This is a genomic window from Roseovarius sp. (assembly GCF_048262375.1).
In the GTDB taxonomy this organism is placed as follows: domain Bacteria; phylum Pseudomonadota; class Alphaproteobacteria; order Rhodobacterales; family Rhodobacteraceae; genus Roseovarius.
The window spans coordinates 1-56,541 of sequence record NZ_JBLXFE010000017.1 but is presented as its reverse complement, the minus strand read 5'-3'; the positions used below and the strand labels follow the sequence as shown (position 1 = coordinate 56,541).

Sequence of the window (56,541 nt, the reverse complement as noted above, 5' to 3'; positions counted from 1 at the left end):
GGTTGGTTGATTTCTATGTCTTGGTCGAGAGCACACCCCGTGCCGAGCCGCGGCTTTGGCTGCGTCTCGGGGGGCGGTTGCTGCCGCCGAATGTCTATTATCTGGAAACTTCACTGGGTTCTCAGACGGTGCGTTGCAAATACGCGGTGCTCAGCCTGTCGCAATTTGAGCGCGGCACTGGCCCCGGCTGGTTTCACTCGTATCTTTGGGGGCGGTTCGCACAGCCGGTCAAACCGGTCTGGTGCGACTCTGAGGCGACCCGGCAGCGTTTGCACGCGGCATTTTTTCAGGCGGGAGAAACCCTCTTGCGCCGCGCGGTTCCGGCATTGCCCCCCGAAGGCGGGCTCGATGATTTATGGCAAGGTGCGCTGGCGTTGAGCTATGCCACCGAATTGCGCGCCGAGCGGCAGGGCCGGGCCGCTGAACTGGCGGGACATGGGCGCGCGTTTTTCGAATCTCTGACGCGGGGACTGTTGCCGCGCCTTGGTGGCGTTCTGCAGATTGAAGAGCGTGACGGCACGCTGGTTTACCACAGCCGCGCCGGAGTTTGGGCACGTCGTCTGGCCCCGGCGCTATGGGCGGTGCGACGCATTCAGGGCAAGGCGCTCTCGGTGGCGCGGTTGATCAAGGGGCTGTTCACCTTTGAGGGCGGGCTGGATTACCTTGCGTGGAAACTCTCGCGTCATTCCGGGCAGGTGGTTGAAATCCCCGATAAGGTCCGCCGGCGTCCACTGATCCATATCTGGGGATTCATGCGCCATCTCTACCGGCGCGGGGTGTTTCGCTAAAGGCCCTGTGCATGGGCGGGAACCCGCGTATCAGGCCACGTTTTGGTTACAAAAGCGTAGCATTCGGCCCAATCTCTGATCCAGATCAATACACGACAGTTTTAATTGTGTTTCTGGACATGGCGTCTCAGAAAAAACTCCTGTATAGAGCCGCTCAGAACAAAAAAACCGAGGTTGCGGATCCCCCACCATGAAACACGCAGTATTCATCCAGACGAACCACAAGCAGATCGTCGGCGCCATTGTCGCAGAACATGCGCTGCGCCGCTACTCTACCAATAATGATAAATTTGACGTGCATATAGTCAACAGCCGGAATTACCCGTTCTTCATGGCCCGCGAAGGTCAGGAATATATGCGCGACGGCGTCAAGCGCGTCTGGCTGAACGAGGATCTTCAATCCTTTACCCCGACCCGCTTTATGCCCCCCGAACTGATGGGCTATGAAGGCCGCGCCGTGGTCATTGACCCGGACGTGTTTGCCTGCGCCGACATCTGGGAATTGCTGAGCCGCGACATGAAGGGCAAGGCCGTCATGGCGCGCATGCGCTCTGGCACCAAGGGCCTGATCGACAAGGCCTATGCCAGCTCTGTAATGCTGCTCGATTGCGCGCAGTTGAAGCATTGGAAGGTTGAAGAGCAATTCAACGCCATGTTCGACGGCGATCACGACTATTCGCGCTGGATTGGTCTGCGCGACGAAAACCCTGAAACTCTCGAATTTATTGAAACCGAATGGAATGATTTCGATAAATTCACCACCGACACCAAAATGCTGCATACCACCCGCCGCAAGACGCAGCCGTGGAAAACCGGCCTGCCGGTGGATTGGCGCCCCGCAGAGCGGTTCCGCCTGTTCCCGCCAGCCGCTTGGATTCTACGCTTGCGCCGCAAGATTTTCGGCGAGTATGGCCTGATGGGCAATTACAAAGAGCATCCGGACAAGAACCAGGAGAATTTCTTCTGGGGTCTGGTCAAGGAATGTGTTGAGCAAGGCAAGCTCACGGAAGAGTTCCTGCGCAAGGAAATGGAAGAAAACCATGTCCGCCACGATGCGCTTGAAGTGCTGGCGCGCGTGCCCAGCCTGCCCCCTGCCCCGGCGCATCCCCTGAGCACCGGCAATCTCGCCCGCGCGGCCTGAGTGATATATGGCGCGGCCCAAGGCCGCGCCGGTTAGAACAGTGCGCGGACCCGTGCCGCCGCTTTATGCGCTCCGTCCAATGGGCCGGAGCGCATTTTTTCTGTCCAAGTCTCCCCCTGCGCGATGAGGTCAGGGGCATTCTCGATCCAGCGGGCGCGCCCCTCTTGCACCAGCGCATTCTGTATCCGTGAAATGTCGCGGCGCATGCGGACCGGCGCAAAGCGCATGGCCAAGGCGTGACTGAGCGGCTTGTGGCGGAAATTATGCGCAGAGCATGCCCAGCATCCCGGAGGGTCGCTGGGATCAAAGAGATAGAGCGGCCGCCCAAGGCTTGCGGCCTCTGCCAGCATCGACATGCTTTCTCCGGTCACGACGAACCGGTCCGCCAAGCCAAGAAAGGCGGAATAGGGATTGGCGTTTGTGGTGTCGCGCTGATGCCACCAATAGGTTTCGGCGGGAACATTGAGGGTCGCGCGCACCGCCTCTGCCACAGCGCGAGGTGTGCGGGGGCTACCGGTGACCAAAGCCGTCCCACCGGTTTGGCGCACCAGGCGGTTGATGCCTTCGGCCAGACGACGGCCTTTTTCAGCGGTAAACACGAAGGGGCCGCTATCGCCGCCAATCAGCACGGTGGTAAAAGGGCGCGGCAGATGTGCAAGGCCGGGTGACGCCTTCTGTGCAGCCGCATCCACGCCTGCGCGGGTAAACTGGTGCATGGGCAGCGGATTGATCAGCACCTTGGGCCCCGGTGTCAGGAAATACTGTGGCGTGCTGACAATCAGGTCATAACACTCAGGCGGCGCCCAAGGACGGCCGATATGCACAAGGCGCGTGAGGCCACCCGATTGCTGACGAATCCACCGTGCCACGGGTTCGTTGCGGCGTCCGGCGCTGATCACCAAATCCGGCCAAGGCGGGGCCAATGCGCTGGAGGTCTGCCGGTTGATGCCCATGAGGGTGGCCCCCAACACGAGATGCGGCAGCAATTCCCAGCTGCGGGCAAGGATCGTCTTGCTCTCAAACGGCCATCCCAAAGCCTCGGCCAGTGCCAGCACCTGCGTATTGTCACCCGCCTTGCGCCCCAGAAGGCACCAGACCCTGCCATGTGGCGATGCGTTGTTGTGATCCAACGACGATTCCCTTTCTCTGCGCGCGATGTTGCACATTCCATGTCACAGACTGGCACCTGTACCCCATCCGGACAAAATTACCCATACAAAGACCGAGCGATACCCTCTATGAGCAAGGCACGAAACCCTGATCCCTTACTGGATTGCCTGAATATGACCAACACATCCTACCGCGAGATATGGGAGGTGGCCTCGCGTCACCTGACACTCACAGCTCTGTTCTTCTTGCCCAAGGCCAAGAAGATCTCTCTGGAACGTCGTCTGCGCGGCAAACAGGAATATGCCAAGCTGCAACAGGCGGACTGGGCGCTGGTGTCATGGGGCAAGAGCGGACGCACATGGTTCCGGGTCATGCTGTCGCGGTTCTATCAGCTGCATTTCAACCTCGACACCGAGTATATGCTGGAGTTCGACAATTTTCACCGGCTCAATCCAAATGCGCCGAAGGTATTGTTCAGTCATAACAATTACATCCGTGATTATCTCGGCCAATGGGACAATCTTGCGTATTATCGCGGCAAGAAGCTGGTGCTGTTGGTGCGTGATCCGCGCGATGTCGCGGTGTCGCAGTATTTTCAATGGCGTTATCGCATGTTGCCCCGGAAAAAGGCGCTGAATTCCTATCCGCCGCATGGCACCGAGGTCGATATTTTTGATTTCGTGTGCAATCCCGATTGCGGCATCCCGCGCATTGTCGAGGCGTTCAACGTCTGGGCCCGGTCAGTGCCAGAGTTGGGGGATGACGTGCTGGTGGTGCGCTATGAGGATTTGCGCAGCGATCCGGCAGAGGTTCTGCGCCAAGTGGTGACATTCACCGGCACCACACCGGACCCCGCCCATATCGAAGCGGCCAAGGACTATGCCGCCTATGAGAATATGAAAAAACGCGAGGCAAAAAACGAGGGGATGCGGGCCAGCGGTCAACGGGTCAAGCCGGGCGACGAGAGCAATCCCGACTCGTTCAAAGTGCGGCGCGGCAAGGTCGGCGGTTATCGCGACTATTTCACACCCGAGCAATTGCGCGTGGTTGATAGGATGGTCGAGGACGTGCTTGACCCGGTCTTTGGCTACAGTGGCGGCTGAGCCGGGCACGTCATTGCCCCTTGCCCACTCAAGGGCTTAGCCCGCGGGGCTGGACTCGGCTTTGCTACGCTCTGCCGCCTCCTTGCTGTAGCGTTGCACCAGCAGATAGTCAGACACCGAATCCACATCCACTGAGGCATGCGCAAAGGGCAGGATCACGACGCCAATGCGCAGGCCGACGCGGCGGGACAGGCCCGCAAGCGCCTGATCGAGACTGAGCCAGCCAAGCCTGTAGCGCAGCAAGGCCCAGAGCCCCAAGAGCCGGATCACCACGAGCGGCTTTTTACGGTCCTTTTCGACACGTCGCCAGAAATCGGCCACGCCACGCCCTTCTTGCGTCATGAAGGCGAAGAGGTTGCAGCCGCAATAGCCACCGTCACGGAACTGAAGCACAGTTTTCTTCAGGTCGGGATAGGTATCTCTGACCAGATCATAGGGGGCCAGACCGATCACCACGTCACAGCCGCTCTTGGCGCTGCCACGGCAGAAGTGATCGACAATTTCACCCGTCAGCAAAGGATGGTCGGCGGTGGTGATCAACACCGGCTGTGTTGCGGGAAACCGGCTGAGCATCTCATGCGCGCTGGTGCTGGGAGAGACACCGGGAGCGGTCCAGTCCACCCGGTTCTGCGCCATGAGTTCCGTCAGCCCGGCATCGCTTTTGACGCAGGCTTCGGTGGGGCCGCTCAGGTGGATCGAGGCAATAGAGGAGGCCTGCTCGAGCGCGTTTATCACGCGGCGGATCATGATCGTTCCATCTATGTCAAGCAGCGCCTTGCAGGCCACGCCGGTTTCATCACGCAGAGCATCACGGTCTGCCCGCTCACCAGCGAGAATTACGGAAGTAAAGTCTTTCACGGTCTCACTTTCTCAGCGCCTTGATTTCCTGATCTGCTCTCGGCCGGTCTACAATGGTTTTTGGTAAACGCGATAGCGCTTGTAGATCGTGCTGCCGATTGCTTCGATGATGTGTCGCATGCCATGATTATCTTCTAGTATCCAGCCCATCTCGACCGACGTGACGTTTCTTTGCTGCATGGCCTTGCGCACGGCGTCGATCACCAGAAAGGCAAGGGTCGGGCCAAGGCGCGAATTCTGGTATTCCTTGCGCACCCCCATCAGGGCGACGCGCGCGCTGCGGGGGCCTTTGACCTTGAGCCGCCAGAGCAGTTTCGCCCAGCCAAACGGCAAGAGCCGACCGCGCAGATCACCGATCAATTCGTTGACATTGGGGAAGGCGGTGATAAAGGCCACCGGCCGCCCGTCGATTTCCGCAAACTGAATGTAATCATCGGACAAGAGCAGAGATAGAACCTTGGCAGTTTCAGCGAATTCCGCCTGCGTAAAGGGGACAAACCCCCAGTTGTCGGACCATGCATCGTTGAAGATATCACGCATGGCCTCAAAATCGGCGGCTTTTGCCTTGGGATTGAGCGGCCGGATGGTCACCGTCCGGCTGGCCCGCGCGGCCAGTTTCAACATGACGTCGGGGGCGACAAAATCCGGGCGCACCTTGTAGGTAAGCAAATCCTTGATCTTTATCAGCCCCTGATCCTCAAAGCGCTGCTGATAATAGCGCGGCGCATGGCCCATCATGATAAACGGGGGATCGTCGAAATTCTCGACCAAGAGCCCGAGATCTTCGTTGATCGTCAGGTTGTAGGGCCCGCGCATAAAGGCCGCGCCTTTTGTGCGCAGCCAGTTTTGCGCGGTCTCGAACAGCGCGTCGCATACGGCGGTGTCATCAATGGCTTCGAACATGCCGAAATAGCCGATCTTGCCGCCGCCGTCCTCTTCCGGCTGAAGCTGGTCAAGCTGCGCGGTAATCCGTCCCACCGGCGCACCATCCCGATAGGCCACCCAGCAGGCGACGTCGCAATGCTCAAACAGCGGCTTGTTGTTGAATACGCGCTCTTTCTGCTCGAACATCAGCGGCGCAATCCATGCCGGATCATTGGCGTAAATGCGATCGGGCAGATGCAGGAAATCCTGTATCGTTTGACCGCTCTTGGCTTCGACCAAGCTGATCTGATTGCGATCAGACTTTGCTACTGACATGAAGTGCCTTTCTTGCAGTGAATGGATCCTGCCCTTGATATGCGCGGATGGCAGATAACAGATACCATGAGACTGTCCACGCCCCACCCTGACGGCAACCTGAGGTGGCGGCGCATACCCATCCCTGACCCCAGAGGCGCACGGGCTGGACAAATCACGGAAACTGCTTGCAATTCCAGCACCTAGCCTCAAATAACGTGGCGAGTATCCACACTGCACATGAAGAAGTCGAGTCACATTGGCCAAATTCATTCTCGCGAATGCGCAACGTCACAGAGCATTCAACAATGCTTTCGTTCGAAACATCCTGTGGTTCGTCGATTATGTTCTTGTCTCCACGTTCATGGGGCTTTTCAGGGTTTTGCCCTTGGCTTGGGCCTCGGGGCTTGGGAGGCGTCTTGGGACGCTCTTTGGCAAAATCGCCTATCGGCGATCCCAGCATGTGCGCGCCAACCTCTCGCTTGTTTTGCCAGAGAAATCCCCCGCTGAGATCAGCCGACTCGCGGATGAGGTCTGGGGCAATGCGGGCTCGGTTTTGGCGGAGTATCCCAATCTTCACAAGATTGGTGATATTCGGCGGAATTGTATCAGTATTGAAATACTCGAGCAAATTCCCGCCTATACTGCGCCGCACCCACCTGCGGTGTTTGTTGCGGCGCATTTGGCCAATTGGGAAGTGATCGCGCTTGCGATTACCCGGCTTGGCATTCCGGCGCGCGCGATGTACGCGCCGCTGTCCAATCCTTGGCTCGACCGGCTGATGCTGAACTATCGCAGCGTTCTGGGATGCGATCTGGTGTCGCGTGATGACGGGCTGCGCGCCTTTATGGATGCGTTGAAATCAGGCCGTTCTCCGATGATGATCACTGACAGGCGCATCGAAGGGGGCAAATCGCTCCCGTTTTTTGGCGAGGGGAAAGAGACCTCTATCCTGCCCGCCCGACTGGCTCTGCGGTCTGGCGTGCCGCTGGTGCCAGTGCAGGCAGAACGTTTGCCGGGGGCGCGGTTTCGGGTGCGTTTCCATGCCCCGCTGGTCCCCAGGGACCCCGGCCTTGACCGCGACAATCAGGCGGTTGACCTCGCCAATCAGATCAACGAAAAGTTCGAGCAATGGATAACGGCAAAGCCCGGAGAATGGCTTTGTACGAGCAAAATATGGCCGTCTACTGTTCTTCGGGCCAAGACCGATGTATATGAAGACGGGTAAGTTCGGCGCATATCAGGAGTGCCCCCATGTCTAATCATCAGCCCAGTCGCACCCACCGTGTCGACGAGTCGGTGCGCTTGTTCGACAATCCAATTCTGGAAAAGCTGAGCCATGTCCATCCGATCGTTCCGTTGCTGGTCTGGGGCCCGGTGGCGATCTGGCTGTTGGTGCGCGCGGTTAGCGTGCATGGGATCGGATTTTCCGGACTGCTGTTGATCGGGGTGGCCGGTTTGGCGACATGGACGCTGGCAGAGTATCTGTTGCACCGCTATCTGTTCCATTTTGAGCCCAAGACCGACGCGGGCAAGCGGTTTATCTATCTGTTCCACGGGGTCCACCACGACACGCCGCAGGACAAGACCCGCCTGCTGATGCCGCCCGCCGGGGCGCTGCCGATCATTGCCGTGCTTTACCTCTTGTTTTACACGGTCCTGCCCTATCCTTGGGCCGAGCCGTTCACCGGGTTTTTCATCATCGGTTATCTGGTCTATGATTACATCCACTATGCGACGCACCATTTTCCGATGCGTCACCCCCTGCTGAAGTTCCTCAAGCATTACCACATGCGTCATCACTTTTCGAATGAGGATGGCAGATATGGGGTAAGCTCTCCCTTTTGGGACTGGATATTCCGCACATACCCGTCCAAGACAGAGCGGTCTGGTCGAGACTAGGCGCAGGCTGCGTGACCTCATATCCGCGCCGCCGATCCGGGATGGGATCCTGCTATGGCCAAATACTATTTGATGCCCAAGGGGCTGGTTGAGCGGATTGGCTGGATCCAAACCCCTGTCTGGCTTCTGGAAGCTTCGGTTTTCTATCTCTTGCTTGGATTTGCCCGGATCGTCCCGTTTCGGGTGGCGGCCGTGGTCTTTTCGCGTCTGCTGGGAAAGTTTGGCTATTATAATGAGAAAAAGCGCCGTGTGGTGCGGCGCAATGTGTCCTTTGTTTTGCCAGACGCCAGCGAAACCGCGCGCGAGGACGTGGTGCGGCAAATCTTTCGGTCCACCGGCCTTGCGGCGGCGGAGTTGTTTCTGCTCGGTCGCCTGTGGCGACGACGCGCGCGGCATCTGGAGTTTTCGATCCACCCAGAGGCTCAGGCCGCCTTTGACCGCAAAGAGGCGATTGTTTTTGCCACGGCCCATGTCGGCGCATGGCAACTGTGCAACCTGATCGGGCGGGAATATGGGTTGACGATTTCCGTCATTTACACCCAAGAGCCCAATCCGTGGCTACATAAGTTCTTTCTTGCCAGACGTCGCGCATTTGGTGGCCCGCTTGTGCCAAGCACGGGGGGCGCGCGCGAGCTTATGCGGGAACTGGCGGCGGGGCGTTCTGTTGGCGCCGCGTTTGATACCCGGATTGATCAGGGAGAGATGGTGCCGTTGTTCGGCGTGCCGACGCCCACCAGCACCTTGCCGGCCATGCTCGCCCAGCGGGGCTATACCCTTGTGCCCATCCGGGCAGTGCGCTTGCCAAACTGTCGGTATCGGATCGAGGTATTGGCCCCGCTCAGCCCGAGCGCGCCGGACGCCCCGCGCACGGAGCGGATACTTGATCTGACCCGCCAATTGAATGCGTTGTTTGAAAGCTGGATCCGCGAATATCCGGGCGAATGGGTCTGTATGAAGCGACGCTGGCCCAAGCCAGATCCTGCGGCGGCAAAAGCGCCTGATGTCTGAGCCAATAATGAGCCCGCGTGTCTGGGTGGTGGATGCCTACAGATCGGGCGAGAAAACCCAATTGCGCGCCTTGGCCGACGGGCTGGGTTGGCCCTATGAGATCAAAACCCTCAAATACCGCAAATTCGAGATGCGCACCAACCTGTTGCGCGGCAAGGATCTGCGGGGCATCGATGTGCCGGCCTCTGATGCGCTTGCGCCGCCATGGCCCGATCTTGTGCTGTCCATGGCAATGCGCAACGAACCTGTGTGCCGGTGGATCCGCGATCAATCGGGCGGTCGCACCCGGCTGGTGTTTCTGGGACGTCTGTGGGCCGATCCAGCGCTGTTCGATCTGGTGATCACCACACCGCAATACCGGGTCCCCGACGGGCCGAATGTTCTGCGCAACGCCCTGCCCCTGCATCCGCTGGGACCGCGTCGTCTGGCCGAGGCCAAGGCCCGCTGGGCCCAAGATCTTGCCCATCTGCCGCGGCCCTATCTGACCGTGAATATCGGTGGATCAAGCGGCCCCTATGCCTTTGGTTCACGGGCGGCGCAGCGGCTCTTGCGCGATACGCTGGATCTGGCGCGCAAGCGTGGTGGATCGCTCTTGGTCAGCTCGAGCGCGCGAACCCCGCACCAAGCGATTGACGCCTTTGCCGCGCAGCAAGAGGTGCCCATGCATCTGTATCGCTGGACACCCGGTGATCCAGATAACCCCTATCTCGGGTTTCTCGCCCTCGCCGATGAGATCATCGTGACGGCCGACAGCATCTCGATGTTGTCAGAGGCCTATGCCACCGGGAAACCCGTGCATATGTTCGATCTGAGCGCGGGCTCTTTCAGCATGCGCCGCGATACGCTGTTGGCGCTCGGAGAGACGCAACAGGCGGAGGCCCTGCGCCGACAGGACACGGACCGGCCCGATTTGACCCTTGGCGCCTTGGCATACCGGGGGCTGATGCGATGGGGTTGGAAACATCTGTCACGCGATATCAGCCAGATGCATCTCAGGCTGGTGCGTTCGGGCAGAATGAACTGGCTGGGAGAGCCGGTGGCGGCGCCCCAAGGGACGCCACCGCCAAGCGACATGGCGCGCGCCGTCGCGCGGATCAATGCGCTCATGGGGTTGGCGCCGCCCGAGGAGGGCGCGCAGACGCTGGCCTCAGAGCCGATTACCCAGCCCTGATCCCCGCCGAAGGGGCAAGACGGTGCACGATATCCGCCGCGTCCGAGAGGCTACTGTTATGCGTGATCGCAAGGATCGTGAGGTGTTCGCGGAGCGCGCGCAGGGTCTCGATGATTGCGGCCTCGCTCTCTGGATCGAGGGCGCTGGTGGCCTCATCAAGGATCAGAAGTTGCGGCTCGTTGATCAAGGCGCGTGCAATGGCAACCCTTTGACGCTGTCCACCGGATAGCCGTCCGCCGCGTTCTCCGACTACAGTATGAACGCCCTCGGGCAGATCGTTCACGAACTCCCATGCCCCGGCCTTTTTCAAGGCTTGCTCGACCCGCGCCGTCGAAATCTTGGGGTCCCCAAGCGAGACATTGTGAAGGATGCTGTCGTGGAGCAACACGGTTTCTTGTGGCACATATCCCACCATCCGCCGCCACGCCTTAAGGTCTATTTCCTCAAACGGAACGCCATCCACGGTGATTTCCCCGCCACCGGGCCGCAACAGACCGATGACAAGATCAATAACCGTGGTTTTGCCAGAACCCGAAGGGCCAACCAGCGTGGTGATCTGATGCGCCGGAATGTCTAGTTCGAGACCGGCAAACACCGAATGCCCGTCATAGGAAAATGCGATGTCGCGCAGCGATATTCCGGTATTCAGCGCGGGTGCTATATGCCCGCCAAGGTGCTCTTGTTCGGCTTCAGCGCGGCTGTTGGTTTCCTTCAGCGACCAATAGGCGCTCTCACATTGGACGAGTTTCTGATACTGTTTTTGAACCTTGCCTAAAAAATTGTAGGCCCGCCCCAAGGTCACCGCAAGAATGAGCACGGTGGCAAAATCCATCGAGAGGACGCCCAAGGCCAGATAAACGCCAAAGGCGATGATCATCACGAACATCAGGTCCTGACCGGAATTGAGAGCGGCACTTGCCAGCACCTGACGGCGCAGCGCCTTGTTCAGCCGGTTGGTCTCGTGCTTCAGCAATTCATCCGCGAGATGTTCACGCGCCATTGCCTTGAGCGGTTTGACCGATTGCAGGGTGTCTGTCAGATGCGACATCAACGAGACCATCAGATCGGTTTGTTTCTTGCCCGCCTTGCGGGTCATGCGCACCAGAAAATGCGACAGTCCGATGATCACGATCCCGCCAATCAGGCTAAGCAGTGTCGCCTTCCACGATATCAAAACGGCGACAGAGGCATACACAAGCGCCTGAATGAAGAAGGTGAGTGCAGTGGCACCGAACATATAGCCATCTGCCGCGCGTTGTGCCTCGGTTGCGAGCGCGTTGGTCAGCTTGCCCGTCGGCTGGTGCAGGAAAAAGTGCCAGCGGCTGCGCATCATGTTGCGCAGGATTTGCAGCCGCAGATCGGTTCCGACCTGCGCGGCGGTATAGCCGACCTGACGCTGTGCGACCAAGAGCAAGACCGCCTTGAAACAAGCCGCAACCACGATCAATATCAGCAAAGCACCCAGCGTGGCGGGAATTCCGGCCCAAGCGAGGGCATCCAGCACCACCTGCTCCATCGCGCCCGGAGGTTCCGCCGTGGCCGCAGACTGGTCGGAATAGAGCGCGATCTTGAGCATGGGCAGCATCGCGGAAACACCCAGCCCCTCGGCCAAACCCGAAAAGAACAGGGCCAGCACCATGAGGAAACTGGCCATCGGATAGGCGCGGAAAAGGTTCAGCATCAAACGCATGAGAGGACTTTCGTGTCTTGGTCGGACGAATTGCGCACCGGATGCACAGTTATCCTGTAGTTGCGGCATGCGGTCAAACTGCCTGCCGCAATCGGTCTTGAACCGGTATCGAGGGGCCGTGTCATGACGCGCATGCCGCGTGCGGGCGCGGTATTGTCAAACTGACGCATCGACCCGTCTCCATTTTCTGACCCTCGCCCAAACGTCGGGTTGTGAGGGTCACGCTCCATCCCGTATCTGTAGGAACAATATTGTAAAGGTTATAGGCCGCCGCCTCGTGGTGCATCGAAGAGGCCGAAGGAACCCCGATCACCGGCACAGACCCGTCGCGCGTTGTCAAGCTCTGCTGATGGCTTCTGTGGCTGTGGCCATGCAGGACCAGCTCGACGCCCTCGGTTTGCAGCAAGGCTCGGAGGGCTGCGCCGTCGCGCAGATGTTTGCGCGCCACGACCGTCCCGTCGAGCGGTGGGTGATGGATCATGAGCACCCGAAACAGCCCCTCGCTGCGGGTGCGCCGTAGCAAGGCAGCAAGCCGATCAAGCTGAGCCTTGCCCATTTCGCCTGAGGCAAACCCCAAGGGCGTGGCAATGGCACTTGAGGTGCCAATCAGGGCCAGCGGGCCCCGTCGGCGCAAGACGGGAAAGGCCTGTGCAACATCCGTGGTCCGAAGGGCCTCATCGCCTTGCCAATAGGGTTGCCAAGATGCCGCCCCACGGTCCCAGGCGCCGTCAATCAGCGCCTCGTGATTGCCGGGAATGACCATGACATGGCGTGGATCGCCCAGCCCTTCTAGCCAAGTGCGGGCCGCGCGGTATTCACTGTCCAGGCCAAGGTTGGTCAGATCCCCGGTCACCGCGATCAGATCAGGGGACTGGCACCGCAGGTCTGCGATCAGCCGAGTCAGTGTTTCAGGCCGATGGCGGCGGTGCCGTTTCAAATGCCACGACAAGAGGCCAAGCAGGCGCTTGTTCAGCACGGCGCGCAGCGGCACGCCACCGGACAACGGCAGGTGCGGGTCCGACAGATGCGCCAGCATTGCCCCTGCTCGCGACTTGGGGTCTTTGGGGGCCTGCATTGCCATTGCCATACTTACCGTCATGGGGTCTACGGGCCGGGGATTTATCCCGGCCCGAATGCCTAATGCGCGCCGGCACTCTGGCTGGTGGTGGGGATTTCGGCACTGGCCGAGACATGCTTGAACGCCGCCACAATCGTGTCGATCTGCTCAAAGCTATGCGCGGCACTCATGCTGCAACGGAGCAACGCCTCACCTTCGGGCGCTGCCGGTGGCAATACCAGATTGACATAGACACCTTCGGCCAAAAGCGCGTTCCATATCCGCGCACCCTCTTCTCTTGATGGCACGCGCACCGCGATAACCGGGCTGACCGAGGCGGCCAGCTCATAGCCTGCGGCCTTCAGGCCGTCATAGAGGCGTTCGGCATTGGCCCAGAGCTTTGCCTTGAGCTCTGGCCGGGTACGGATCGCCCGGAGCGCGGCATCGGCGGCGGCGATGTTGGCCGGGCTGGATGAGGCAGTAAAGATATACGGGCGGCTGCCATAGCGTAGCAATTGCATCTCGGGATGGCGGCTCACACAGAAGCCGCCGAGAGAGGCAAGGCTCTTGCTGAATGTGCCGGTGATGAAATCGACCTGATCCAGAATGCCAGCCTCTTCACAGAGCCCCAGCCCCCTATCACCATAAACCCCAAAGGAATGGGCCTCATCGACCATGAACCATGCGCCGTATTCCTTGGCAATGGCACAGAGTTCCGCCAGCGGGGCCACGTCACCCAGCATGCTGTAGAGTCCCTCTGCAATCACGAGCGCGCCTTTGGCCTCGGCTCCGAGGCGTCTGAGCCGCTTGCGCAGATCGTCGGGATCATTGTGCCGGAAAGCCATAAAATCCGCGCCACTGATGCGGCAGCCGTCATAGATACAGGCATGGCTGTGGGAGTCGAGAACCACCTTGTCGCCCGGTCGGAGAATGGCCATCAAAAGGCCAAGGTTGGTCTGGTAACCGGTTGAAAAGATCATGGCCGACGGAACGCCATAGAACTCTGCAAATTCGCGCTCTAGAGCGGCATGGCCAGCAAAACTGCCATTGGCCATGCGCGATCCGGTGGTGCCACTGCCCTGCTCGTGCATGGCCAACGTGGCCGCCTCAAGGACTGTTGGATCAAAGGTCAGGCCAAGATAGTTGTTGGTGCCAACGAGGATCGTGGGACGGTTGCCAATCACCGCCTCGGTTGAGGACAGGATTTTTTGCATGACGATCCGGCTCGGGTCTGCCTCGACGGCGCCCAATGCGTCACGCAGATGCGCCAGTTCGGCGAAGCGTTCTGAAATGCTCATGATTTGTTTTCAACGAGTTGTTTGATTTGATCGGCGAGGTTTTGGACCGTGGTGACATTGGCCATCATGTTCAACGGGAAACTGACGTCAAAGGTGTCTTCCACCTCCATCAGCAGTTCCATCATGTTGATCGAGTCGAGGCTCATATCGGCCACAAGGCTTGTTTCTGCGGTCAATTCGCCAGATTTGATCGGAAACTTGGCAAGGCGCTGAAACAGCGTCTGCATGATCTCTTGTTCGAGGTCTTGGGTCTCATGTGACATTCGATATGCCCTTATCAGATTTCGACGGCACCCTCTTAACCAAAGAAGATAGCCCGTCCTCCAGAGGAATCAGCGGCTGCCAGCCTGTGGCGCGGCTAATTTCGGTGTTGTCGCACACCCAATCCGGATGGCGTAATTCGTTAACCTTGCCGGGTGTCAGCATCGGCATGTACCCAAACAGGCGCGCGCCAAGCATATTGACCATGGCGACGGATCTTAGTGCGGTCTCGGGTATCCTGAAACGCCAGCCGCGACCCCGCCCTGCGACGCCTTCGACGATGGTAGCAATCTCGTCCCAGCTATACCCCAATCCATGCCCGTCGTGGAGTTCATAAGTACCCTGCGCGGTGCTGTCCAGAAGTTTGACAATCGCTTGCGCAAGGTCATCCACATGCAGCAATGAGGCGCGCGCATTCGGTACGCTTGGCATCGGACTGAGGCCACGCGCCATCATCAGAAAGAGCGGCACCAGTTCACGGTCACCGGGACCATAGACTGCCGGCGGGCGCAATACGGCCGTGGACAGATCTGTGGTCATGGTTGCCGCCGACAGCCGGTCTTCGCCCGCGCGTTTGCTGGCGGCGTAGGGCGACAGGTGCGGCGCGCGCGCGGCCAATGAGGAAATCAGGATCAGCCGGGTCACGGACTGAGAGGCCAATGCAGCCCGCGCGACCGTAGACACGCCCTTGGCATTCACCACAAGAAAATCGGCATCGGTGCGGCCACGCACCCGTCCTGCGACATGGACCACCGCCCCTGCCCCGTCCAGCAACCGCGCCACGGCGCGCTCGTCCGACAAACCACCCGTAACCGTTTCCAGATCCGGGTGGCTGATTGTCAGCGGCTGCCGGTGAACCAGCGCGCGCACCGATCGACCCGCAGCAAGTAGCTGCCCGATCAGGGCCTGCCCGACAAAGCCTGATGCACCCGTTACCGCAACGGGTCCATTCATGCGATGTAACGGATCGGCGCCCTGCCCTGCTGCTCTACAGGCAGGCTTTCGATAGGTTCCGGCTGGACTTGGATTTTGGCGGCACGGCGTCTGTCAAGGAAGTCGAGCCGCGCCCGAGCCCGTGCCAGCTTGCCCGAAGATGTGCGGGGCAACGTGCGTGTCGGCACCAGTTCGATGACGCAATCAATACCGAATTCGGAGCGCACCAAGGACGCGATGGTTTTGCTCAGACGCGCGCGCTTGATCTCGTCGCGCTCACGGCATTGCACCACCAGAACCGCCGTTTCCTGCTGGTCCACTTCGGAGGGCACCGAGAAGGCTGCGGCGTCGGTGTAATTGACGCCCGGCTGAGTTTTTGCCAGATATTCCAGATCCTCGGGCCAGATGTTACGGCCGTGGATGATGATCATGTCCTTTTGACGCCCGGTCAAAAACAGCCGCCCGTCCGCCATGTATCCAATATCGCCGGTGTCGAGCCAGCCATCCGCGCTCAGGCATTCCTGAGTGGTGGCCTCGTCCTGGAAATACCGGCTCATCACGCTTGGACCGCGCAGATGAATGACCCCGGCCTGACGTTCAGGAAGCGGCGTGCCGTTTTCATCACGAACCGACACTTCAAAGCTGGGCAATAGCGCACCGCAATCCACATAACGCGCAACGCGGCGCTTGGATTTGACGGCGTCCTGCGGATCGAGCGGTTGGGCAACGCTGTCTTGCTGCATCTGTTCCGCATCGACATAGTCGATGTTCAACTCTTCATCCAGACCGGCAAAGCTGATGCCAAGAGAACATTCAGCCATGCCGTAACAGGGCAGAAACGCGGTCGATTTGAACCCCGACGGCGCGAGCGCTTCGGCAAAGCGTTTCAGCGGCTCGGGATTGATCATTTCAGCACCGACGCAGGCAACGCGCAGCGCGCTCAAATCCCACTGTTCGGCATCGCTCGGACGCACCCGCATCGCGGCGAGATCATAGCCAAAGGGAGGTCCGGAGGTGATGGTTGTCTGATTGGTCGACATCATCTCGAGCCATTTGCGCGGACGCATGGCGAAATCCTGCGTTCCCAGAAAATCGACGGAACGCTGAGTGGCCATCGGCATCATGATAAAGGCGACAAGGCCCATATCGTGGTAAAATGGCAGCCATGATCCAAACCGATCCCGGTCATTCATCTTGAGCCCGTGGGTCGCCATATCATTGATGTTGGCGAGCACGGTCGCATGGTCGATGACCACGCCGCGCGGAAAGCGGGTGCTGCCCGAGGTATATTGAATATAGGCGATGCTGTCGGGCGATACCGGTGGCAGGTCTTGTGCCGAAGGCGCAAGACTGTCGAAATCCTCGGGCGTGCCAACAAAGGTCAGATCAGAGCCTGCCGTGGCTTCCTCAAGAAAGCTCATCCACTCGGTCGGGGCCATCGCAACCGTCGCACCACAGTTTTGGATCAGCCCCCGCAATTGCGCGACATAGCCCGCATGGCCCCCAATGTGCATCGTGGCGGGCAACGGAACCGGAACAAGCCCGGCATACTGGCAGGCCCAGAAGAACCGTACGAAATGCGGTGAGGTTTCTGCAACAAGGCCAACCCGCCCACCCGGCTCGACACCCAAGCTCAGAAGACGATGTGCAAGTTCGATCACATCAGCCTGAAGATCGGCATAGGTGGAGCTTGCGTACAGTTCTCCGCGGGCGTTATAGAAATTGACCCCGGTCTCACCCTTGGCTGCATAGTCGAGAGCCTCAATAAGAGTCGGGAAGTCTGCCCGCCGCAACGCGAGGGGTTGCGAACTGCCTGTCGCCTGCATCTCAATTATCCTTATTTCGGTTCCGAATGCTTTCGGTTTGAGCTTAGTCATACCAAGTATATTGTAACTGGGCCTCTACTGGCACAAGCTAGCGTTTCACGTCAAGAGTGTGGCACAGGTCGGGCATGGGCCATTCCGAGCCGTAAAATGGCCCGATTCTGCTGGGCGCGATCCAATCGGACATTGTTTCGCAGTTTCCGTGCGAGGCGTTCACCAGCGCCATTGTCGCACCCGCAATGGATGCTTCGGCTTTGCCTCTCCCAAACCGCGGCGGACATGGCGGTGGACGCCGAGACCCATGCGACGCATCGTTACGTTCTCTGCCCGTGCGGGATTTCATATCCGGTTGCGGATATTTTTCGCAATGATTGACAAAAAATGGTTTTAAAACAGCTTGCTATGCAACGATTAAAGGAGCTGCCAGAGGCATTGCGCCCTCAATCGCCGCCCGGAAACTGGGATTTACGGCCGCAGCCCTCTGACCAAGGATGGCATCAGGGCCAGTTTTCAGGATGACGTCACACGAACCGCCCCGGCAGAGTGCCGCAGATCATCTTGCGCATTCTCTGCCAAAACAGTACCGCTGCGCCTTGTGTGAGGCGGGGGAATGCCGCCCGAAACCCTTGCAAAACCACGTCGGCAACATCTCGCTCTTGATGTAACAATTGGTTTCCAAGCCGTAACATGTTCACGAGACACGCTGAATCTGCGATCCCGGCGTGCTTTTTGCGCCACCTGCGCGGCACTGTCTGAATCACCCCGGCCGATGCTGCCCTCTGCATGCCCCCCCTGTCTGACCTGCACACGCGCCACTGATCACCCATAGTGACCCCGCGCCCTGCAAACCCGGAGTTCGCTCGGACATGAGGCCGTTCTGACCGCCATGTCAGCCGTTATGCCCCGCACGCCACTTTTTTATCAGACAGTGCAATTATTTGACGTCTTCACGTGCCAGCCTGCTTGCCAGCAAATCCCCTGTCTCAGACAGGATTGGGTAACCGATTATAGAGAACGAGGTGTTGATCTGCTTGAGCACTCTCAACGTTTCTTGGTGAATGCTGCTTGTCTCGATGCTTTCGACCAATCCCTGCCGCAACCGCCCAAGGTGCTCGCGTTGGAGGTTTTGTTCAACCGAACGAACTTTCTCCTTTGCCGCGACAAGCTCGCGGGCTGCATCCGGATTCTGTGTCATGAGGACATTGAGGCCAAGTTGCACATTGGTCAGGACGCGGTCATGAAAATCGCTGATCTCTTGGCTACCCTGTTCAGAAAACGTCACCCCTTCTGCGTTCAACCTTCTGGCCAGGTCGGTCAGATTACGGGAAATCGAGTCAGACGCGGCCTCAAGATTGGCCGCTATGTTGGCAAGTTCATGTAATTTTCGACTGTTGTCCTCATCGAGCCCACCACGGTTCATCTGTGCAAGGAAGAGTTTCAGCTTTTGATGTCTATTCTTGACCTGAGCGTCCTTCTTTCTGATCGCGTCTGCCGTTCCATCATCCCATCGGTGAAACAGCGGCCCGGTTGCGCGCAACATCGTTTCGATCATCTCGCCGATGTGCAGAACTTCGCGCGCTGAAGCGGTCAGCGCACTGCGAGGATTATCAATGGCGGTTGTTTCAAGCGCAGTGGCCCCCTCCATTTCAGCAAGAGGGTCAGGCCGGTCCGGCAAGAAGGTTTCCGCCAACCGCGCGAACGGACCAAGAAAGGGCATCGCCACCAGCGCCAAGCAAAAATTGAACGCGAGGTGAAGGTTAATCGTCTGCTGGCTCGGGCTGGTCCCGAGCCATGACAGAGGATCATCCAGACGCGAAAACATGATCAGCACCACAGCCGCGCCACCGCCGCGAAGCACAAGGTTTGCCACCACCATCTGACGGGCGGGAACGGGCGACGACAGCGTCAGAATATAGGCGATGAATGCACCACCGAGATTGGCGCCAAGCACCATCGCTGCCGCCCCTGTCGCGGGCAGCAAGCCCTGCGCCACAAGGGTCACAAACAGCAAGATCGCCGCAACGCTGGAATGCACCGCCCACGCAAAGACCGCCCCGATTGCGAATGCCGCCATAAGATCGTTGCCAAGATACTGCATGGCCGCAACAGTGCCGGGACTGTCGATCAGGGGGGTTGCCGCACTGCGGATCATGTCCAGAGATACGAAAATGAGCGATAGCCCTATCAGTATACGGCCCATTTTGCGCGTGCGCCCATGCTCACTGCGTAAAAACAGGGCGACACCGACCACCAAGAGCAACGGTACCAAAAACGTCTGCCGGACCAAGAGCAACTGCGCGACAATCGCCGAACCCAGATCCGCGCCCAGCAAAATTGCGAGCCCGACCAGAGTGGAAATACTGCCCTTGGATACGAAATTCGACACCATGATCGCGACAGCGGTCGAACTTTGCAGGAAAATAGCCGTCCCGGTTCCGGTGGACATCGCCAAGAGTCGGCTCTTGGACGACCGGCGAAGCCATTGCCGTAATTGCACGGAGAACCCACGTTCCACCCCGGTCCGCACAAGACGCACGGACCAAATGAGCAGCGAAGCCGCGCCAGCCACTTGGAGAATGAAGAGAAGAATATTGGGTTGTTGCACGATGGCCTTTCCAGTGAATTGATCCCGCCCGACGCGCCCTGAAACGTCAAAAAAGGCCGAACCGGGTAAAACTACATGCCTTCATGATCCTAAATACCCGTTCGTGCAATATCGTCGATTGAGCGTGTCGGGCCTTTGCCCCCCTGATCGGCCCATTGCTAACGCGCTTATGATAACGTTGCAGTCACGATTGTGTTGATCAGATCATTGCCGGGCGGATCATCTCGGAGCGCGTTCTGAGACAGCGAAATGGATCAGGTTGGCTCAGGTTCGACCGCTACAAATACGCCCGGCCCGCCATAATGAGCGATTTCAGAACCTGAAGAGTGATCCACATCATGTTGTTATTCATGTATTATTACAATTTATAACTCATTGAAACGCCACGCTCCGACTGAAGGGCCGATGTGGTTATTTCTGACACCGCTCGGGTGCCGGTGCACAGTATCAGACGGGTCACACCCGTTGGCATTGCAGGGCGTGACGTGCATGACTGGACCTGTCAAGCGTATGACCATGCGTGTAAAACCCTGTCCTTTCGGCGCAGCAACCAAGTAGACGTCCGAGCCTTTTGACCTTGTCACCGGTGCATTTACCAACAAGCCCGCGACGCGGGTCGCGCAGCCCCCATTTTTTCGCAGCGACCCGCTGCGCCTCGTGCTATGTGGGACGCGGATTATGGTCTTGCTGCCAAGACACGCCTCAGGGCATTTGACCTAAACTGCGGCACGACTGCGTTCAAAGAAGCTTTAACAATGCCCTGCATTATATTGTTAAACAAGGGGAAATTATGGTGTCAGAAAATTTGTGGGCGTATGACGCAACCGCGATGGCACAGTTGGTGCGGACCGGTGCCACCACCAGCGAAGCCCTGATGCGGGCCTGTCTTGAACGGATAGCCGAGCGTGATCCGTCGATTGCGGCTTGGGAATTTCTTGACCCCAACATGGCGCTCGCGGCGGCCCGCGCCTGCGACGCCGCCCCCGCCAAGGGCCCGCTGCATGGCGTGCCGGTGGCGATCAAGGACATCATTGATACCGCCGAGATGCCAACCGGCTATGGCTCCTTGATCTACAGCGGCCACCGCCCCGCTGCGGATGCAAACTGTGTCAGCGCGCTGCGTGCGGCCGGGGCCGTTATCATGGGTAAGACCGTGACAACCGAGTTCGCGACCTTCCGTCCGGGCAAGACGCACAATCCCCATAATTACGCGCACACGCCCGGCGGATCCTCAAGCGGCTCTGCGGCGGCGGTGGCCTCGGGCATGGCCCCGATCGCGCTTGGCACACAGACCGTCGGTTCAGTCATCCGCCCGGCGGCCTTTTGCGGCACGGTCGGATTCAAGGCAACGCAGGGCCTGCTTGAGCTCACAGGTGTGAAACCACTGGCCTCTTCCCTTGATTCACTTGGCTGTTTCACCCGGTCGGTGCGCGATGCCGCACTGTGGTTTTCGGTTCAGTCCGGACACGCCCCCGCCCCCCGGCGCACGCGCCTGCCGAAGGTGGCCATGGTCCGCAGCGCGCAATGGCACGAGGCACGCGCCGAAAGCCGCACGGCAGTCGAATCCGCTGCCGCAACACTCAGACATGCGGGCATTTCGGTGACAGAGCCGGTCTTGCCCGAGGCCTTCAACACCTTGGTAGAATGTCAGAACATCGTCTTTTCACGGGGCGCGCGGGTGGCCCTTGCGCAAGAATGGGCAGACCACCGCGGAGCCTTGTCACCGCAACTTGTCCAAGTGCTTGCCTATGGGGACAGCATTTCTGACAGCGTTCTTGCCGAGGCGGAGAAAACCGCCGCCGCATGTCGGCGCGTGCTTGAGGGCTTGTTTCAGGAGGTTGACCTCATTCTGACCCCCGCCGCACCCGGCGAGGCCCCGCATGGCCTTGCGGCCACGGGCGACCCGCTGTTCAACCGGACATGGACACTGATGCTTGGTCCCTGCGCCACATTGCCAAGCGCGACCGGCCCGACCGGACTTCCTGTCGGGATTCAGCTTGTTGGTCCGCGCAACGGCGACGCGGCGTTTTTGGATGATGTTGGCGTCATCGCAGAGCGGCTTGGACTTGGCCTTGGGGTTTCACCGGTCTGAATTCACCGCTCTGCAAGGATTGCCTCGACATGGGCCTGCACATCGAACGCGGCCTGAAAGCCCGGCAAAACATGGGATTTGCCTTCGAGCATCAGCACCAGCTCGTCCAACTGAAGCATATAGGCATCACGCGCCAAGTTCTCGATCGCGGGGAAAACCTGTTGCCATTCGCCGCCTTGCGTCGACCACAGCCGATAGAAATCGGTCAAGCGAAACGATATCTTGTCGCCCCAGACCGTGAATTCTATGAGGTCGGGCCCGGCCCCGCCAACCGTTCCGGCAAGCGTGACCGGAACGCCCTCACATTCAAGCTCGGCCAAGGCAAGGATTTCCGCCGCGCCGGCTTCATCGGGATAGCGCACGCCCGATGAGACAAGCCGCCCGCTGCCCAGCAAGGTTTCAGCGAGATACAGGAAATGGGTTGCGACCTCTCGCACAAATCCACCCTCTTCGCGCCGGGCGAGCCACGTGGCGTTTGCCTGCCAGCCGCGCGGCCATTGGGAAAAATGCAGGCGAATTTCGGCCCCTGAAATCCGGCCCATATCGTTATTGGCGATTGCTTTGCGCATATGTTGAACCCCGCGCGCGGCAGCCAGCGAGAGGTTGATCGCTTGACGGGCCGAATGCTCGGCGGCAAATGCGACAAGCGCCGCGCTGTCAGCGAGATCGACACCAAGCGGCTTTTCGCAAAATACCGCTTTTCCGGCCTTGATCGCGGCGCGGGCATAAAGGCCATGCGCACGGGGCGGCACACCGATATAGATCAGATCAATAGCGGGATCGCTGATCATCGCCTCTGCACTGGCCGCAAGCGACAGCCATGGGTACTCCTTTTGGGCCATCTCGCAGACCGTTTTATCGCTGTCCCAGCCCGCCGCAACCACAAGTCGCCCCTGCGCGGGCATGTTGTCGAGCATCCGGCGTCCGATCACTCCCAACCCGATGATTCCCACCCTGAAAACCTTGCCCATTTTCCACCTTAGACCTTGCTTCAACATGCCTTATGTATAACAGTTAACCCACGATAATCGAACAAAAATTCGGCCCTCTACCCAGATAACAGGAGACAATCTGATGACCGGTAGCCTGCCTGACGAAATGACCTATATCGACCTGCCCAGCTTTGGCGGACCAGATGCTCTGGTGCCCGCGCGCGGCCCTCTTCCACGGCCTGCCGCAGGTGAGGTTTTGATCAAGGTCGCGGCCGCGGGTGTGAACCGCCCCGACGTCATGCAGCGCGAGGGAAACTATAATCCGCCACCGGGTGCCTCGCCGGTTCCCGGACTTGAAATCGCCGGTGAAGTGGTCGCGCTCGGGGATGGGGTGAGCGATTTGCAGCTGGGTGACAAGGTTTGTGCCCTTGTCGGCGGCGGGGGCTATGCCCAGTATTGTGTCGCGCCCAGCCTTCAATGCCTGCCGGTTCCCAAAGGGCTGAGCCTGCTCGAAGCTGCCGCCCTGCCCGAGAATTATTTCACCGTCTGGACCAATGTGTTCGAGCGCGGCGGACTGAAAGCAGGCGAGACCATTCTGATCCATGGCGGTTCCAGCGGGATCGGGACCACCGCGATCCAGCTTGCACGGGAATTTGGCGCGCGGATTTTCACCACTGTCGGCAATTCCGAAAAGGCGCAGGCCTGTCTTGATCTTGGTGCCGAGCGGGCGATCAATTACCGCGACGAAGATTATGTCTCGGTCGTCAAAGAGTTGACCGACGGCAAGGGCGTCGATCTGATCCTCGACATGGTCGGGGGCGATTATATCCCCCGCGACATCGAGGCTTTGGCGATCGAAGGGCGTCTGGTTCAGATCGCATTTCAGAAACCGTCGAAAATGGAATTCGACTTTTTGCCGATGATGCTCAAGCGGCTGACGCTGACCGGTTCCACCTTGCGCCCGCGCAGTGTGGAACAGAAGGCGGCAATCGCGCAGGCCTTGCACACGCATGTCTGGCCGCTGCTTGAATCAGGCAAGGTCAAGCCACTGATCTATGAAACCTTCCCGCTGGAAAAGACATGCGATGCCCATGCCTTGATGGATTCGAGCAAACATATCGGGAAAATCATGCTCGACTGTCAGTAAAGCCAAAGCGATGCACAAGGACTGCGGGGCGACAATTGGCGCCCCGCAGGGCCATCACATCCCCAGATAGGCGCGTTTCACCCGATCATCGGCCAAAAGCTCCCGGCCTTTTCCGCCGAATTCGATCCGCCCATGTTCCAGCACCCAGGCCTGATCAGACAGGGCAAGCGCATGACGCACGTTCTGCTCGACCATCAGAACCGTCACGCCCTCTTTGCGGATGCGGCGCACGATATCAAAGATCGTTTCGACGATGATCGGTGCCAGACCAAGCGAGGGTTCATCCAGCATCAGCAGTTTGGGCAGTCCCATCAGGCCGCGCCCGATCGCGCACATCTGCTGCTCGCCGCCCGAGAGCGTGCCGGTCTTCTGAGACTCGCGCTCTTTGAGGCGGGGGAAAATCTCGAAAACCTGATCGAGTGTCTTGGCACGCGCGGCCTTCGCCTTTGGATGCAGCGAGCCAAGTTCCAGGTTTTCGCGCACCGTCATTGATGGGAAAAGCTTGCGCCCTTCAGGCACAAGAATAACGCCGGCATCGACCCGTCGTCCCGGTGAAAGCTGATCAATACGCTCGCCTGCAAGGCGGATCTCGCCCTTCCAACAAGGTAACATTCCGGCAACCGCACGCATGGTCGTGGTCTTGCCCGCACCGTTCGCGCCGACCACGGCCCCAATCATGCCCTCGTCGATCTTGAGGCTGAGACCATGCAAAATCGGCACATCGCCATAGCCTGTATGAATGCTATCAATCTCCAGCATGCTCATGTTGCGTGCTCTCCTCCAGCCTCTGCGACAAAACTTTCGCCGAGATAGGCTTCCATGACTCTCGGATCACTGGTGATGGATTTTGGTGAGCCCTCGGCGATGGCTTCGCCGTGGTGCAATACATAAATCCGGTCGGACAGGTTCATGATGACCTGCATCACATGCTCGACGATCACCATCGTGACACCGGAATCGCGCACCCGGCCGAGCACTTCGATCATGCCGGTCACCTCGGAGGGCGTTAACCCTGCCATGACTTCATCAAGCAGCATCAGCTTTGGCTCGGTCGCCAGCGCCTTGGCAAGCTCCACACGCTTGCGCCCCGCCACAGTAAGTTCGCGGCCCAGCTTTTCGGATTGCGTGCCGAGACCGACCAGTTCCATCACTTCTCGCGCCTTCTTATTGGCCGTGGCGGCATCACGGTGATGGTTGAACGCCCCCACAAGGATGTTGTCCGTGACGGTCATTTCCGGAAAAGGTTTGACGATCTGAAAGGTGCGCGTCATGCCGCGTTTACAGATATCGGACGGTTTGTGGCCTACGATGCTTTCGCCCAGAAAGCGCACATCGCCCTCGTCTGGCTTCATGAACCCCGAAATCACGTTGAAAAACGTCGTCTTTCCAGCGCCATTCGGTCCGATCAGGCCGACAATCTCGCCCTGCTCGACATTGAAATCCACAGCGTTGACCGCTGTCAAACCACCGAACCTCTTGGTTACCTGTCTGGCTTCGAACAAGCTCATGATCCACCCTTCTTGTCAGAGTTGGCAAAGCTCTTCCGCTTTCTGGTTAACCAGGGCAAGACGCCACCCGGCATGCCCAGGACCACGGCAATCAGCAAAATACCGTACAGCAAGACAGCAAGACCGCCGCCGCCGCCGCCCATCAGATAGGCGAGATAGCCGGAAAATTTCTCGGCCAGCCCGACATCGCTCTGAATGAGCGTGGTCAGCGATATTCCAGTACCGCCGCCCTCAAAGATCACGCGGGTCGCCTCACCGACAGGGATCAGGATGAAGGCACCGACGATGGGGCCCATGATCGTGCCCGCACCACCGATCACCGTGCCAAGCAGAATCTCGACAGAGACCCGTCCGACGACCATATCATCGGGCACGATATACTGGGTGTATTGCGCGTAAAACGTCCCGCCCAACCCGGCGAGGGCCGCAGAAAGCGCGATCGCCTGAATCTTGCAGCGTTTGGTGGGCACGCCCACCGCCTCGGCGGCATCCTCGTCTTGGCGGATCGCATGCAGGTAATAGCCAAAGCGCGAGCGCGCCATCCAGGCCACAAGGGCAATCGAGCACAACATCATCAGCAAGGCGATGTAATAATAGGGCTCTTTGCCGTTGAACTGAAAATCCCAGAAACTGGCGTCACGCGAATAGGGCAACAGAATGCCATTCGCCGCGCCGACAAATTCCCAATGCAGCAGAATCAGGCGGGTGATCTCGGCGAAGGCGACCGTCACCAGCGTAAAGAATGGCCCCCTGAGCCCGTAGTGAAAGCTGATCAAGCCCAGCACGGCCCCGATCATGGCGGTAAAGCCGGCAGCCACGACCATGCCAAGCCAAGGCGACAGCCCGAGATGGATATAGCAGATCGTCGATGTATAGGCCCCTATCCCGAAAAAGGCGGCATGGCCAATCGACAGTTGCCCGGCAAAGCCGCCGATGATGTTCCAGCTCTGGCTCATGAAGGCGAAAAAGAACATCAGGATAAAGACGTGCAACAGGGCTGATCCGGTCAGACCGCTCGGCATCACCGCCTTGATGGCATCCGAGTCGGTAAACAACGGCAGAACCAGAAGACCGGCCAGAACGAGCAGATAGAACCAATGGTCACGCAAGCGTATCATTTCAGGCCCCCTTTCCGCCGAATAGACCCTGGGGCCGGAAGAGCAGTACCATGATGAACAAAACGTAAACCGCGAGGTCCTTGAGCGAGGGCGAGGGCATGACCAGCGCGCCAACGCTCTCAACCACCCCCACGATCAGCGCCCCGGCGACCGCACCCGGAATATTACCGAGACCACCAAGAACCACGATCACAAAGGCCACCAGCGTAAACTTTGGCCCGACCAGCGGCGCGACATAGAAAAACGGTGTCATCGCGATGCCCGCGATAGCCACACAGGCAATGCCGAGGCCAAAGGCGACCTTGTACATCCGGTTGAGGTCGATACCGACAGCCTGAGCGCCTTCGTGTTCTTCCGCGCAGGCGCGCAGAGCCTTGCCAGTATCGGTGCCCTGAAGAAACATCCAGAGCGCACCGCACATACCGACCGAGATCACAAAGGCCGCCAGCTTGGTATAGCTGACACGTGCGCCTAATAGCTCAAAGGTGGACGAACCGTAATCAAGTTGAAGGCTCTGGAAATCGGCAGAGAACAGAAACTGCGCCAGGGCCTGCATGAAGAGCGACAGACCAAGCGTCAGCAGGATTTGGATGGCGTGACTCTTTCCGACCACAGGCCGGATCAGGATGCCATGCACAAACCAGCCCACCCCGAAAAACAACGGTAGAGCGATCGGAATGATGATGTAGGGATCAATGCCCAGCAAGACCGAGGCAAAAAACGCCGAATACATCCCGAACATCAGGAACTCACCATGCGCAAAATTGATGATGTCCATGACACCGAAAATCAACGTCAGGCCGACAGCCACAAGTGCATAGACCCCCCCTATCAGCAATCCGCTGATCAGGGCCTGAAGATAGACCTCATACATATAGGTTCCCCACCACTGGAAAGATCCGGATCAGACGTGGCGCGCCCCTCGTTGGGCGCGCCGTGCTTGGTTTTAAGCCGTCAGGTCGTCTCAGCGATCACTCCAGGCTGGCACGGGCCAGACCGGGCTTTGCGCCGCCACATCCGCAGGCCACACCGTCTGGTGCTTGCCGTCGATGATCTGAAGCACGATCAGCTGCGCCTCGGGCGACTGGCCGCTTTCACCGAAACGGATGCAGTCATAGGGCAGGATGTTCGCATCGCCGCAGATCTCGGTTTCGGCGATCGCGTCGCGCAGCGCGTCGCGGTCGGTGGACCCGGTCTTTTCAAGAGCGGCGCGCAGAACCATTGTCGACATGTAGGTTTCGGCGGCATGGCCATTCATGGGAACGCCGAACTTTTCTTCAAAGCGTTTCGCCACCTCCGCGACCCCGGTTTTAGAAAGGTCTGTATTCCACTCTCCGACCGTAAGGGTGAGATCGGCATCCGCACCCAGGTTCGAGATATAGGCCGGGTCGATATGGCCCGCAGATGTGCCAATAATCGGAATGTTCACATCCAGTTCTTTCATGGTCTTGGTGACCAGAACCGCGTCGTTGATATAGGACACCATCAACAGTGCATCCGGGTTCAAATGCTTGATCTGCGCCACGGTCGACGTCATGTCAGGCGTATCTTTGCCATAGGAAATATCCGCCAACACTTCGAGCCCGAATTCCTTGGCCGCTGCGATTTGCCCTTCTGCGGTTGAGGTGCCGAACAGCGTATCCTCATGCAACAGAACGATACTCTTGGCAGGCGAGCCTGCGGCGGTCGAGGCGTCAATGACAAAGCGGATTTGGTCACGCGCATACCAAGAGGCCAGCGGCGAAACCTTGAATGTATATTTGAAACCACGGCCCTCTGTGATCGAGTCCGCAATTGCGACCGGATCAATGAACGGCACGCCAAGGCGCTCGGACATCTGGGTGGTGGGAAAGGTCACGCCAGATTGATAGGCGCCCATGATCGCAACAACTCCCCGTTGCGCCAGTTTCTCGACCTCGGAAATCCCCACATTCGGGTTGCCTTGCGTATCACCGTCCACCATCACCAGCTTGGCCCCGCCGAGCGACTTGATCCCGCCGTCGGCATTGATCTCCTCGATCGCAAGCTCGTGTCCACGGCGGTTGTTGATACCGATTGGGGCAACCGAGCCCGACAATGGCAACAAGATGCCGACCGGAATATCATCGGCCGCCACCGCTTGTTGCGGCAAGGTGAATGCGGTCGCAAAACCAAGCGCGGTCGCAGCGAATACCGTTCTCTTCAAATGTTTCCTCATATCTTCCTCCTCTGTTGATGACGCTTATCGCGCCTATCGTTCCAGGTGGTACGATCCTCGAAAACAAATCAACCGTCAAGCCTCCTTAGAACCCGGTCTCATCCTGCAACCGCGCGCGCGCCCCGCGGGACAACTTCATCAGCAACTCGTGCAGCATCGCCCGTTCAGCCGACGTCAGCGGTTCAATCAGCTTGGCGCGTCGACACTTGGCCGAATCGACCAGAGTATCAAAAAGACCCTGTCCCTCAGCCGACATTTTCAGGTTGTTGCGCCGACGATCTTCGCTGTCGCGCGACATTTCGATCAGCCCCTTGGACAGTAGCCTTTTCACGCCCCTGCTTATCGAATTCTTAGGCAAACCGGCCAATTCCGAGACCTCTTGCGCGATGAGTGGCCCGAGGTGGTGAAGGCAATACAGGGTCACGAATTCCGGCCGCGTGATCTGATATTCGGCTTCAAATCGCGCATAGATCGGAAACAGGAATATGTTGGAAAGATAGAAGGAACTCCACATCTCTTCCAGCGCGTTGCAGGCCAGAAGATGCATCAACCGTTGCTCAAGCGGTGCTGTTCCGTCTTGAAAATCCTGACCGGACGACATGTTCATTCTAAAAACCACATGATTCGTTAAGAGTACCAAATGGTATTAAAATCAGGCTCAGAGTCGAGACAAAACAACCCCGTCGCCTGCGGCCGGGCGCACGACTGTCTCCAAGATATCCCGCGCCGATATCGGTCGGTTTGGCCGGTTCAGCGCAACAGCGCGTCAACCCCGCTGCGCTCGAGTCCGCAGGCCTCGTAATGCTCGATCACCTTGTCGAGTTTCGTGAAAACATCCTCATAGCCAAGCGCGTTGCCTTCGGGATCGACATAGGTATATCCGCCGGTGACGTGAAACAGCGTGACCATTTCCTCAACGCCTTCGGGCACGATCAGGGTGTGGGTTTCTCCCGGCGGTTCAAAGGCATAGTCGCCGGGCCGGGCCACCCAGTCATGCTCGAGATAATGCCATTCCCCGCGCAGCGTAAAGGCATGAACGGGTCCGGAATGGCGATGGCGCGACAGGATTCCCGATTTGCGGACCTTGAGTAGATTGACATAGTAACCAGCCGACACATTCAGCAGCAGCGGGCGGAACCAGACGTTTTCGGCCTGCGGAATCCAGCTCTCGGGATTTGCGTCAAGATCCAATGCACCACCGACTAGCACATCCGGGATCATCGCAGTCGGCTGCGGCTTTTGATAGGGTATGGCGCGCATATCGAGGGTCTTGTTCATTGTCACTTTCCGATGGGGGCGGCGCGATACTTAGAATGAAAGCCACGCGCGATATCCAGTCTCGGCGTCATGAAAGCATTTTTCACCGCCCGTTTCCAGCGTCTTTGACCGTCTCCCCCGGCTAGAGGCGTGCCACCTCAACCAAGGCGGTGTGCGCGCTGCACCCCTGCCCCAGCCGCGAGGTGCCAACATCAAGGGTCAGGACATTGGGATTCCCATGCGGATCAATGTTAAGGCCGGGATCTCCAAACCAAGCCCCCGTTGGCAAGGCCACTACACCCGGCCCGATATCCTCTGAAACCCGAGCGCGCGCCCGGCATGCGCCTCGCGCATTAAAGACGCGCACGAGGTCGCCGCTCTGGATGCCCCGCTGTGAGGCCGTGTCGGGATGAATCACGATCTCGACCGGCCGCGCGCCCGGAACATCCGCAAGCGCGCTTTCCATCTGGCTGTGCAACTTGTCGCCCGGCTGTGGTGACACGAGATGCAACGGAGAAGCCGCGCTTGCCGTACCAAGCCATTCGTCTGGCGGAAGCCAGACCGGATGGCCGCGACAATCGTCATATCCGAAACCTGCAATCGTCTGGGAAAAGATTTCGATCTTGCCGGATGGCGTTGCCAGTGGCGCGCCGTCCGGATCTTCGCGAAACGGCGCGAACAGGGTTCGGTTTGGCCCTTCAATCTGGATAGGCAGCCGGACCCAGTTCCGCTCTTTCAGAGTTTCAAGCTCGGGAAGCTCCACCCCCTGCTCGGCAGCGCTGCGCCGATAGTCCGAGTAAAGATGCTCTATCCACTCTTGCGCCCTGCGGCCTTCGGTATAGGCATCTTCACATCCAAGGCGGCGCGCCAGCCCTGTGAAGATGTCGTAATCATCACGAGCCTCGCCCACGGGCGGAATCAGCTGCGGCATGTAGAACAGATAGTCGTCGAGGTTCGAGCGCCCGATATCTTCGCGCTCATAGGGGGTTGTCGCAGGAAATACGATATCGGCGCGCTTGGCGGTCGCAGTCCACCACGGCTCGTTGACAATGATCGTCTCGGGCTTTTGCCACGCGTCATGCAGGCTGTTGAGGTCCTGATGATGGTGGAACGGATTGCCACCGGCCCAATAGATCAGCCTGATATCCGGGTATGGCGCGCGTTTGCCGTTGAAATCATAAAGCTGCCCGGGACTGCGCAGCATGTCCCCGATCCGCGCCACCGGGATCACCGTGCCGACCGGGTTTTGATGTTGTGAGAACGTCATACCCCTGAGCCCCATCAGGGATTTTCCGACCCCGCCAATAGCGCCGTAGCCATAGCCGACCCCACCCCCCGGCAGCCCGATCTGACCCAGCATCGCGGCCAACACGGCGGACATCCAATAGGGCTGTTCACCATGCTGGCCCCGTTGCAGCGACCACGCCACGGTAATCAGCGTACGGGTGCGCGCCATACGGCGTGCAAGGGTCCGGATGGTCTCTGCGTCCACCCCGCACAGCGGGCTTGCCCAGTCCGGCGTTTTGGGATGGCCGTCCACCTGCCCCATCAGGTAGGGGCGAAACTGTTCAAACCCGACCGTGCAGCGCGACAGGAACGCCTTGTCGGTCAACGCCTCATCCTCAAGCACATATGCCAAGGCCAGCATCAGCGCGGTGTCCGAAGCCGGGCGCAGGGCAAGCCACTCACACCCGTCTGGTGCATCCGTGCGTTGCGGCCCGATATTGATACAGCGCATGCCCTTTTGCGCGAACCTGTCAAACCATCCCGCCGTATCGTGTTCGGTGATGCCGCCCATGCTCACCTGAGCGTTCTTTGGGTTGATCCCCCCGAACATGACCAGAGTTTCGGTATGATCGCAAAGCGTTTGCCAGCTGTCCTGATGCTCATAGACAAGGTTAAGAAAGTTCACGCCAAAGACATGCGGCATGATCGCCTGAGCGCAGCCGGTGGAATAGCTTCCAAACGAGGCCACATAGCCGCCAATCGTATTCAAGAACCGATGGACCTGACTTTGTGCATGGTGAAATCGCCCGGCCGAGCTCCAGCCGTAAGAGCCGCCGAACATCGCTTCGTTGCCATGGCGGGTGCGCACCCGGTCGATCTCGGTCGCTGCAATATCAAGCGCCTCATCCCAAGGCAGTTCTACAAAGCTATCGGCCCCCCGCCCCTTGCGGTCGCCGCCCTCTAGCCAGCCGCGCCGAATGGAGGGGCGCAGAACCCGGGTATGGTGATGGACCGCCGCAGGCAGGATATCCGGGATCGACGTGGGGTGGGGATCTTGCGAAAACGGGCGGGTCGCAACGATGCGATTGCCCTCGACATCGACCTCGAACGCCCCCCAATGGCTTGACGTTACGCCCGTCTTTCTTGTGAATCCCTCGGCCATCGGACCCTCTCGTTTGATGATTCAGCACTCTGGCTAGGTGAAGCATAAGTCATATGCCCGCGAAAGTGCAGAGTTTCAGAACCAAAACCGCTAACCTGCCCATTCCTGCCCATTCCTACCCCTTCCAGCCCCATAACCGACTTCCCTGTTTTCGCTATCTATTTCCAGAGATTGAGAGGTTGGGAACTCATGCGCCGGATAGGCCCCGATGCACGAAATGTGGATGCTTCGCGATCGAGGTAATCGGAGGTTCAGGACGCTACGGACCAAAGGGGCCAGCGTCGGTCCCATCTGTTCGAGCATGAGGTCGCGCGCCTCGCTTTCTTCGGGACCCGTCACCCCGGTCAGAAACTCTGTGCGTTGCCTAAGGGCGTCCCTGTATCGTTCTTCGAGTGACCTAACCTCGGAACCCTTTCGCGCCCTATAGGTGTCAACCAAGGACTGCCACTCGCGCATCAGCGCTTCATATTCCTTGTGGAAATTGACAGTCGCCGCGTCCGAGTTCTTCATCGTGATCGCGAAGAACTGTTTCCCGGACGCCTGATAGACGTCGATAGGGAACCTTCTGCGGAACTTGATTGAGCCGTTCTTGAGGGCGGTGAGGTGCTTGAGTTTCATTGTGATGGCTGTGAATATGAGCGTCCTGTGTGCGATAATGTGTGCGAAATCGCAACATCGCGAGGAGCTAAGAGCCTGAAAGCCAACGAAACTTAGGTATCTGAGAAATCCAATGGTGCCCCCACACGGACTCGAACCGCGGACCTACTGATTACAAATCAGTTGCTCTACCAGCTGAGCTATAGGGGCTTGGGCGCCTGATTAGCCAAGCTGCTCCGGCACTGCAAGCGAAATTCTCACCCGATCGCGCCCGTTCAGGGGGTAATGACCTGCACACCTTCCAACCGCTCTATCGCAAACATGTCCTCGTCATAGAGCTCGGTCAGCGTACCCACCACCGCATCGGTCCAGCCGGGCACGTCCAGTTCTTCCTCAATGGCGGCCTCATCGGCGAATTTACCAAGGAACGCGGCCACAACGCGACGTTTCTGCACCTCGGTCAGACCGGGGCGTGAGGCCAGATAGCTGCGAAACCGCTCCTGTCCCGTCGGGGTCATGATTTCTTGGATCAGGCTGAATTCACCCTCGAATTGCACCGTGGGGTCGATCCCGGCCAATTCGCGCACCACCTGGCTCCAGATCAGGGGCGTATCCTCGTTGCACCAGACTGTGACAGGAATGTCGGGGTGATGGGTGCGAACGCGCGTGATCAACTCGGACCAGCGCAGATGGATCGCCTCATACCCCCGCAACAGAGCCTCGACGGTATCGAATTCCGTCTGCTTGAGCAGCGGAGGCAGAAAAGTTGCGGGACTGACCACCCCGATGAAAAGTTCGAGATGATCATCCGGAAACAGTTGTCGAAAGAGATTGAGCCGATGTTCGGCCGCCCCATAGAACACACCGCCGCCCACCGCCATCTTGGGCGTCCCAAAAAATCCCGGATTGGACAGCACAAGGCGATCCACCGCCCCTTCGTTGCTGATCGCATCGACCAATATGTCGCGCGCATCCGGCGCCAGACCAGTATCCTGCGCCTGATGCAGAATATCCCGCACAAGACGGCGATAGCGCTGCGGATCGGGCACATTGGTGCCATGGTCGGCCAACATCTTGCGATTTGCGAACAGGCAATTGATCAGCCTGTCCTCGTCGGTGTGATGGGCGCCTGCGTGAATGACAACCTGCATCCGTTTCCCGGCCTCTTGGATCATTGCCCCCCACTATACGGTCTTTACGCCCGAGTGAAACAGCAATTGCCATGCCATCTGGACAAGTGAACCGTTCAGTTTATTATTCTCCCCTAGAGGCTGCAAAAAGGGCTGCGCGTGCAACTCACCGTCAACGGAATCGACCATGCTCTCGAAGATCTCGAACCCGACATGCCGCTCCTGTGGGCGCTGCGCGATGTGCTGGGGCTCACGGGTTCGAAATACGGCTGCGGCATTGGCCAATGCGGTGCCTGCACGGTGCATATCGACGGGATCGCCACCCGTTCCTGTCAGGTGACCGTGGGCGATGTCTGGGGGGCTGTGACCACCATCGAGGGGCTGGGCACGCCCGATGCGCCGCATCCCGTTCAGGCGGCATGGATCGCGCATCAGGTGGCGCAATGCGGCTATTGCCAGTCTGGCCAGATCATGCAGGCCGTCAGCCTTTTATCCGACACTCCCGATCCCTCCGACACCGAGATTGACGAGGCCATGTCTGGCAACCTCTGCCGATGCGGCACCTACCCGCGGATCCGCGAGGCGGTGAAAACCGCCGCGCGCAGCCTGAAAGGCACCTGATCATGGGGCGCGCAAAAACCATCGCCCGCCGCAGTTTCCTTGCCGGCTCTGTCGCCATCGCAGGGGGCGTGGCCTTTGGCGTCTGGCGCTACAAGACACCCTATGCCAATCCCCTGTTGGATCACCTGCCCCAAGGGGCGGCGGCGCTTACCCCTTATGTGCTGATAACCGCCGACACGATCACCCTAATCACGCCGCGCGCCGACAAGGGCCAAGGGGCCACCTCGGTGCAGGCCGCATTGATCGCCGAGGAGCTCGATGTGGATCTCGACCAGATCGAAACCGACCCCGGCCCTCCCAGCCCCGCCTATTACAACACTGCCCTGTCGGGCGATGCTGTGCCCTTCCGTGCCACCGATGACAGCTGGCTGGCCGAAACCACCCGCAGCCTTGCCGATGCCCCGGTAAAGTTTCTGGGCCTGCAGATCACCGGCGGCTCCACCACTGTACCGGATGGCTTTGACAAACTCCGCCATGCCGGGGCGGTGGCGCGTGAAACGCTCAAGGCGACCGCCGCCCGGCTGCACGGTGTTGCGCGCGCGGACCTGCGCACCGAACACGGCGCGGTGATCCTGCCCGATGGCACCCGCCTCAGCTATCAGAGCCTTGCCGCCGAGGCGGCCCGCACCGATCCCATCACCGACGTGACCTTGCGTGCCCCGTCGGACTGGCGCTTGATCGGCCAACCGATGCAGCGAATCGACATTTCCGCCAAATCCACCGGCACGCAGACCTATGGCATCGACGTAACCCTGCCCGACATGGCCTATGCCGCGCTGCGCCTCAACCCGGCGATTGGCGGCACACGCCTCAGCCATGACGCGACCGAGGCCCGCGCCATGCGCGGCGTGATCAAGGTGGTCGAATTGCCCGACGGCGTTGCGGTCATCGCCGACACCACATGGCGCGCCATGCAGGCGGTTGCAGCCATCACCGTTGACTGGGGCCCCGCCCCCTATCCCCCCAAGATGGATGCCCATTGGCAGACCCTCGCCGACAGCTTCACCCACGACCGGCGCGACAGCCAATTCCGCAACGAGGGCGATGTGGACTCCGCTCTCAAGAACGGCGCCGATCTTGAGGTCGAATACCGCGCGCCCTACCTCGCGCATGCGCCCTTGGAGCCGCTCAACGCCACCGTGCTCTACATGCCCGAGCGCGTCGATATCTGGACCGGAACGCAGGTGCCGCGTTTTGTACAAAACAACGTGGCAAACCTTACAAACCTCGAGGTCAGCGCCATTCACGTTCACGCCCAGATGATCGGCGGCAGCTTTGGCCACCGGCTCGAAGATGAGGTGACACGCCACGCCACCCGCATCGCGATGGAATTGCCCGGCAGGCCGGTGAAACTGACGTATTCCCGTGAAGAGGACATGACCCACGATTTTCCCCGCCAGATTGCCATGGCGCGGGGGCGAGGGCGCGTGGTGGATGGACAGGTCGCGGCCTATGACCTCGGTATCGCCATGCCGTCAATCCTCGCCTCGCAGATGGGGCGTCAGGGCATTCCAACTCCGGGGCCGGATCTGCAAATCGTGGCCGGGGCCTGGGATCAACCCTTTGATATTCCAGATTATCGCGTCACCGGCTACCGCGCGCCGGAGCTGATGCCGATCTCGTCCTGGCGCTCGGTCGGGGCGTCCTCAAACGGGTTTTTTCATGAGAGCCTGTTCGACGAGCTGATCCACGCCGCAGGGGCCGATCCCTTGGCCGAGCGCCTGCGCCTGTGCAACCACGCCCCCTCCCGCAAGGTGCTGGAAGCGGTGGGCGAGATGTCGAACTGGGGCGGCCCGCCTGCCCCCGGCCAAGGCCGGGGTCTGGCCTTTTGCCTGTCCTTCGGCGTGCCCTGCGCCCAAGTGATCGACGTGACCGACACCCAAGACGGCCTGCGGCTCGACCGCGTCTTTGTCGCCGCCGAGGTGGGCCGAATCATTGATCCTGTCAACTTTGAGGGGCTCGTCAAAGGCGGCGTGATCTTTGGTCTGGGACATGCGATACATGCGCAAATCACCTATGCAGATGGCGTGGCGGCGCAACAGAATTTCGATACATTCCAAAGCCTTCGCCTCTATCAATGCCCCGAAATCATCGTGCGCGGTCTGGAAAACGGCCCCAAAATCAGAGGCATCGGAGAGCCACCGGTGCCCCCCGCCGCCCCGGCGCTGGCCAATGCGATCTTTGCCGCCACCGGCCAACGCCTGCGCGAAATGCCGTTCGATAAATTCGTGACCTTTCTCTGACCCCCCTTGCCCCTGCCTGCGCCTGGTGCTTGAACAGGCGTCATGCCAATCCACGCAACCACCCTCGCGCTTCTGGCGCTCTCAGGCTTTTCAGGTTTTCTGGGCCAAGCCATCGGCTTGCCCCTGCCGTTCATGCTGGGCCCATTGGCAAGCTCTGCACTCATCGCGACCGCCCTGCCCGAGCGCTTGCCCACAGGCTATCGCTTTCCTCAAAAACTAAGATTGATGTTTATCGCCATCATCGGATTGATGATCGGGTCACAGGTCACGCCCGCGCTCTTTACCGAGGCCCATCATTATCTGCTAACCTTCGCTGCAGTCACAGTTTTTGTCGGTCTGGCACATGCCACAGGCTATGCCATCTTTCGCCAGATCGGCGGGTATGACAGCACCACGGCATTCTATGCCAGCACCCCCGGAGGTCTTTATGAAAGCATCGAGATGGGCGAGGCCGCCGGTGCCGACATGACCCGGCTGATGATGCAGCAATTCCTGCGCATCATCGTGGTGGTGACAGCGGTGCCGCTTGGCCTCTCGCTCTGGTTGGGCGCTCCGGTCGGCAGTTCCGGCGGCATGACGCTTGCCCGCGCCGAAGTGCCTTGGTCGGACCTGCCCCTGATCGTGCTGGCGGGTCTGGGCGGACTGGGGCTGGGTCATGTGCTGCGCCTGCCCGCCGGTCAGATGACCGGGCCCATGGCGCTTGCGGCGGCGCTGTCGCTGACCGGCTGGCTCAGCTTTGATATTCCACAATGGCTTGTAAACATGGCGCAAATCGTGCTTGGCACGACGCTTGGCATGCGGTTCACCGGGCTCAGTCGCGGCCTCTTGCTGCGCGGGGCGGCGCTCGCCATGACCTCAGTCGGGGCGATGCTGACGCTCGGGGTGTTGCTGGCGTTCTTGCTGCACATAGCGACAGGCGAGGCGGTGGATGTGCTCTTGATCACCCTTGCCCCCGGCGGCGTCACCGAAATGGCGCTTGTGGCGCTCAGCCTGAACGCCAATCCGGCCTTTGTCACCCTCCACCACATCTACCGTATCGTGCTCACGGTATTGACGCTTGGGGTTGTCACCCGTCTGCGCCAGCGCCAGCGCCGGAGGTGAGCAGTGAATTTGAGTGTTTGAGCCCCGAAGAAACGCCCCACTGCCTGAGAGAGGCTTTGACAGAACAGATGGCAATCGATATTTGAACGTATGTTCATTTAACCTCGGGAGGGCAGCATGCGCATTCAGGATACAGCCGCGATCATCACCGGCGGGGCCTCGGGCCTTGGCGAGGCGACCGCCCGGCATTTCCGCGAGATGGGAGCACAGGTAACGCTGCTCGACCGCGATGCAGACCGGGGTCAGGCCGTGGCCGAAGACATCGGCGCGCATTTTGCGCAAACCGACGTGACCGATGAGGCCTCGGTCGCCTCAGCCATCGCAAGTGCCAAATCCGCCATGGGCCGGATCACTGCGGCGGTCAATTGCGCGGGCATCGCCACCGGCGCCAAGGTGCTGGGTCGCGATGGCCCGCACCCGCTCGACGCCTTTCGCCGCACGCTCGATATCAATCTCGTGGGCACGTTCAACGTGGCCCGTCTGGCAGCGGCGGAAATGGCCAGCAACACACCGGACAGCGATGGCGCACGCGGCGTGATCATCAACACCGCCTCGATTGCTGCCTTTGACGGACAAAAGGGTCAGGCCGCCTATGCCGCGTCAAAGGGCGGGATCGTCGGCCTCTCGCTGCCGATGGCGCGCGATCTGGCCCGCGAGGGAATCCGCGTGATGGCCATCGCACCGGGGATCTTTGCCACCCCGATGCTGCGCGGCCTGCCACAAGACGTGCAAGACACGCTTGCCGCCGAGGTCACCTGCCCCAAGCGCCTTGGCGATCCCGCGGAATATGGCGCCCTCGCCCGGTTCATCATTGAATGCGGCTATCTCAACGGCGAGGTGATCCGCCTCGACGGGGCGCTGCGCATGCAGTAAGGCGCCGTCAGGCGCCCTCGGTCTCGATCTGTAATTCGCGGCCACAATGCTTGCAATGAATGGCGTCGGGGTCGTGTTTCAACAGCCCGCAACCCTCGCATTTATAGCGCACCTTTGAGGGCATAAAGATCGCACGCACCAGCCCGAGAAACAGGCCGACGCCAACCACCATGATTCCCACCGCCAAGAGACGCCCCTCGCCGCTGGTCATGATGATATCGCCAAAACCGGTGGTGGTCAGGGTCGTCACCGTGAAATAGAGCGCGTCAACATAGGTCTCCAACCCCGGCTCTTTACCGCCGCGCAACAGCAGCACAAGCGCGGTCATGGTAAAGATGAACACCAGCAGATTCACCGCCGCGACAATCGCATCCTCATGCAGCCGGAATATTCGCACATCGCGTCGCAGATCCCGAAGCAGATGATAGGAATGCAGCAGCCGCAACGCCCGCAAGAGACGCAAGGCGGCCCATCCCTGCCCCATGAACGGCACCGCCAGCAAAGAGGCGATCACCACAAGATCAACCCACACAAAGATCTGGCAAAGATGCCGTAATCGATTCTCGGCAAGCCAGAGCCGGCAAATGAAGTCCGCCAGAATCAGCGTTGCAATCAGCATATCCGCCAGAATCAGCATCGGGCTGAGTGGCAAAGGCGCTGTCGCAAGAAAGAAAAAGATGCTCAGCGCGTCAAAAATCAGCAGAGCGTAACGAAACCGCGTCGCACGCGTGCTGCGCCCCTGATACAGAAGCCGAATTCGGGTCTTGATGCCAGCCTTGGTCGTCGCCATGGTCTCAGCCTAGCGTTGATCCCGTCCCGGCTACAGCGGAAATCAGCCCTCGGCGCGTTCCGCCAGTGACAGCCACTCCTCTTCGGCATCCATCAGGGCTTGCTGACGGGTGCTCAGCGCTTCGGTAGCTTTTTTGAACTTCACCGGCTCGCGAGTGAAAAGCGCGGGATCGGCCAGCAGCTCTTCGAGCTTGGCAATCTCTGCGCCAAGCCGCTCGATCACCCCTGGCAATTCTTCGAACCGATGCTTTTCAGTAAAGCTAAGTCGTGTCGCAGCAGGTTTTGATTGCTTTAATTCTGGCTTTTTAGCTTCTGTTTTATCTGATTTTTTATCCACATCAGTGGTGGCTTCCACCGTCCGCTGCGCCCGGTAATCCGACCAGCCCCCGGCATAGGTTGTGGCGCGCCCGTCGCCCTCCATCGCGATGGTGGTGGTCGCAACCCGGTCCAGAAAATCGCGGTCATGGCTGACCAGCAGGACGGTGCCATCGTAATCGTCAAGCAATTCCTGCAAGAGATCGAGCGTCTCGATATCGAGATCATTCGTGGGCTCGTCGAGCACCAGCAGATTGCTCTCGCGCGCCATCAGCTTGGCCAGCAAAAGCCGCGCTTTCTCACCGCCGGACAAGGACTTGACCGGTGCACGCACCTGCCGCTCATCAAACAGGAAATCCTTGAGATAGCCCACCACATGCCGCGGCTGGCCACGCACCAGAACCTGATCGGCTTGCCCCGAGACGCGCATATCAACATCGCCAGTCAGGCTCTCCCATAGACTCATTTCCGGGTCCAGTTGGGCGCGCGCCTGATCAAATACGGCTGGCAACAGATTGGTGCCTTGGCTCACGCTGCCGCTGTCAGGTTCGATTTCCTTGAGCAGCATCTTGAGCAGCGTCGTCTTGCCCACACCATTGGGGCCGACAAAGGCCACACGGTCGCCGCGCAGAATCTTGATACTGAATTTCTGCAAGATGAGCTTGTCGCCGTAAGCTTTTGAAATATCGACAGCCTCAATCACCTTGCGCCCAGAAGACGGGCCCGAATCGAGCGCCATCGCCGCCGTGCCCTGACGCCGAATTTGACTGCTGCGCTCGGCGCGCAGTTCGGCCAGGGCGCGTACCCGTCCCTGATTGCGCTTGCGCCGCGCGCTGATGCCTTCGACCGCCCAGCGAGCTTCGGATTTGATCTTGCGGTCGAGCTTGTGGCGCTGCTGATCCTCTTCTTCCCAGACCTTGTCGCGCCACGTCTCGAAATGCTCGAATCCCTTTTCCTGTCGCCGCGTCATTCCCCTGTCAATCCAGAGGGTTGCACGCGTCAGTTCACGCAAAAACGCGCGGTCGTGGCTGATCAGAACGAATCCCTTGCGCGTCTCACGCAGCTCCGTTTCCAGCCAGGCAATCGCCTCGACATCAAGATGGTTGGTCGGCTCATCAAGCAGCATCAGATCGGGCGACTCGGCCATCAGCTTGGCCAAGGCCGCGCGTCGCCGCTCGCCCCCCGAGGCGGTGCTGACCGGCCGCGCAGGATCGAATTTCAGACCCTCGCCAGCCATCTCGACCCGGTACATCTCGCTCACGTCCAACGCGCTCGCGGCATAGTCCCCCAGCGTGGCAAACCCGGCCATGTCGGGTTCCTGCTCCATATAGCCTACGCTAATCCCCGGCGTGACGACCCGTGTGCCACGATCCGGCTCAACCAAGCCGGCCATCACCTTCATCAGCGTGGATTTTCCCGACCCGTTGCGCCCCACAAGCGCCACCCGGTCACCGGGTGGCACCACGAGCGAGAGGTTATGAAACACAGGCTCACCGCCAAAGGTGAGCGAAATGTCGGTGAGTTGTAAAAGGGGTGCGCGTGCCATGTGCGCGGGCTATCCTGCCGCCCCGGCACCGTCAAGGGATGTCAGCCTGCCAGTGCCCGCAACAACCGCTTTCGCGTGGCGGGAATCGCTCTGATCTCGACGCCAGTGAAAACATGTAACGTATTGAGGCTCCGGTCGATCACCGCATGATCGCTGACCCAGCCTCCCATCATCAGATAGGTGCGCAGAAGCGGCGGCATGTGCCGCATTGCCAGTTTCAGATCGGGTTTGTGCCACCGCAGACTCTGGCCAAAGCGAAACACGCTGGGGGCCTTGACCCGCGGCCACCAATGCTGCGGGGCCAGATGCCGCTCGCGCAACATGGCAAAGGCATCAACATAGGTCTCGGTCTCGGTGCCGTGAAAGGACGAACAACCGAACAGCATCTCGACCCTGTTGTCATCCACGAACCGCGTCATCGCCGCCCAAGCCATCCGCAGAATATCCGGATCAAGTCGCCCCGGCGCGATGCAAAACCGGCCCAATTCAGCCATCTTTCCCTCGAACACGGCCAAGGCCGACAATTCGTAGAACTGCGCCGAATAACTCTGAGCGATCTCAGCCCCGCCAGTCAGCAACAGCATCCTGAAGCAGCAGACCAGATCACCGGTCCTGGTCTCTTCGATGAGAATATGGGTGCAGATATCGTCGAACGCGTCCTGATCCAGCCCGCGCGCATCTCCAAGAAACGTCAGCGCGCGCAGGCGCTGTGCTGCATGGCAATCCTCTGACGTGCGACCAATTCGCGCCGTGTAGCGGTGTTCCCGAAGCTCTGGCATGCTGCAATCCCGATTGCACAGCGCAACCCTAATCCTGCCCGTTCATGCACGCAAGTTATGACGCGGGTGTGATCCCCCTCAGGCGCAGTGCTTAGTTCTCAAAGGCAGACGCCGGATTGAGATTGCCGATATTGCTCAGGATTTGACGCAGGAACCCGTTGCTGACCACCGAGGATTCGGTCACGCGGCGTGCAATCGGCACAACCTGACCGTCCTCCAGCCCGAATTCCTCGATATTGGCGATTGTGTCATCGTCGTTAAAGGAAATCGCCAGCACTCTGCGTTCAACGACCTGAGGGCGGTACATCCCGTATTCGCGCACCCGGCTGCGGACATAATAGTAATCGCCATCCGCCAACACGCCCGACAAAGACGGCGGTCCGACAACATCGTCCACCGTGGCACGGGTATCGACCCCCACCACGAGGTTTTGCAGGTCCTCTTCTGGCGGCATATATCCGTGATTGCGGTAGGTGGCAGAACAGCCGGTCACGACCATCAGACAGCAAAGCGCCAAAGCGCTGATCACTCGGTTTCGGATCGCTGTCATTTCTGCCCTCTTGTCTTGGCCGCCTTCGGCTTTTATCCCGCTTACAGCAAGGTGATGCAATGGTTCAAGAAAGGAAGCGAGGGGAAAGATGGCACAACACCCGCAAAAGACCGAGGTGATCCGCGTTGCCGATCTCTCAAGCCGACGTCCGGTGACCTTTGATCTGACCCCAAATTCGGCACAGTCAGAGGCTATCGCCAGCGACCTTGATCTGCTGGCTCTGCGCAAACTGCGCTTTCGCGGCACGCTCACCGCTGAGGGGCGCAAGGATTGGCTGTTGCAGGCCGATCTGGGGGCAACGGTGACACAGCCCTGCGTGGTCACGCTAGAGCCCGTTCAGACCCGCATTGATGAGAAAGTCACCCGACGGTTTTCGCCAGAGGCGGTTCTGGAGACCGCAGATCCCGGTAGCGAAATCGAAATGCCCGGTGATGACACGCTGGAACCCCTTGGGGCGGAAATTGACATCGCCCGAGTGATGATCGAGGCTCTGGCCTTGGCCCTTCCGCCCTATCCCCGCCGCGAGGGTGCAGAGCTTGGCAGTCTCGCAGTAGCCGAAGACGGCATAGCCCCCATGCAGGACGAAGAGACCAAGCCCTTTGCCGGTCTCGCCAGCCTGCGCGACAAGCTACGAAACGAAGATGACGCCTGAGCATTGCAGGATACCCCCAAGAATCGCTTGCCCCTGCATCAAATCTCTGTATTTTCCCGCTCTCACCGGAATTTGGGGTTGAACCGGCGGCTCGTAACATATTAAGAGCCGCGAACACCCGTGAAACAGGGCCATACAGGCCCACAGGAATTGAGGTTGCGACATGGCCGTCCAACAGAACAAAGTATCGAAATCGCGCCGCAACAATCGCCGCGCCCATGACGCGCTGGTTGCAGGCAATCCAAACGAATGCACCAACTGCGGCGAACTGAAGCGCCCGCATCATGTGTGCTCCGCGTGCGGACACTATGCCGACCGCGAGGTTGTGGCGCTGGTAGAAGAAATCGACCTGGAAGACGACGCGGCCTGAACCCGCGATAGGCGATTTGCTGCATGACCGCTCGCACGGATCATTCCAAGGCGGGTGCAGGACGCACCATAATCTCGGTTGACGCCATGGGCGGAGATCAGGGGCCGGCAACGGTTGTTGCCGGCATCGCCTATTCTGCGTCCAAGAACCCCGACATCGGATTCATCGTCCACGGCCCCCGTGAAGAACTGGAACGTCTGATTGCGCGTCGGCGCGGTCTGGCTGATCGGTGCGAAATCCGGCACGCGCCCGAAGTCGTCACAATGGACGACAAGCCATCGCATGTGGTGCGGCATGGCCGTAACACGTCGATGTGGTCCGCGCTGGAATCGGTGCGCATGGGCGAGGCGACTGTTTGCGTCTCTTGCGGCAACACCGGCGCACTGATGCTCATGTCAGTGATGCGCCTGCGCAAGCTTCCCGGTATCTACCGCCCGGCTATCGCAGTGATGTGGCCCTCAAGGAACCCCCAAAAGCACAATATCATGCTGGACGGCGGGGCCGATATTCGCGCCGACGCCAAAGACCTGATGCAATACGCGCTGATGGGGGCGTCCTACGCGCGCAACGGCTTTGGCCTCGCGCGCCCGCGCATCGGCCTGCTGAATGTCGGCACAGAAGAGCACAAGGGCCGCGCCGAACTCAAGGAAGCATACGATCTGATCGCAGCCAATGCGCGAATCGCGGATTTCGACTTTGTGGGCTTTGTTGAAGGGCGCGACCTGCCCGGCACCAAATGCGATGTGATCGTGACCGACGGCTTTACCGGCAATGTCGCGCTCAAGACTGGCGAAGGCATCGCCAAGCTGATCGCAGACCTGCTGCGCGAGGCCTTTGCCTATTCCTTCCTGTCGCGGCTGGCCTCGGTTTTGGCCTTAACGTCGCTCAGACGCCTGAAAAAGCGAATCGACCCGAGCCGCGCCAACGGTGGCGTGTTCCTTGGACTCAATGGCACCGTGGTCAAATCCCACGGCGCGGCCGATTCTACAGGCGTTTCCTCGGCTATCAAGCTGGCGTTCGAGCTGGCACAATCGGGCTTTTCTGACAGGCTGGCCGCGCGGGTTGCCTCTGCGGCCCTGCTGGATCAGGATGCCCTTCCAGAGCCCCAACCAGAGGCTGATACTGAATGACATTGCGCGCCGTTGTCCAAGGAATCGGACATTACCTACCAGACCGGATTGTCCCCAATTCGGAGTTTGAAAAGACTCTGGATACGTCTGACGAGTGGATCCGTACCCGGTCTGGAATCGAGCGTCGTCATTTTGCCGCCGACGACCAGACCACTTCGGATCTCGCCGTGCGTGCAGCCCGTGCAGCGCTCGAGAATGCAGGTCTTTTGCCCGATGACATCGACGGGATCATCGTGGCCACCTCGACCCCGGACCTGACCTTTCCCTCTGTGGCGACCATGGTGCAAAAAGACCTCGGCATGACACGCGGGTTCGGGTTTGACGTTCAGGCCGTCTGCGCGGGATTTATCTATGCGCTGACGACCGCCAATGCGCTCATCCTCTCGGGTCAGGCCCGGCGCATGCTGGTGATTGGCGCGGAAACCTTTAGTCGCATCATGGACTGGACTGACCGGTCGACCTGCGTGCTTTTTGGCGATGGCGCAGGCGCGCTGGTGCTTGAGGCTCAGGATGGCGCAGGCACCTCGGCGGATCGCGGCATTCTCGCCTCGGACCTCAATTCCGACGGGCGCTACCGTGATATGCTTTATGTCGATGGCGGCGTATCAAGCACCGGCGAGGCCGGTAAATTGCGCATGCAGGGCAATCCGCTGTTTCGTCAGGCTGTGGAAAAGCTCGCCTCGACCGCTGAGACAGCCCTTGAGAAAATCGGGCTGACGGGCGCAGATGTCGATTGGATCGTCCCTCATCAGGCCAATATCCGTATCATCCAAGGCACCGCCAAAAAACTCGGCCTGCCGATGGAGCGCGTCATCGTCACCGTGCAGGATCATGGCAACACCTCGGCCGCATCCATCCCATTGGCGCTCTCGGTCGGGGTTGCCACGGGCAAGATCAAACCCGGTGATCTGCTGCTTGCAGAAGCGATCGGCGGCGGTCTGGCTTGGGGTGCGGTGGCTCTTCGCTGGTGATTTCCGCCAAAATGCGCGGAAATATGCAGGTTAATCTCTGCCTGTAAGTTGTTGAGATTGACTCGGAAATCTCTTCGCCGCAATGTGTTGAAAAAAATCGCGGGGATGTGATGACCGACAAAACGTTGACACGGATGGATTTGAGCGAGGCTGTTTTTCGCGAAGTTGGATTGTCGCGCAACGATGCGGCCCAACTGGTTGAGAGTGTTCTGGACCATATGTCCGACGCTCTGGTGCGCGGCGAGCAGGTCAAGATATCGTCCTTTGGCACCTTCTCGGTGCGTGACAAAACCGCCCGTGTAGGGCGCAATCCCAAGACGGGCGAAGAAGTGCCGATCAACCCGCGTCGGGTTTTGACCTTTCGGCCCTCCCACCTGATGAAAGACCGCGTCGCCGACGGCACCAAAAGCTGAGGATACCGCCGCTTATGGGCAAAGCCGCCGACGCCTTTCGAACCATTAGCGAAGTCGCGGAATGGCTTGAAGTCCCGGCGCATGTTCTGAGATTCTGGGAAAGCAAGTTCACTCAGATCAAGCCGGTCAAACGCGCCGGCGGGCGGCGTTACTACCGCCCGGCGGACATGTCACTCTTGGGTGGCATCAAGGTGCTGCTGCACGATCAGGGCATGACAATCAAGGGTGCGCAAAAGTATCTGCGCGAGCATGGTATTCAGGAGGTATGTCGCCTGTCGCCATCCTTGGACGACGAATCCCACGAAGAGCTAAGTGGTATCGCGCTTGATGTAGCCACAGATCCGGCGCGCCCTGCCGACGTGCTGGCCTTCGCACGGTCTGACACCTCGGGATCGGGTCCTGAACCAGACGACGCCGAGACAACCGCCCCGGTCACGACTGACGACAGTATCGCCCTTGACGATGCCGCGATCGAGAATCCCCCCCCACAGACGCCTCAGGACACTGATGAGGATGCTCCGCTCGCCGCGCCCGAAGCTAAGCCAGAGGCTCTGTCACCTGCGGATGACGCCCCCACCGGCTCTCCGGAACCAGAGGCCGAGCCAACACCGGACCGAGAAGATAGTCCCGTCATAGTGTCAGCTCCAGATCAGCCGCCTGTCCCAGCCGACGCGTCAGAACCGGTGGAACAGGCTGGACCAGCCCCCCTGACACAGCCTGATTTGCCCGAGGATCCCGCCGATAGCCTCGACACCCCACCCGGATTGCTGACAGCCCTCAGCGCTCTGCCCCGGCCGATTTCACCGGAAATCGCCGCCCGCCTCGCGCCGCTTGTTGCGGCGCTCAAGGCACAGACAGCCCCCAACACGAGAGAGCGGTAAATCCCTACCAAAATTCGGGATTTACCTCTTGCCCCGCCGGTCAAAATCGCTATGAACAGCCCATCGTCGGGCTATAGCGCAGCCTGGTAGCGCGTCCGTCTGGGGGACGGAAGGTCGCAGGTTCAAGTCCTGCTAGCCCGACCAAATCTACCGACGATCCCGCCCGCCTGGGCCCCTCGGGCACCCTGTCCCGGATGCGGGGCAGCAAGGGGGCAGTGATGACCGGGGTTCTTTCCAGCCAGCAAATTCGCGATATGATCGCGGGCCGCCAGTTGACGGCTGACCCAGCGATCCTGAACGAACAGGTACAACCCGCCAGCCTCGATTTGCGCCTCGGGCAAATGGCCTATCGGGTGCGTGCCTCTTTCCTCACCGGGGCCGGACGGACCGTGTCCAGCCGGTTGTCAGAATTCGAAATGCACAGGATCGATCTCAGCGCCGGTGCGGTGCTGGAAAAAGGCTGTGTCTACGTTGTGCCGCTCATGGAATCCCTCGCCCTACCCTTGGGCGTGCAGGCGGTCGCCAATGCCAAATCCTCAACCGGACGGCTTGATCTTCTGACCCGACTCATAACCGATGGCGGCGTCGAATTTGACCGCGTGGCCCCCGGCTATACGGGGCCACTCTACGCCGAAATTTGCCCCAGATCATTCTCGGTGCTGGTGCGTCCCGGCATGCGCCTCAATCAGATCCGCTTTCGTGCCGGGCAAGCGGTGCTTTCGGATGACGGCTTGCGCGCGCTGCACGCGCAGACGCCTTTGGTGGATGGGACCGCCGTGATTGATGAGGGGCTCGGCTTCTCGGTTGATCTGCGCCCTGCGTCCGGCACGCTCGTCGGCTACCGCGCCAAACCACATACCGGCGTGATCGACCTTGACCGGATCGGGTATTACGATCCCGCCGCCTATTGGGAAGAGGTGCATTCCGACAACGGCCAGATCATTCTCGATCCCGGTGCCTTCTATATTCTCGTCAGCCGCGAGGCGGTGCATATCCCGCCCGAATGTGCCGCAGAAATGGCCCCCTATGTGGCCATGGTTGGGGAATTCCGGGTGCATTACGCCGGTTTCTTCGATCCCGGATTCGGCCATGCCGCCGCCGGTGGCACCGGCTCACGCGGCGTGCTCGAAGTGCGCTGCCACGAGGCACCCTTCGTGCTGGAACACGGCCAGATCGTGGGACGGCTTGTCTATGAACACATGGACCGCGTGCCCGATCAACTCTATGGTGCGGGTATTGCCTCGAACTATCAGGGTCAGGGCCTGAAACTTTCCAAACATTTCAAGGCGTAACGACCTCAGAACAGACCGGTTTTACGCCCCGGTTTCATCGTCTGACGGCCGCGCTGCACGGTTTTCTGGACATCGGGCGCGGGACCTCTGCCAGTGTTCATGCGCTTGCTCACTGCATTCATGCCGCTGCGCATAACCTGCCGGAGGATCATGCGAACGACCATATTGATCATCTGATTGGCGTTCATTTTGCTGCTCCCTCTTGCTGCCTCCGGGCGATCGATATCATCAAACCATGCCCATTTCAGGGCAAACTGACAATTTTCGCTCAAACCGCTTGTCCTTGACGCAATTACGCGCGTCGTAGGTTGCGACACGCCACGCTCAATCCTCAAAGAGCTCGTTCTGTCCCGGCGCACCTTCGTCCTCGTCGCTATCCCCACTGCCCATCTGAGGCATGGTTCCCGGCGGCGGACGATTGTCCAAGAGACCGGCGGCCCGCAATTCCTTGAGCCCGGGCAGATCGCGCGCACTCTCCAGCCCGAAATGATCCAGAAATTCTTGCGTCACGACAAATGTCACCGGTCGCCCCGGCGTCATCTTGCGCCGTCCAAACCGGATCCACTCCATCTCCAGCAGTTGATCAACCGTGCCCCGACTGACCGCAACACCACGGATCTCTTCGATTTCCGCGCGGGTTACCGGCTGATGATAGGCGATGATCGCCAGAGTCTCGATGGCGGCCCGGCTCAGCTTGCGGGTCTCGATCGTCTCACGGCTCATCAGATAACCAAGGTCCGGCGCTGTGCGCATCGCCCAGGCATCGCCGACCTTGACCACCCGCACGCCGCGCCCTTCGTAACGTTTGCGCAGATGCACCAATGCCTCGGCGGGGTCGCTGCCATGCGGCATGCGCTCGGCCATGTCACGGGTCGTGAGCGGCTCCGCGCTCGCAAAGAGCATCGCCTCAATCATGCGCTCCTGCTCCGCAATTGGCGGGGCCTCAAACAGGCTTTTTTCTTTTTCTACAGGTGCTTCCGACATTCTCTTAATCCTTGCGGCGCAGCTCGATCGGCGCGAAAACCTCTGCTTGTCTTAGCTCTGCGCGCCCTTCCTTGACCAGTTCCAGCGCCGCCGCAAAGGTCGAAGCCGTGGCCGAACGCCGCCGCACCGGATCGCGGGTAAATCCATCGGGCAGATAGCTCACGATATCCGTCCATGTGCCGGCAAAACCGATCAGCCCGCGCATCCGCTCCAGCGCTTGTTCCATGGTGAACAGCGCGTCACGATCCATGACAAATGGACGAAACTCATCCCGCGTCCGAATGCGCGCATAGCCCTGCATGAGATCGAGCAGCGTCGCCGTATAGGTGACCCGCCGCAGCCGTGCCACATCTTCGGGAATACCGCGCGCAAAGAAATCCCGCCCCAGCCGGTCACGGCCCATCAGCCGCGCCGCGCAATCGCGCATCGCCTGCAGGCGCTCAAGCTGAAACGCCAGATGCGCGGCAAGATCCTCGCCCGATGGCCCCTCTTCAGAGGGATCAGGCGGCAACAACAGCCGTGACTTAAGAAAGGCGAGCCACGCCGCCATCACCAGATAATCCGCCGCCAATTCCAGCCGCAGCGCCTTGGCCTGTTCGACAAATGCCAGATATTGCCGCGCCAGATCCAGCACCGAAATTTTGCGCAAGTCCACCTTTTGGGTCCGGCTCAGCGTCAACAGCAGGTCCAGCGGCCCTTCAAACCCGTCAACATCGACGATCAGCGCCTCAGCCGCCAACCGTTCGGCCACGCGCGCGGGCTTGTCTGTGTTCTCGAAATCGTCCTCAGCCATGCGCACACCCGCCCGTCAGCGCATCAAGCTGTGCCGAGAGGGCGGAAATGTCAATCGCATCGGGGGTCTTGCGCCATGTCAGCGCACGGATTGCCCGTACCTGTGCCGCGTCGGTCATCTCGCCCGCCGCCTCAGCCACCGCTTGTCGCTCGGCCAGCGTGCCATTGCAGTGCAGGATCACATCACAGCCCGCCGCAAGCGCTGCGCGCGACAGGTCGGACAAGCTGCCATGCAACGCTTTCATCGAAATGTCATCGGTCATGATCACCCCGTCAAAGCCGATCTCGTCGCGGATCACCTGCATCATGCGCCGCGACAACGTCGCCGGCTCAGGGTCAATCGCCGAATAGACCAAATGCGCGGTCATACCCAACGGCAGGTTGTTCAACGCGCGAAACGGCGCAAAATCGCTCTCGCTCAGCACGGAATGCGGGGCTGTAACCACCGGCAGATCATGGTGGCTGTCAGCCTCGGCGCGACCGTGGCCGGGGATATGTTTCACCACCGGCAATACGCCACCGTCCAGAAGCCCATGCGCCACCGCACGGCCAAGCTGCGCCACCGTATGGGGATCAGTTCCATAACACCGGTTGCGCAGAAATGGATGCGTCGCAGGCCCCGCCACGTCAACCAGCGGCGCACAATTGCTGTCGATGCCAAGGTCGTGCAACTCTGCCGCAATCAGCCGGTATCGCAGATACATCGCGGTTTTCGCCTGCGCGCCCGCCATCTCGGCGTGATCCAGAGGGGCTGGCCATTCGCGCCAGAGCGGTGCGCGCAAACGCTGCACGCGGCCACCTTCCTGATCAATGGTGATCAGCGCATTGTGCCCAACCGCCTCGCGCATCTCGGCGCAGAGCGCGCGCACCTGATCCGGGCTGTCGATGTTACGGGCAAAGAGAATAAAGCCAAACGGCCGCGTATCGCGAAAGAACGCTTTTTCCTCTGAGCTAAGCCGCAGACCCTCGGCATCGAGGATCGTCGCACCGAACCGCGTCACCGCGTAACCACAGGGATACACTCGGCCCGTTCCGCCACCAGCGCCGAACAAAACCGCCGCGCGTCGCCCAGATCGGCAAAGCCCATGGCGCGCAACCGGTAAAAGGTGCGCCCGCCGCTTTCCGCGCGCTGGATCACACGCTGTTTGCCTTCCATGAAATCCCCAAACCGACCAGAAAGCCGGTCCCATTCCGCACGCGCCACCTCGGCGGAATCAAACGCCCCAAGCTGGGCCAGACGCGTGCCAAGCGGAATTGTTGCCGCATCCACCTCGTCCAATGGGGCGGATCGCGCGGCCGCCACGGCATAGGCAACGGCATCCGATACAGAGGTCAGCGAGGCCGGGCGCGCGCGCGGGCGCGTCACCGGGGCTGCGCTCCGGGTCGCCACGGCTTCAATCTCAGCCTCCGGGGATTCCGCCGCATCAGGCTCAGTCACGTCTTCTTTTAGCGGAGCAATCGGCGCGACACCGGCTGCGATCTGATCCGCGAGCGCCAGAACAGAGGCTTTGCGTATCTGTTCTGGGGCGGCCGATGGATCACGCTCCGCCGCCTCTGCCGTGGGCCGCGCGTCGATCACAGCAGACGCTTGTGTCAGCGGCATCACATCGTCCAACGACAATTCGAGCGGCGGTGGCGCCAGAACCAGCCTGTCCGCAGGAGCCGCCGCGGTGCCTTCGGCCGCAACCGCATTGACCGCCAGCCCCTGATGGGCGGCGGCGTCCCCTCCGGGATCGGCGGGGGCCTCGCGCATCGGTCCTTGCGTGGCGCGCACCACCGGCACGCCGGACACGTCACGCATAATCATCTTGTAACCCCAGACACCCACCCCCGCGACAAGCGCGAGTGATAGAACCGCCCCGGTCAGATTTGTCAGCCTGACAATAAAATTCGCCCGCTCAGGCCCTGCCTCGGGCCGTGCATAGTGCCTGTCTGCCATTGTCCGCCTCTTGCTCTCCGGCGGTGTATGGCCGCCGGGGATGTCGTGATCCGCCTCACCCCCGGCTTTGGTGCGTTAACGCATCTCTTCCGCCGGAGTTACGCCCAGAATACCAAGACCAGAGGAAATAACAACGGTTACAGCACGCGCGAGGGCGATTTTCGCCTGTGACGTGGCAAAGTCGCCCTCTTGGATGAAGCGCAAGGACGGATCGTCATTGCCCCGGTTCCACAGGCTGTGCAGATCAGACGCCAGATCATAGAGATAGAACGCCACGCGGTGCGGCTCGTTGGTGCGGCCAGCAATCTCAACCAGACGTGGCCATTCGGCGATCTTGCGCGCGACGTTGAGTTCTGCCTCGTGGCTCAGCCCCGACAAATCAGCCTGCGCCAGCGTGGCATCGTCCACCGCAATCCCGGCCTCCGACGCCTTGCGCAGCACCGAATTCACCCGCGCATTGGCATATTGCACATAGAACACCGGATTGTCCTTGGATTGCTCCAGCACCTTGTCGAAATCGAAATCCAAGGGCGCGTCATTCTTGCGCGTGAGCATCACAAAGCGCGTCACATCCGCACCGACCAGATCCACCACGTCGCGCAGCGTGACAAAGGTGCCCGCCCGCTTTGACATCTTGAACGGCTCGCCATTCTTGTAGAGCTTGACCAATTGGCAAAGCTTTATATCGACCGGCACCCGCCCATTGGACAGCGCCGAGACCGCCGCCTTCATCCGTTTGACATAGCCGCCATGATCCGCGCCGAACACGTCGATCAGCAGGTCAAAACCCCGGCTGATCTTGTCATAATGATAGGCGATATCGGGCGCGAAATAGGTCCATCCGCCGTCAGATTTCATGATCGGGCGATCCACGTCATCGCCATGTTCGGTTGATTTGAACAGCGTCTGTTCGCGCGGCTCCCAGTCCTCGGGCATCTTGCCCTTGGGGGGCTCCAGCACACCGCGATAGATCAGGCCCTTGCCCCGCAAATCCTCAATGGCCGCTTCGATCCGGCCCGTGCCATAGAGCGATTTTTCCGAATAGAACACGTCCATCTTGACGCCAAGCGCCGCCAGATCCTCGCGGATGAGCGCCATCATACGATCCGTGGCAAAGTCGCGGATCGGTTCCAGCCAGACATTCTCAGGCTCGTCCAGATAGGCATCCCCGACCTCGGCCTTAAGAGCCTCGCCCACCTCGATCAGATAATCGCCGGGATAGGTGCCATCGGCAAAGGCCACCGCCTGCCCATGCGCTTCAAGATAGCGCAGATAGACCGACCGCGCGAGCACGTCGACCTGTGCGCCGCCGTCGTTGATGTAATATTCCCGCGTGACCTCATAGCCGACGAAATCCAAGAGGCTCGCCAAAGCGTCGCCAAAAACCGCACCGCGGGTGTGCCCCACATGCAGCGGACCGGTGGGATTGGCGCTGACATATTCCACATTGACGCGCTTGCCCTTCCCCATTGTCGAGCGGCCGAAATTCACGCCTTCTTTCAGGGCGGCCTGCGTCACACTTTGCCAGAGCACCGGCGACAGCCGCAGATTGAGAAACCCCGGTCCCGCCACGTCGGCGCTGTCGATCCGAGGATCATCCGCCAGCCGTGCCGCCAGCGCATCGGCGATATCGCGCGGCTTCAGCCCGGCAGGCTTGGCCAGCACCATCGCCGCGTTGGTTGCCATGTCGCCATGCGCAGGGTCGCGCGGTGGCTCGACCGTGACATTGGCCAGATCCAGCCCCTCTGGCAACTGGCCCCCGGCCTGCATCGCAGCCAACGTTTCCAGCACGAGGTCGCGAATATCGGTAAAAAGGTTCATAAAAGCTATCCTTGCTGCATTGCGGTGGGTTACCCACTGGCGAGAGGCGCGTCAATCACAAGCCGCGCGCGCCCTCGACACAAAGACCCGATCACAGAGCGTCAAAGCCCTTCTGCGTCGGGCATCAGATCGGGATTGCCCGTCAGGCGCGCATGTTCCTGCAGCGCGAAACGATCTGTCATCCCGGCAATATAATCGCTCACCAATCGTGCGAGCGCGGTTTGATCCCTAGCCTGCGCCACATCCTTGCGCCATTCCTCTGGCAGATGTTGCGGCGCATTCAGGTAATGCGGAAAGAGGTCCGTCACCACACGGTGAACACGCGTCCGCACCGCATTGACTTCGGGGGCGCGGTACATCCGGGCGAACAAAAAGGCCCGGATCTGCTTGAGATCCTCCCACAGCCCCGTCGAAAAGCGGATTACCGGGCGGCCCAGGTAACGCACTTCGGCGGCACTGGTTGGCCGGGCCTCTTGCAAGGCACGGCGTGAGCAGTCAATCACATCCCCCACCATCACACCGAACACCCGGCGCAACGCCTCATGCCGGCGCCGTTTGGGATCAAGACCGGGATAGAGCCGATCCACCTCGGCGTAACTGTCCCCGACGATGGGCAGCTTCGCGATTTCGTCATCGGTAAACAGGCGCGCGCGCAATCCATCGTGCAGATCGTGGTTGTTATAGGCAATATCATCCGAGAGCGCCGCCACCTGCGCCTCGGCGCTGGCATGGGTGTGCAGTTCAAGATCATGGCGCGCATTGTAATCCGCCAAGGCATAAGGCAGCGCGCCCGTCACCGGGCCATTGTGCTTGGCCAGCCCCTCCAACGTCTCCCATGTCAGGTTGAGCCCGTCGAACGCCGCGTAATGTCGCTCCAGCGCCGTCACGATCCGCACCGCCTGAGCGTTGTGATCAAATCCGCCATAAGGCGCCATCAACCCATTCAGCGTATCCTCACCGGCATGGGCAAAGGGCGGATGCCCCAGATCATGCGCCAGCGCCACCGCCTCGGTCAACTCGCCATTCAGCCCAAGCGCCCCGGCGATGGTGCGCGCCACCTGCGCCACCTCGATGGAATGCGTCAGCCGCGTGCGAAAATAATCGCCCTCATGCGCGACAAAGACCTGCGTTTTGTGTTTCAGGCGGCGAAAGGCACTGGAATGAATGATCCGGTCACGGTCACGCTGAAAGGGCGAGCGAAACACACTCTCCTCCTCGGGCACAAGACGTCCCCGGATCACAGTAGGATCAGAGGCATAGAGAGCGGTCATTGCGGGATATCCTTGTCGCCAGAGGCCATGGACCATATATTGCAGTTGAACAGAAACGTAAAACACCCCGGAGCCCGTCATGCAACTGCCGCCCAAGGTAACATCCCGTGCCTTTGCCCGTCTGGCCGAAATCGGCGCAGGCAATCAGGGTCAGGCCCTGCGCATCGCGGTCGAGGGCGGTGGCTGTTCCGGTTTTCAATACGATATCCGGCTGGATCAACCGGCGCAGGATGATCTGATTCTCGAAGGCGCGGGGCAAAAGGTGGTGGTGGATTCCGTGTCCCTGCCCTTCCTGTCCGGGGCCACGATTGATTTCAGCGAGGAACTGATCGGCGCGCGCTTTGTCATCGACAATCCCAACGCCTCTTCCTCCTGCGGCTGCGGCACCTCGTTTTCGATGTGACCGCTTGTCACCCTCGCCCCCCTGCGCGATAGAGAGGGCTCAGACCAAGAGGGGGACCGCGCCATGAAAATCGCCACGTTCAACATCAACGGCGTCAAGGCCCGGATCGAGGCGCTTCCTGCGTGGCTGGACGAGGCCGCGCCTGATGTAGCCCTCCTGCAAGAGATCAAATCCATAGATGAGGGTTTCCCGCGCGAGATATTCGAGGATCGCGGCTATAACGTCGAAACCCACGGGCAAAAGGGCTTTAACGGGGTGGCGATCCTGTCGAAACGCCCGCTTGAGGATGTGACGCGCGGTCTGCCGGGCGACGAGAGCGACGAACAGGCCCGCTGGATCGAGGCGACGGTCATGGGCGAACATCGGGCGGTCCGGCTCTGCGGTCTCTACCTGCCCAACGGCAACCCGGCGCCGGGGCCGAAATACGACTACAAACTGGCGTGGATGGAGCGCCTGCGCGCCCGTTACTTCTCAGGCGGCGACGGTCGAAGGGATCGACAGGGAGGTCTCG

54 protein-coding genes and 2 tRNA genes (1 of these 56 only partly in view) are annotated in these 56,541 nt (G+C 60.0%); 23 read left to right on the top strand and 33 right to left on the bottom strand.

Annotated features, from left to right (window positions below; all coding sequences use genetic code 11):
* Both ACN0SW_RS15900 and ACN0SW_RS15895 read left to right on the top strand, forming a co-directional pair.
* Positions 1–788, top strand: partial view of a hypothetical protein gene (locus tag ACN0SW_RS15900; protein ID WP_417728911.1) — the 3' portion only. Its footprint begins 172 nt before the window's first position; 788 of the gene's 960 nt are visible here — the last part of the coding sequence; the start codon falls outside the window, past its left edge; it ends in the stop codon at positions 786–788.
* A gap of 190 nt (positions 789–978) precedes the next feature.
* Positions 979–1,929, top strand: coding sequence for a hypothetical protein (locus ACN0SW_RS15895; protein WP_417728910.1), 951 nt, complete (start codon positions 979–981; stop codon positions 1,927–1,929).
* Positions 1,930–1,961: 32 nt separating this feature from the next.
* Here the strand turns inward: ACN0SW_RS15895 and ACN0SW_RS15890 are convergent, their stop codons facing one another.
* On the bottom strand, positions 1,962–3,059 hold the full coding sequence (locus tag ACN0SW_RS15890) for a mitochondrial fission ELM1 family protein (protein ID WP_417728909.1): 1,098 nt from the start codon (positions 3,057–3,059) through the stop codon (positions 1,962–1,964).
* Positions 3,060–3,212: 153 nt separating this feature from the next.
* On the opposite strand from ACN0SW_RS15890, the gene ACN0SW_RS15885 reads away from it, so the two are divergent.
* Complete coding sequence (locus ACN0SW_RS15885) at positions 3,213–4,142, top strand: sulfotransferase domain-containing protein (RefSeq protein ID WP_417728908.1); 930 nt, start codon at positions 3,213–3,215, stop codon at positions 4,140–4,142.
* Positions 4,143–4,178: 36 nt separating this feature from the next.
* Here ACN0SW_RS15885 and ACN0SW_RS15880 read toward each other — a convergent pair whose 3' ends face one another.
* Both ACN0SW_RS15880 and ACN0SW_RS15875 read right to left on the bottom strand, forming a co-directional pair.
* Positions 4,179–5,000, bottom strand: a complete 822-nt coding sequence (locus ACN0SW_RS15880) for a nucleotidyltransferase family protein (RefSeq protein ID WP_417728907.1) — start codon at positions 4,998–5,000, stop codon at positions 4,179–4,181.
* Positions 5,001–5,048: 48 nt separating this feature from the next.
* Complete coding sequence (locus ACN0SW_RS15875) at positions 5,049–6,200, bottom strand: GNAT family N-acetyltransferase (protein ID WP_417728906.1); 1,152 nt, start codon at positions 6,198–6,200, stop codon at positions 5,049–5,051.
* Between the two features lie 238 nt (positions 6,201–6,438).
* Here ACN0SW_RS15875 and ACN0SW_RS15870 point away from each other — a divergent pair, with 238 nt between their 5' ends.
* Genes ACN0SW_RS15870 through ACN0SW_RS15855 form a run of 4 tightly spaced genes read left to right on the top strand, consistent with a single transcriptional unit; the run spans position 6,439 to position 10,260 of the window.
* Complete coding sequence (locus ACN0SW_RS15870) at positions 6,439–7,407, top strand: lysophospholipid acyltransferase family protein (RefSeq protein WP_417728905.1); 969 nt, start codon at positions 6,439–6,441, stop codon at positions 7,405–7,407.
* Positions 7,408–7,433: 26 nt separating this feature from the next.
* Positions 7,434–8,081 (top strand): sterol desaturase family protein, encoded by a 648-nt coding sequence (locus ACN0SW_RS15865; protein WP_417728904.1) that lies wholly within the window; start codon positions 7,434–7,436, stop codon positions 8,079–8,081.
* Positions 8,082–8,135: 54 nt separating this feature from the next.
* Complete coding sequence (locus tag ACN0SW_RS15860; RefSeq protein ID WP_417728903.1) at positions 8,136–9,089, top strand: lysophospholipid acyltransferase family protein; 954 nt, start codon at positions 8,136–8,138, stop codon at positions 9,087–9,089.
* A 7-nt stretch (positions 9,090–9,096) separates the two neighbouring features.
* Complete coding sequence (locus ACN0SW_RS15855) at positions 9,097–10,260, top strand: mitochondrial fission ELM1 family protein (RefSeq protein ID WP_417728902.1); 1,164 nt, start codon at positions 9,097–9,099, stop codon at positions 10,258–10,260.
* Here ACN0SW_RS15855 and ACN0SW_RS15850 read toward each other — a convergent pair.
* From ACN0SW_RS15850 to ACN0SW_RS15820, 7 genes are all read right to left on the bottom strand, one after another.
* Positions 10,247–11,950 carry an ABC transporter ATP-binding protein gene (locus ACN0SW_RS15850; protein WP_417728901.1) on the bottom strand — a complete coding sequence of 568 codons (1,704 nt, stop codon included), beginning with the start codon at positions 11,948–11,950 and terminating at the stop codon, positions 10,247–10,249. The two genes, ACN0SW_RS15855 and ACN0SW_RS15850, sit on opposite strands and share 14 nt — an antisense overlap.
* Before the next feature lie 121 nt (positions 11,951–12,071).
* Positions 12,072–13,037, bottom strand: coding sequence for a metallophosphoesterase family protein (locus ACN0SW_RS15845; RefSeq protein WP_417728900.1), 966 nt, complete (start codon positions 13,035–13,037; stop codon positions 12,072–12,074).
* Between the two features lie 50 nt (positions 13,038–13,087).
* Complete coding sequence (spt, locus tag ACN0SW_RS15840) at positions 13,088–14,305, bottom strand: serine palmitoyltransferase (protein WP_417728899.1); 1,218 nt, start codon at positions 14,303–14,305, stop codon at positions 13,088–13,090.
* On the bottom strand, positions 14,302–14,568 hold the full coding sequence (locus tag ACN0SW_RS15835; protein ID WP_417728898.1) for an acyl carrier protein: 267 nt from the start codon (positions 14,566–14,568) through the stop codon (positions 14,302–14,304). The genes spt and ACN0SW_RS15835 overlap by 4 nt, the downstream gene beginning before the upstream one ends.
* Positions 14,558–15,520: an NAD-dependent epimerase/dehydratase family protein gene (locus ACN0SW_RS15830; protein WP_417728897.1), complete on the bottom strand. Its 963-nt coding sequence runs from the start codon at positions 15,518–15,520 to the stop codon at positions 14,558–14,560. The genes ACN0SW_RS15835 and ACN0SW_RS15830 overlap by 11 nt, the downstream gene beginning before the upstream one ends.
* A complete protein-coding gene (locus tag ACN0SW_RS15825; RefSeq protein WP_417728896.1) occupies positions 15,517–17,325 on the bottom strand; it encodes a fatty acyl-AMP ligase in 1,809 nt (602 codons plus the stop codon). The genes ACN0SW_RS15830 and ACN0SW_RS15825 overlap by 4 nt, the downstream gene beginning before the upstream one ends.
* Before the next feature lie 931 nt (positions 17,326–18,256).
* On the bottom strand, positions 18,257–19,927 hold the full coding sequence (locus ACN0SW_RS15820; protein WP_417728895.1) for a Na/Pi cotransporter family protein: 1,671 nt from the start codon (positions 19,925–19,927) through the stop codon (positions 18,257–18,259).
* A 790-nt stretch (positions 19,928–20,717) separates the two neighbouring features.
* On the opposite strand from ACN0SW_RS15820, the gene ACN0SW_RS15815 reads away from it, so the two are divergent.
* Positions 20,718–22,019 carry an amidase gene (locus tag ACN0SW_RS15815; RefSeq protein ID WP_417728894.1) on the top strand — a complete coding sequence of 434 codons (1,302 nt, stop codon included), beginning with the start codon at positions 20,718–20,720 and terminating at the stop codon, positions 22,017–22,019.
* 2 nt (positions 22,020–22,021) lie between these two features.
* Here the strand turns inward: ACN0SW_RS15815 and ACN0SW_RS15810 are convergent, their stop codons facing one another.
* A complete protein-coding gene (locus ACN0SW_RS15810) occupies positions 22,022–22,990 on the bottom strand; it encodes a Gfo/Idh/MocA family protein (RefSeq protein WP_417728893.1) in 969 nt (322 codons plus the stop codon).
* 103 nt (positions 22,991–23,093) lie between these two features.
* Here ACN0SW_RS15810 and ACN0SW_RS15805 point away from each other — a divergent pair, with 103 nt between their 5' ends.
* Positions 23,094–24,098 (top strand): NAD(P)H-quinone oxidoreductase, encoded by a 1,005-nt coding sequence (locus ACN0SW_RS15805; RefSeq protein ID WP_417728892.1) that lies wholly within the window; start codon positions 23,094–23,096, stop codon positions 24,096–24,098.
* 54 nt (positions 24,099–24,152) lie between these two features.
* Here the strand turns inward: ACN0SW_RS15805 and ACN0SW_RS15800 are convergent, their stop codons facing one another.
* From ACN0SW_RS15800 to ACN0SW_RS15750, 11 genes are all read right to left on the bottom strand, one after another.
* Positions 24,153–24,863 carry an ABC transporter ATP-binding protein gene (locus ACN0SW_RS15800; RefSeq protein ID WP_417728891.1) on the bottom strand — a complete coding sequence of 237 codons (711 nt, stop codon included), beginning with the start codon at positions 24,861–24,863 and terminating at the stop codon, positions 24,153–24,155.
* The gene (locus ACN0SW_RS15795; protein WP_417728890.1) at positions 24,860–25,606 is read right to left on the bottom strand and encodes an ABC transporter ATP-binding protein; all 747 of its coding nucleotides are present in this window, start codon (positions 25,604–25,606) and stop codon (positions 24,860–24,862) included. The genes ACN0SW_RS15800 and ACN0SW_RS15795 overlap by 4 nt, the downstream gene beginning before the upstream one ends.
* Complete coding sequence (locus tag ACN0SW_RS15790) at positions 25,603–26,724, bottom strand: branched-chain amino acid ABC transporter permease (protein WP_417728889.1); 1,122 nt, start codon at positions 26,722–26,724, stop codon at positions 25,603–25,605. Before ACN0SW_RS15790 ends, ACN0SW_RS15795 begins: the two co-directional genes overlap by 4 nt.
* Position 26,725: 1 nt before the next feature.
* On the bottom strand, positions 26,726–27,598 hold the full coding sequence (locus ACN0SW_RS15785; protein ID WP_417728888.1) for a branched-chain amino acid ABC transporter permease: 873 nt from the start codon (positions 27,596–27,598) through the stop codon (positions 26,726–26,728).
* 90 nt (positions 27,599–27,688) lie between these two features.
* Entirely contained in the window at positions 27,689–28,921 is a 1,233-nt protein-coding gene (locus tag ACN0SW_RS15780; RefSeq protein ID WP_417728887.1) for an ABC transporter substrate-binding protein, read from the bottom strand.
* Between the two features lie 85 nt (positions 28,922–29,006).
* Positions 29,007–29,528, bottom strand: a complete 522-nt coding sequence (locus ACN0SW_RS15775; protein ID WP_417728886.1) for a MarR family winged helix-turn-helix transcriptional regulator — start codon at positions 29,526–29,528, stop codon at positions 29,007–29,009.
* Positions 29,529–29,671: 143 nt separating this feature from the next.
* Positions 29,672–30,199 carry a 2,4'-dihydroxyacetophenone dioxygenase family protein gene (locus ACN0SW_RS15770; RefSeq protein ID WP_417728885.1) on the bottom strand — a complete coding sequence of 176 codons (528 nt, stop codon included), beginning with the start codon at positions 30,197–30,199 and terminating at the stop codon, positions 29,672–29,674.
* Positions 30,200–30,320: 121 nt separating this feature from the next.
* Positions 30,321–32,567: a molybdopterin-dependent oxidoreductase gene (locus ACN0SW_RS15765; protein WP_417728884.1), complete on the bottom strand. Its 2,247-nt coding sequence runs from the start codon at positions 32,565–32,567 to the stop codon at positions 30,321–30,323.
* Positions 32,568–32,657: 90 nt separating this feature from the next.
* The gene (locus ACN0SW_RS15760; RefSeq protein WP_417728883.1) at positions 32,658–33,185 is read right to left on the bottom strand and encodes a hypothetical protein; all 528 of its coding nucleotides are present in this window, start codon (positions 33,183–33,185) and stop codon (positions 32,658–32,660) included.
* A gap of 113 nt (positions 33,186–33,298) precedes the next feature.
* Positions 33,299–33,374, bottom strand: a tRNA-Thr gene (locus ACN0SW_RS15755).
* Between the two features lie 65 nt (positions 33,375–33,439).
* Positions 33,440–34,339, bottom strand: a complete 900-nt coding sequence (locus ACN0SW_RS15750) for a hypothetical protein (protein WP_417728882.1) — start codon at positions 34,337–34,339, stop codon at positions 33,440–33,442.
* Positions 34,340–34,453: 114 nt separating this feature from the next.
* Here ACN0SW_RS15750 and ACN0SW_RS15745 point away from each other — a divergent pair, with 114 nt between their 5' ends.
* The 4 genes from ACN0SW_RS15745 to ACN0SW_RS15730 all read left to right on the top strand — a co-directional run bounded on the left by ACN0SW_RS15745 (position 34,454) and on the right by ACN0SW_RS15730 (position 39,132).
* The gene (locus ACN0SW_RS15745; protein ID WP_417728881.1) at positions 34,454–34,915 is read left to right on the top strand and encodes a (2Fe-2S)-binding protein; all 462 of its coding nucleotides are present in this window, start codon (positions 34,454–34,456) and stop codon (positions 34,913–34,915) included.
* Between the two features lie 2 nt (positions 34,916–34,917).
* The gene (locus tag ACN0SW_RS15740; protein ID WP_417728880.1) at positions 34,918–37,158 is read left to right on the top strand and encodes a molybdopterin cofactor-binding domain-containing protein; all 2,241 of its coding nucleotides are present in this window, start codon (positions 34,918–34,920) and stop codon (positions 37,156–37,158) included.
* Between the two features lie 42 nt (positions 37,159–37,200).
* The gene (locus tag ACN0SW_RS15735) at positions 37,201–38,259 is read left to right on the top strand and encodes an AbrB family transcriptional regulator (RefSeq protein ID WP_417728879.1); all 1,059 of its coding nucleotides are present in this window, start codon (positions 37,201–37,203) and stop codon (positions 38,257–38,259) included.
* Positions 38,260–38,376: 117 nt separating this feature from the next.
* Positions 38,377–39,132 carry an SDR family NAD(P)-dependent oxidoreductase gene (locus tag ACN0SW_RS15730; RefSeq protein ID WP_417728878.1) on the top strand — a complete coding sequence of 252 codons (756 nt, stop codon included), beginning with the start codon at positions 38,377–38,379 and terminating at the stop codon, positions 39,130–39,132.
* A gap of 7 nt (positions 39,133–39,139) precedes the next feature.
* On the opposite strand, the gene ACN0SW_RS15725 is transcribed toward ACN0SW_RS15730, so the two are convergent.
* From ACN0SW_RS15725 to ACN0SW_RS15710, 4 genes are all read right to left on the bottom strand, one after another.
* Complete coding sequence (locus tag ACN0SW_RS15725) at positions 39,140–39,922, bottom strand: ion channel (RefSeq protein WP_417728877.1); 783 nt, start codon at positions 39,920–39,922, stop codon at positions 39,140–39,142.
* Between the two features lie 42 nt (positions 39,923–39,964).
* Entirely contained in the window at positions 39,965–41,782 is a 1,818-nt protein-coding gene (locus tag ACN0SW_RS15720; protein WP_417728876.1) for an ABC-F family ATP-binding cassette domain-containing protein, read from the bottom strand.
* A gap of 41 nt (positions 41,783–41,823) precedes the next feature.
* Positions 41,824–42,561, bottom strand: coding sequence for a GNAT family N-acetyltransferase (locus ACN0SW_RS15715; RefSeq protein ID WP_417728875.1), 738 nt, complete (start codon positions 42,559–42,561; stop codon positions 41,824–41,826).
* Between the two features lie 91 nt (positions 42,562–42,652).
* Positions 42,653–43,111 (bottom strand): outer membrane protein assembly factor BamE, encoded by a 459-nt coding sequence (locus tag ACN0SW_RS15710; RefSeq protein ID WP_417728874.1) that lies wholly within the window; start codon positions 43,109–43,111, stop codon positions 42,653–42,655.
* A gap of 88 nt (positions 43,112–43,199) precedes the next feature.
* Between ACN0SW_RS15710 and ACN0SW_RS15705 the strand changes: the two genes are divergently transcribed.
* From ACN0SW_RS15705 to ACN0SW_RS15670, 8 genes are all read left to right on the top strand, one after another.
* The gene (locus tag ACN0SW_RS15705; protein WP_417728873.1) at positions 43,200–43,763 is read left to right on the top strand and encodes a YceD family protein; all 564 of its coding nucleotides are present in this window, start codon (positions 43,200–43,202) and stop codon (positions 43,761–43,763) included.
* 163 nt (positions 43,764–43,926) lie between these two features.
* Entirely contained in the window at positions 43,927–44,133 is a 207-nt protein-coding gene (rpmF, locus tag ACN0SW_RS15700; protein WP_008281050.1) for a 50S ribosomal protein L32, read from the top strand.
* A 23-nt stretch (positions 44,134–44,156) separates the two neighbouring features.
* Entirely contained in the window at positions 44,157–45,263 is a 1,107-nt protein-coding gene (gene plsX / locus ACN0SW_RS15695; RefSeq protein WP_417728872.1) for a phosphate acyltransferase PlsX, read from the top strand.
* On the top strand, positions 45,260–46,234 hold the full coding sequence (locus ACN0SW_RS15690; RefSeq protein ID WP_417728871.1) for a beta-ketoacyl-ACP synthase III: 975 nt from the start codon (positions 45,260–45,262) through the stop codon (positions 46,232–46,234). Before plsX ends, ACN0SW_RS15690 begins: the two co-directional genes overlap by 4 nt.
* A 110-nt stretch (positions 46,235–46,344) precedes the next feature.
* Positions 46,345–46,647: an integration host factor subunit alpha gene (gene ihfA / locus ACN0SW_RS15685; protein WP_040651643.1), complete on the top strand. Its 303-nt coding sequence runs from the start codon at positions 46,345–46,347 to the stop codon at positions 46,645–46,647.
* A gap of 14 nt (positions 46,648–46,661) precedes the next feature.
* The gene (locus ACN0SW_RS15680; protein WP_417728870.1) at positions 46,662–47,528 is read left to right on the top strand and encodes a MerR family transcriptional regulator; all 867 of its coding nucleotides are present in this window, start codon (positions 46,662–46,664) and stop codon (positions 47,526–47,528) included.
* A gap of 67 nt (positions 47,529–47,595) precedes the next feature.
* Positions 47,596–47,672: transfer RNA gene (locus ACN0SW_RS15675), tRNA-Pro, on the top strand.
* 74 nt (positions 47,673–47,746) lie between these two features.
* On the top strand, positions 47,747–48,820 hold the full coding sequence (locus ACN0SW_RS15670) for a 2'-deoxycytidine 5'-triphosphate deaminase (protein WP_417728869.1): 1,074 nt from the start codon (positions 47,747–47,749) through the stop codon (positions 48,818–48,820).
* 5 nt (positions 48,821–48,825) lie between these two features.
* Here ACN0SW_RS15670 and ACN0SW_RS15665 read toward each other — a convergent pair whose 3' ends face one another.
* The 7 genes from ACN0SW_RS15665 to ACN0SW_RS15635 all read right to left on the bottom strand — a co-directional run bounded on the left by ACN0SW_RS15665 (position 48,826) and on the right by ACN0SW_RS15635 (position 55,627).
* A complete protein-coding gene (locus ACN0SW_RS15665) occupies positions 48,826–49,092 on the bottom strand; it encodes a hypothetical protein (RefSeq protein ID WP_417728868.1) in 267 nt (88 codons plus the stop codon).
* A 52-nt stretch (positions 49,093–49,144) separates the two neighbouring features.
* Positions 49,145–49,804 (bottom strand): SMC-Scp complex subunit ScpB, encoded by a 660-nt coding sequence (gene scpB, locus ACN0SW_RS15660; RefSeq protein ID WP_417728867.1) that lies wholly within the window; start codon positions 49,802–49,804, stop codon positions 49,145–49,147.
* Between the two features lie 4 nt (positions 49,805–49,808).
* A complete protein-coding gene (locus ACN0SW_RS15655; RefSeq protein ID WP_417728866.1) occupies positions 49,809–50,597 on the bottom strand; it encodes a segregation and condensation protein A in 789 nt (262 codons plus the stop codon).
* The gene (gene nagZ, locus ACN0SW_RS15650; protein ID WP_417728865.1) at positions 50,590–51,618 is read right to left on the bottom strand and encodes a beta-N-acetylhexosaminidase; all 1,029 of its coding nucleotides are present in this window, start codon (positions 51,616–51,618) and stop codon (positions 50,590–50,592) included. The genes ACN0SW_RS15655 and nagZ overlap by 8 nt, the downstream gene beginning before the upstream one ends.
* On the bottom strand, positions 51,594–52,535 hold the full coding sequence (locus ACN0SW_RS15645; RefSeq protein WP_417728864.1) for an SPOR domain-containing protein: 942 nt from the start codon (positions 52,533–52,535) through the stop codon (positions 51,594–51,596). The genes nagZ and ACN0SW_RS15645 overlap by 25 nt, the downstream gene beginning before the upstream one ends.
* Before the next feature lie 75 nt (positions 52,536–52,610).
* Positions 52,611–54,356 carry an arginine--tRNA ligase gene (argS, locus tag ACN0SW_RS15640; protein WP_417728863.1) on the bottom strand — a complete coding sequence of 582 codons (1,746 nt, stop codon included), beginning with the start codon at positions 54,354–54,356 and terminating at the stop codon, positions 52,611–52,613.
* 101 nt (positions 54,357–54,457) lie between these two features.
* Positions 54,458–55,627: a deoxyguanosinetriphosphate triphosphohydrolase gene (locus tag ACN0SW_RS15635; protein WP_417728862.1), complete on the bottom strand. Its 1,170-nt coding sequence runs from the start codon at positions 55,625–55,627 to the stop codon at positions 54,458–54,460.
* Between the two features lie 79 nt (positions 55,628–55,706).
* On the opposite strand from ACN0SW_RS15635, the gene ACN0SW_RS15630 reads away from it, so the two are divergent.
* Together ACN0SW_RS15630 and ACN0SW_RS15625 are read left to right on the top strand one after the other, a co-directional pair.
* Positions 55,707–56,030 (top strand): HesB/IscA family protein, encoded by a 324-nt coding sequence (locus ACN0SW_RS15630; RefSeq protein WP_417728861.1) that lies wholly within the window; start codon positions 55,707–55,709, stop codon positions 56,028–56,030.
* 63 nt (positions 56,031–56,093) lie between these two features.
* On the top strand, positions 56,094–56,541 hold a 448-nt coding region (locus ACN0SW_RS15625), incomplete at its 3' end, for an exodeoxyribonuclease III (protein ID WP_417728860.1).

Excerpts from the sequence above, each read along its gene's own strand:
- ACN0SW_RS15710 (WP_417728874.1), bottom strand. The coding sequence starts at position 43,111 with ATGACAGCGATCCGAAACCGAGTGATCAGCGCTTTGGCGCTTTGCTGT.
- ACN0SW_RS15680 (WP_417728870.1), top strand. The coding sequence starts at position 46,662 with ATGGGCAAAGCCGCCGACGCCTTTCGAACCATTAGCGAAGTCGCGGAA.
- argS (WP_417728863.1), bottom strand. The coding sequence starts at position 54,356 with ATGAACCTTTTTACCGATATTCGCGACCTCGTGCTGGAAACGTTGGCT.
- ACN0SW_RS15725 (WP_417728877.1), bottom strand. The coding sequence starts at position 39,922 with ATGGCGACGACCAAGGCTGGCATCAAGACCCGAATTCGGCTTCTGTAT.
- ACN0SW_RS15850 (WP_417728901.1), bottom strand. The coding sequence starts at position 11,950 with ATGCGTTTGATGCTGAACCTTTTCCGCGCCTATCCGATGGCCAGTTTC.
- ACN0SW_RS15835 (WP_417728898.1), bottom strand. The coding sequence starts at position 14,568 with ATGTCACATGAGACCCAAGACCTCGAACAAGAGATCATGCAGACGCTG.
- ACN0SW_RS15810 (WP_417728893.1), bottom strand. The coding sequence starts at position 22,990 with ATGGGCAAGGTTTTCAGGGTGGGAATCATCGGGTTGGGAGTGATCGGA.
- ACN0SW_RS15795 (WP_417728890.1), bottom strand. The coding sequence starts at position 25,606 with ATGAGCTTGTTCGAAGCCAGACAGGTAACCAAGAGGTTCGGTGGTTTG.
- ACN0SW_RS15645 (WP_417728864.1), bottom strand. The coding sequence starts at position 52,535 with ATGGCAGACAGGCACTATGCACGGCCCGAGGCAGGGCCTGAGCGGGCG.
- ACN0SW_RS15765 (WP_417728884.1), bottom strand. The coding sequence starts at position 32,567 with ATGGCCGAGGGATTCACAAGAAAGACGGGCGTAACGTCAAGCCATTGG.
- ACN0SW_RS15720 (WP_417728876.1), bottom strand. The coding sequence starts at position 41,782 with ATGGCACGCGCACCCCTTTTACAACTCACCGACATTTCGCTCACCTTT.
- ACN0SW_RS15630 (WP_417728861.1), top strand. The coding sequence starts at position 55,707 with ATGCAACTGCCGCCCAAGGTAACATCCCGTGCCTTTGCCCGTCTGGCC.
- ACN0SW_RS15785 (WP_417728888.1), bottom strand. The coding sequence starts at position 27,598 with ATGTATGAGGTCTATCTTCAGGCCCTGATCAGCGGATTGCTGATAGGG.
- ihfA (WP_040651643.1), top strand. The coding sequence starts at position 46,345 with ATGACCGACAAAACGTTGACACGGATGGATTTGAGCGAGGCTGTTTTT.
- ACN0SW_RS15815 (WP_417728894.1), top strand. The coding sequence starts at position 20,718 with ATGGTGTCAGAAAATTTGTGGGCGTATGACGCAACCGCGATGGCACAG.
- ACN0SW_RS15770 (WP_417728885.1), bottom strand. The coding sequence starts at position 30,199 with ATGAACAAGACCCTCGATATGCGCGCCATACCCTATCAAAAGCCGCAG.
- ACN0SW_RS15825 (WP_417728896.1), bottom strand. The coding sequence starts at position 17,325 with ATGCAGGCGACAGGCAGTTCGCAACCCCTCGCGTTGCGGCGGGCAGAC.
- ACN0SW_RS15655 (WP_417728866.1), bottom strand. The coding sequence starts at position 50,597 with ATGGCTGAGGACGATTTCGAGAACACAGACAAGCCCGCGCGCGTGGCC.
- ACN0SW_RS15735 (WP_417728879.1), top strand. The coding sequence starts at position 37,201 with ATGCCAATCCACGCAACCACCCTCGCGCTTCTGGCGCTCTCAGGCTTT.
- ACN0SW_RS15875 (WP_417728906.1), bottom strand. The coding sequence starts at position 6,200 with ATGTCAGTAGCAAAGTCTGATCGCAATCAGATCAGCTTGGTCGAAGCC.
- ACN0SW_RS15845 (WP_417728900.1), bottom strand. The coding sequence starts at position 13,037 with ATGGCAATGGCAATGCAGGCCCCCAAAGACCCCAAGTCGCGAGCAGGG.
- ACN0SW_RS15805 (WP_417728892.1), top strand. The coding sequence starts at position 23,094 with ATGACCGGTAGCCTGCCTGACGAAATGACCTATATCGACCTGCCCAGC.
- ACN0SW_RS15635 (WP_417728862.1), bottom strand. The coding sequence starts at position 55,627 with ATGACCGCTCTCTATGCCTCTGATCCTACTGTGATCCGGGGACGTCTT.
- ACN0SW_RS15895 (WP_417728910.1), top strand. The coding sequence starts at position 979 with ATGAAACACGCAGTATTCATCCAGACGAACCACAAGCAGATCGTCGGC.
- ACN0SW_RS15860 (WP_417728903.1), top strand. The coding sequence starts at position 8,136 with ATGGCCAAATACTATTTGATGCCCAAGGGGCTGGTTGAGCGGATTGGC.
- plsX (WP_417728872.1), top strand. The coding sequence starts at position 44,157 with ATGACCGCTCGCACGGATCATTCCAAGGCGGGTGCAGGACGCACCATA.
- ACN0SW_RS15830 (WP_417728897.1), bottom strand. The coding sequence starts at position 15,520 with ATGAATGGACCCGTTGCGGTAACGGGTGCATCAGGCTTTGTCGGGCAG.
- ACN0SW_RS15865 (WP_417728904.1), top strand. The coding sequence starts at position 7,434 with ATGTCTAATCATCAGCCCAGTCGCACCCACCGTGTCGACGAGTCGGTG.
- rpmF (WP_008281050.1), top strand. The coding sequence starts at position 43,927 with ATGGCCGTCCAACAGAACAAAGTATCGAAATCGCGCCGCAACAATCGC.
- ACN0SW_RS15670 (WP_417728869.1), top strand. The coding sequence starts at position 47,747 with ATGACCGGGGTTCTTTCCAGCCAGCAAATTCGCGATATGATCGCGGGC.
- ACN0SW_RS15760 (WP_417728883.1), bottom strand. The coding sequence starts at position 33,185 with ATGAAACTCAAGCACCTCACCGCCCTCAAGAACGGCTCAATCAAGTTC.
- ACN0SW_RS15730 (WP_417728878.1), top strand. The coding sequence starts at position 38,377 with ATGCGCATTCAGGATACAGCCGCGATCATCACCGGCGGGGCCTCGGGC.
- ACN0SW_RS15740 (WP_417728880.1), top strand. The coding sequence starts at position 34,918 with ATGGGGCGCGCAAAAACCATCGCCCGCCGCAGTTTCCTTGCCGGCTCT.
- ACN0SW_RS15690 (WP_417728871.1), top strand. The coding sequence starts at position 45,260 with ATGACATTGCGCGCCGTTGTCCAAGGAATCGGACATTACCTACCAGAC.
- ACN0SW_RS15775 (WP_417728886.1), bottom strand. The coding sequence starts at position 29,528 with ATGAACATGTCGTCCGGTCAGGATTTTCAAGACGGAACAGCACCGCTT.
- ACN0SW_RS15750 (WP_417728882.1), bottom strand. The coding sequence starts at position 34,339 with ATGATCCAAGAGGCCGGGAAACGGATGCAGGTTGTCATTCACGCAGGC.
- ACN0SW_RS15855 (WP_417728902.1), top strand. The coding sequence starts at position 9,097 with ATGAGCCCGCGTGTCTGGGTGGTGGATGCCTACAGATCGGGCGAGAAA.
- spt (WP_417728899.1), bottom strand. The coding sequence starts at position 14,305 with ATGAGCATTTCAGAACGCTTCGCCGAACTGGCGCATCTGCGTGACGCA.
- ACN0SW_RS15780 (WP_417728887.1), bottom strand. The coding sequence starts at position 28,921 with ATGAGGAAACATTTGAAGAGAACGGTATTCGCTGCGACCGCGCTTGGT.
- scpB (WP_417728867.1), bottom strand. The coding sequence starts at position 49,804 with ATGTCGGAAGCACCTGTAGAAAAAGAAAAAAGCCTGTTTGAGGCCCCG.
- ACN0SW_RS15705 (WP_417728873.1), top strand. The coding sequence starts at position 43,200 with ATGGCACAACACCCGCAAAAGACCGAGGTGATCCGCGTTGCCGATCTC.
- ACN0SW_RS15715 (WP_417728875.1), bottom strand. The coding sequence starts at position 42,561 with ATGCCAGAGCTTCGGGAACACCGCTACACGGCGCGAATTGGTCGCACG.
- ACN0SW_RS15790 (WP_417728889.1), bottom strand. The coding sequence starts at position 26,724 with ATGATACGCTTGCGTGACCATTGGTTCTATCTGCTCGTTCTGGCCGGT.
- ACN0SW_RS15885 (WP_417728908.1), top strand. The coding sequence starts at position 3,213 with ATGACCAACACATCCTACCGCGAGATATGGGAGGTGGCCTCGCGTCAC.
- ACN0SW_RS15800 (WP_417728891.1), bottom strand. The coding sequence starts at position 24,863 with ATGAGCATGCTGGAGATTGATAGCATTCATACAGGCTATGGCGATGTG.